At 45.2% G+C, this 57,671-nt stretch carries 51 protein-coding genes (1 of these 51 only partly in view); 27 read left to right on the top strand and 24 right to left on the bottom strand.

The features are described from left to right. A protein-coding gene (locus ACJJIJ_RS02175) for a hypothetical protein (protein WP_444938535.1) crosses the window boundary here: on the top strand, window positions 1–330 show its 3' end. Its footprint begins 558 nt before the window's first position; only the last 330 of its 888 coding nucleotides appear in the window; its start codon lies off the left edge, out of view; its stop codon occupies window positions 328–330. A gap of 78 nt (window positions 331–408) precedes the next feature. Here the strand turns inward: ACJJIJ_RS02175 and ACJJIJ_RS02170 are convergent, their stop codons facing one another. After that, complete coding sequence (locus ACJJIJ_RS02170) at window positions 409–633, bottom strand: hypothetical protein (protein WP_444938534.1); 225 nt, start codon at window positions 631–633, stop codon at window positions 409–411. A gap of 288 nt (window positions 634–921) precedes the next feature. After that, window positions 922–1,122, bottom strand: coding sequence for a hypothetical protein (locus tag ACJJIJ_RS02165; RefSeq protein ID WP_444938533.1), 201 nt, complete (start codon window positions 1,120–1,122; stop codon window positions 922–924). A 159-nt stretch (window positions 1,123–1,281) separates the two neighbouring features. On the opposite strand from ACJJIJ_RS02165, the gene ACJJIJ_RS02160 reads away from it, so the two are divergent. Then, window positions 1,282–1,797: a hypothetical protein gene (locus ACJJIJ_RS02160; RefSeq protein ID WP_444938532.1), complete on the top strand. Its 516-nt coding sequence runs from the start codon at window positions 1,282–1,284 to the stop codon at window positions 1,795–1,797. A gap of 185 nt (window positions 1,798–1,982) precedes the next feature. On the opposite strand, the gene ACJJIJ_RS02155 is transcribed toward ACJJIJ_RS02160, so the two are convergent. Beyond that, complete coding sequence (locus ACJJIJ_RS02155) at window positions 1,983–2,399, bottom strand: hypothetical protein (RefSeq protein ID WP_444938531.1); 417 nt, start codon at window positions 2,397–2,399, stop codon at window positions 1,983–1,985. Window positions 2,400–2,886: 487 nt separating this feature from the next. Here ACJJIJ_RS02155 and ACJJIJ_RS02150 point away from each other — a divergent pair, with 487 nt between their 5' ends. After that, window positions 2,887–3,318 carry a GFA family protein gene (locus ACJJIJ_RS02150; protein WP_444938530.1) on the top strand — a complete coding sequence of 144 codons (432 nt, stop codon included), beginning with the start codon at window positions 2,887–2,889 and terminating at the stop codon, window positions 3,316–3,318. A 341-nt stretch (window positions 3,319–3,659) separates the two neighbouring features. Here ACJJIJ_RS02150 and ACJJIJ_RS02145 read toward each other — a convergent pair whose 3' ends face one another. Together ACJJIJ_RS02145 and ACJJIJ_RS02140 are read right to left on the bottom strand one after the other, a co-directional pair. Continuing rightward, window positions 3,660–3,917 carry a hypothetical protein gene (locus ACJJIJ_RS02145; protein ID WP_444885786.1) on the bottom strand — a complete coding sequence of 86 codons (258 nt, stop codon included), beginning with the start codon at window positions 3,915–3,917 and terminating at the stop codon, window positions 3,660–3,662. 43 nt (window positions 3,918–3,960) lie between these two features. Beyond that, window positions 3,961–4,188, bottom strand: a complete 228-nt coding sequence (locus ACJJIJ_RS02140; protein WP_152452121.1) for a hypothetical protein — start codon at window positions 4,186–4,188, stop codon at window positions 3,961–3,963. Between the two features lie 668 nt (window positions 4,189–4,856). Here ACJJIJ_RS02140 and ACJJIJ_RS02135 point away from each other — a divergent pair. Both ACJJIJ_RS02135 and ACJJIJ_RS02130 read left to right on the top strand, forming a co-directional pair. Beyond that, window positions 4,857–5,330, top strand: coding sequence for a LabA-like NYN domain-containing protein (locus ACJJIJ_RS02135; RefSeq protein ID WP_444898857.1), 474 nt, complete (start codon window positions 4,857–4,859; stop codon window positions 5,328–5,330). 692 nt (window positions 5,331–6,022) lie between these two features. Further along, on the top strand, window positions 6,023–7,051 hold the full coding sequence (locus ACJJIJ_RS02130) for a patatin-like phospholipase family protein (protein WP_444938529.1): 1,029 nt from the start codon (window positions 6,023–6,025) through the stop codon (window positions 7,049–7,051). Window positions 7,052–7,502: 451 nt separating this feature from the next. Here ACJJIJ_RS02130 and ACJJIJ_RS02125 read toward each other — a convergent pair whose 3' ends face one another. Beyond that, entirely contained in the window at window positions 7,503–8,192 is a 690-nt protein-coding gene (locus ACJJIJ_RS02125) for a helix-turn-helix transcriptional regulator (protein ID WP_444938528.1), read from the bottom strand. A 9-nt stretch (window positions 8,193–8,201) separates the two neighbouring features. Here ACJJIJ_RS02125 and ACJJIJ_RS02120 point away from each other — a divergent pair, with 9 nt between their 5' ends. Continuing rightward, window positions 8,202–9,344: an alpha/beta fold hydrolase gene (locus ACJJIJ_RS02120; RefSeq protein WP_444938527.1), complete on the top strand. Its 1,143-nt coding sequence runs from the start codon at window positions 8,202–8,204 to the stop codon at window positions 9,342–9,344. Between the two features lie 72 nt (window positions 9,345–9,416). Here the strand turns inward: ACJJIJ_RS02120 and ACJJIJ_RS02115 are convergent, their stop codons facing one another. Next, window positions 9,417–11,363 carry an aconitate hydratase gene (locus ACJJIJ_RS02115; RefSeq protein ID WP_444938526.1) on the bottom strand — a complete coding sequence of 649 codons (1,947 nt, stop codon included), beginning with the start codon at window positions 11,361–11,363 and terminating at the stop codon, window positions 9,417–9,419. A gap of 461 nt (window positions 11,364–11,824) precedes the next feature. On the opposite strand from ACJJIJ_RS02115, the gene ACJJIJ_RS02110 reads away from it, so the two are divergent. After that, window positions 11,825–12,850, top strand: coding sequence for a patatin-like phospholipase family protein (locus ACJJIJ_RS02110; RefSeq protein WP_444938525.1), 1,026 nt, complete (start codon window positions 11,825–11,827; stop codon window positions 12,848–12,850). A gap of 207 nt (window positions 12,851–13,057) precedes the next feature. Here the strand turns inward: ACJJIJ_RS02110 and ACJJIJ_RS02105 are convergent, their stop codons facing one another. Further along, window positions 13,058–13,708 (bottom strand): class I SAM-dependent methyltransferase, encoded by a 651-nt coding sequence (locus ACJJIJ_RS02105; protein ID WP_444938524.1) that lies wholly within the window; start codon window positions 13,706–13,708, stop codon window positions 13,058–13,060. 489 nt (window positions 13,709–14,197) lie between these two features. Between ACJJIJ_RS02105 and ACJJIJ_RS02100 the strand changes: the two genes are divergently transcribed. Both ACJJIJ_RS02100 and ACJJIJ_RS02095 read left to right on the top strand, forming a co-directional pair. Then, on the top strand, window positions 14,198–15,082 hold the full coding sequence (locus ACJJIJ_RS02100; protein ID WP_444938523.1) for a DUF4396 domain-containing protein: 885 nt from the start codon (window positions 14,198–14,200) through the stop codon (window positions 15,080–15,082). A 312-nt stretch (window positions 15,083–15,394) separates the two neighbouring features. Next, a complete protein-coding gene (locus ACJJIJ_RS02095) occupies window positions 15,395–16,486 on the top strand; it encodes an acyltransferase family protein (RefSeq protein ID WP_444938522.1) in 1,092 nt (363 codons plus the stop codon). Window positions 16,487–16,626: 140 nt separating this feature from the next. Here ACJJIJ_RS02095 and ACJJIJ_RS02090 read toward each other — a convergent pair whose 3' ends face one another. After that, entirely contained in the window at window positions 16,627–17,265 is a 639-nt protein-coding gene (locus ACJJIJ_RS02090) for a LysE/ArgO family amino acid transporter (protein ID WP_252084900.1), read from the bottom strand. Between the two features lie 101 nt (window positions 17,266–17,366). Between ACJJIJ_RS02090 and ACJJIJ_RS02085 the strand changes: the two genes are divergently transcribed. Beyond that, complete coding sequence (locus ACJJIJ_RS02085) at window positions 17,367–18,269, top strand: LysR family transcriptional regulator ArgP (RefSeq protein ID WP_444885796.1); 903 nt, start codon at window positions 17,367–17,369, stop codon at window positions 18,267–18,269. A 40-nt stretch (window positions 18,270–18,309) separates the two neighbouring features. Here the strand turns inward: ACJJIJ_RS02085 and ACJJIJ_RS02080 are convergent, their stop codons facing one another. Beyond that, window positions 18,310–19,110 (bottom strand): fatty acid desaturase family protein, encoded by an 801-nt coding sequence (locus ACJJIJ_RS02080; RefSeq protein ID WP_444938521.1) that lies wholly within the window; start codon window positions 19,108–19,110, stop codon window positions 18,310–18,312. Window positions 19,111–19,226: 116 nt separating this feature from the next. Further along, window positions 19,227–20,033: a hypothetical protein gene (locus ACJJIJ_RS02075; protein ID WP_444938520.1), complete on the bottom strand. Its 807-nt coding sequence runs from the start codon at window positions 20,031–20,033 to the stop codon at window positions 19,227–19,229. Window positions 20,034–20,929: 896 nt separating this feature from the next. Between ACJJIJ_RS02075 and ACJJIJ_RS02070 the strand changes: the two genes are divergently transcribed. Then, a complete protein-coding gene (locus ACJJIJ_RS02070; protein ID WP_444938519.1) occupies window positions 20,930–22,225 on the top strand; it encodes a CAP domain-containing protein in 1,296 nt (431 codons plus the stop codon). Window positions 22,226–22,852: 627 nt separating this feature from the next. Here ACJJIJ_RS02070 and ACJJIJ_RS02065 read toward each other — a convergent pair. Together ACJJIJ_RS02065 and ACJJIJ_RS02060 are read right to left on the bottom strand one after the other, a co-directional pair. Continuing rightward, on the bottom strand, window positions 22,853–23,857 hold the full coding sequence (locus ACJJIJ_RS02065; protein ID WP_444938518.1) for an alpha/beta hydrolase family protein: 1,005 nt from the start codon (window positions 23,855–23,857) through the stop codon (window positions 22,853–22,855). 155 nt (window positions 23,858–24,012) lie between these two features. Next, the gene (locus ACJJIJ_RS02060; RefSeq protein WP_444938517.1) at window positions 24,013–27,318 is read right to left on the bottom strand and encodes a DUF5060 domain-containing protein; all 3,306 of its coding nucleotides are present in this window, start codon (window positions 27,316–27,318) and stop codon (window positions 24,013–24,015) included. Window positions 27,319–28,178: 860 nt separating this feature from the next. Here ACJJIJ_RS02060 and ACJJIJ_RS02055 point away from each other — a divergent pair. Next, window positions 28,179–29,180: an AraC family transcriptional regulator ligand-binding domain-containing protein gene (locus ACJJIJ_RS02055; protein ID WP_444938516.1), complete on the top strand. Its 1,002-nt coding sequence runs from the start codon at window positions 28,179–28,181 to the stop codon at window positions 29,178–29,180. A gap of 411 nt (window positions 29,181–29,591) precedes the next feature. On the opposite strand, the gene ACJJIJ_RS02050 is transcribed toward ACJJIJ_RS02055, so the two are convergent. Further along, the gene (locus ACJJIJ_RS02050; protein ID WP_444938515.1) at window positions 29,592–30,431 is read right to left on the bottom strand and encodes a nucleoside deaminase; all 840 of its coding nucleotides are present in this window, start codon (window positions 30,429–30,431) and stop codon (window positions 29,592–29,594) included. A 25-nt stretch (window positions 30,432–30,456) separates the two neighbouring features. Beyond that, window positions 30,457–31,326 carry a LysR family transcriptional regulator gene (locus ACJJIJ_RS02045; protein WP_444885804.1) on the bottom strand — a complete coding sequence of 290 codons (870 nt, stop codon included), beginning with the start codon at window positions 31,324–31,326 and terminating at the stop codon, window positions 30,457–30,459. A 93-nt stretch (window positions 31,327–31,419) separates the two neighbouring features. Between ACJJIJ_RS02045 and ACJJIJ_RS02040 the strand changes: the two genes are divergently transcribed. Next, window positions 31,420–31,923, top strand: a complete 504-nt coding sequence (locus ACJJIJ_RS02040; protein WP_252084890.1) for a lactoylglutathione lyase family protein — start codon at window positions 31,420–31,422, stop codon at window positions 31,921–31,923. 73 nt (window positions 31,924–31,996) lie between these two features. On the opposite strand, the gene ACJJIJ_RS02035 is transcribed toward ACJJIJ_RS02040, so the two are convergent. Both ACJJIJ_RS02035 and ACJJIJ_RS02030 read right to left on the bottom strand, forming a co-directional pair. Then, window positions 31,997–32,641, bottom strand: coding sequence for an SGNH/GDSL hydrolase family protein (locus tag ACJJIJ_RS02035; protein ID WP_252084889.1), 645 nt, complete (start codon window positions 32,639–32,641; stop codon window positions 31,997–31,999). 113 nt (window positions 32,642–32,754) lie between these two features. Further along, complete coding sequence (locus ACJJIJ_RS02030) at window positions 32,755–33,954, bottom strand: multidrug effflux MFS transporter (RefSeq protein ID WP_444938514.1); 1,200 nt, start codon at window positions 33,952–33,954, stop codon at window positions 32,755–32,757. Window positions 33,955–34,477: 523 nt separating this feature from the next. Between ACJJIJ_RS02030 and ACJJIJ_RS02025 the strand changes: the two genes are divergently transcribed. After that, window positions 34,478–35,449: a glycosyltransferase family 25 protein gene (locus ACJJIJ_RS02025; protein WP_444888256.1), complete on the top strand. Its 972-nt coding sequence runs from the start codon at window positions 34,478–34,480 to the stop codon at window positions 35,447–35,449. Between the two features lie 176 nt (window positions 35,450–35,625). Here the strand turns inward: ACJJIJ_RS02025 and ACJJIJ_RS02020 are convergent, their stop codons facing one another. The 4 genes from ACJJIJ_RS02020 to ACJJIJ_RS02005 form a co-directional block, all read right to left on the bottom strand. Continuing rightward, entirely contained in the window at window positions 35,626–36,063 is a 438-nt protein-coding gene (locus ACJJIJ_RS02020) for a potassium channel family protein (protein WP_252084886.1), read from the bottom strand. Continuing rightward, window positions 36,050–36,505: a tRNA adenosine(34) deaminase TadA gene (gene tadA / locus ACJJIJ_RS02015; RefSeq protein ID WP_252084885.1), complete on the bottom strand. Its 456-nt coding sequence runs from the start codon at window positions 36,503–36,505 to the stop codon at window positions 36,050–36,052. The genes ACJJIJ_RS02020 and tadA overlap by 14 nt, the downstream gene beginning before the upstream one ends. A 73-nt stretch (window positions 36,506–36,578) precedes the next feature. Continuing rightward, window positions 36,579–37,382 (bottom strand): putative RNA methyltransferase, encoded by an 804-nt coding sequence (locus tag ACJJIJ_RS02010; protein WP_444885808.1) that lies wholly within the window; start codon window positions 37,380–37,382, stop codon window positions 36,579–36,581. Continuing rightward, window positions 37,379–39,013 (bottom strand): GMC family oxidoreductase, encoded by a 1,635-nt coding sequence (locus ACJJIJ_RS02005; protein WP_444891055.1) that lies wholly within the window; start codon window positions 39,011–39,013, stop codon window positions 37,379–37,381. Before ACJJIJ_RS02005 ends, ACJJIJ_RS02010 begins: the two co-directional genes overlap by 4 nt. A gap of 83 nt (window positions 39,014–39,096) precedes the next feature. Between ACJJIJ_RS02005 and ACJJIJ_RS02000 the strand changes: the two genes are divergently transcribed. The 3 genes from ACJJIJ_RS02000 (at window position 39,097) to ACJJIJ_RS01990 (ending at window position 41,258) form a co-directional block, all read left to right on the top strand. Further along, entirely contained in the window at window positions 39,097–39,786 is a 690-nt protein-coding gene (locus ACJJIJ_RS02000) for a class I SAM-dependent methyltransferase (protein ID WP_444938513.1), read from the top strand. Window positions 39,787–40,195: 409 nt separating this feature from the next. After that, the gene (locus ACJJIJ_RS01995) at window positions 40,196–40,684 is read left to right on the top strand and encodes a hypothetical protein (protein WP_444885811.1); all 489 of its coding nucleotides are present in this window, start codon (window positions 40,196–40,198) and stop codon (window positions 40,682–40,684) included. Between the two features lie 76 nt (window positions 40,685–40,760). Beyond that, the gene (locus ACJJIJ_RS01990) at window positions 40,761–41,258 is read left to right on the top strand and encodes an RDD family protein (protein ID WP_444888252.1); all 498 of its coding nucleotides are present in this window, start codon (window positions 40,761–40,763) and stop codon (window positions 41,256–41,258) included. 27 nt (window positions 41,259–41,285) lie between these two features. Here the strand turns inward: ACJJIJ_RS01990 and lptG are convergent, their stop codons facing one another. Together lptG and lptF are read right to left on the bottom strand one after the other, a co-directional pair. Further along, complete coding sequence (gene lptG, locus ACJJIJ_RS01985; RefSeq protein ID WP_444938512.1) at window positions 41,286–42,347, bottom strand: LPS export ABC transporter permease LptG; 1,062 nt, start codon at window positions 42,345–42,347, stop codon at window positions 41,286–41,288. Further along, window positions 42,340–43,470: an LPS export ABC transporter permease LptF gene (gene lptF / locus ACJJIJ_RS01980; RefSeq protein WP_444938511.1), complete on the bottom strand. Its 1,131-nt coding sequence runs from the start codon at window positions 43,468–43,470 to the stop codon at window positions 42,340–42,342. Before lptF ends, lptG begins: the two co-directional genes overlap by 8 nt. A gap of 187 nt (window positions 43,471–43,657) precedes the next feature. Between lptF and ACJJIJ_RS01975 the strand changes: the two genes are divergently transcribed. The 5 genes from ACJJIJ_RS01975 (at window position 43,658) to ACJJIJ_RS01955 (ending at window position 50,257) form a co-directional block, all read left to right on the top strand. Beyond that, on the top strand, window positions 43,658–45,124 hold the full coding sequence (locus tag ACJJIJ_RS01975) for a leucyl aminopeptidase (protein ID WP_444938510.1): 1,467 nt from the start codon (window positions 43,658–43,660) through the stop codon (window positions 45,122–45,124). 89 nt (window positions 45,125–45,213) lie between these two features. Then, window positions 45,214–45,645 (top strand): DNA polymerase III subunit chi, encoded by a 432-nt coding sequence (locus ACJJIJ_RS01970; protein WP_252084876.1) that lies wholly within the window; start codon window positions 45,214–45,216, stop codon window positions 45,643–45,645. Between the two features lie 15 nt (window positions 45,646–45,660). Continuing rightward, window positions 45,661–46,524: a hypothetical protein gene (locus ACJJIJ_RS01965; protein ID WP_444938509.1), complete on the top strand. Its 864-nt coding sequence runs from the start codon at window positions 45,661–45,663 to the stop codon at window positions 46,522–46,524. Between the two features lie 148 nt (window positions 46,525–46,672). Then, a complete protein-coding gene (locus ACJJIJ_RS01960; RefSeq protein ID WP_444938508.1) occupies window positions 46,673–49,447 on the top strand; it encodes a valine--tRNA ligase in 2,775 nt (924 codons plus the stop codon). Window positions 49,448–49,612: 165 nt separating this feature from the next. After that, the gene (locus ACJJIJ_RS01955) at window positions 49,613–50,257 is read left to right on the top strand and encodes a DUF4304 domain-containing protein (RefSeq protein WP_444938507.1); all 645 of its coding nucleotides are present in this window, start codon (window positions 49,613–49,615) and stop codon (window positions 50,255–50,257) included. 429 nt (window positions 50,258–50,686) lie between these two features. Here ACJJIJ_RS01955 and csrA read toward each other — a convergent pair whose 3' ends face one another. Then, window positions 50,687–50,893, bottom strand: coding sequence for a carbon storage regulator CsrA (gene csrA, locus ACJJIJ_RS01950; protein ID WP_444938506.1), 207 nt, complete (start codon window positions 50,891–50,893; stop codon window positions 50,687–50,689). An 851-nt stretch (window positions 50,894–51,744) separates the two neighbouring features. Between csrA and ACJJIJ_RS01945 the strand changes: the two genes are divergently transcribed. From ACJJIJ_RS01945 to ACJJIJ_RS01925, 5 genes are all read left to right on the top strand, one after another. Beyond that, window positions 51,745–52,089: a hypothetical protein gene (locus ACJJIJ_RS01945; RefSeq protein WP_444938505.1), complete on the top strand. Its 345-nt coding sequence runs from the start codon at window positions 51,745–51,747 to the stop codon at window positions 52,087–52,089. A 112-nt stretch (window positions 52,090–52,201) separates the two neighbouring features. Beyond that, the gene (locus ACJJIJ_RS01940; protein WP_444938504.1) at window positions 52,202–53,638 is read left to right on the top strand and encodes an SEFIR domain-containing protein; all 1,437 of its coding nucleotides are present in this window, start codon (window positions 52,202–52,204) and stop codon (window positions 53,636–53,638) included. Window positions 53,639–54,291: 653 nt separating this feature from the next. Further along, a complete protein-coding gene (locus ACJJIJ_RS01935; RefSeq protein WP_444938503.1) occupies window positions 54,292–54,723 on the top strand; it encodes a hypothetical protein in 432 nt (143 codons plus the stop codon). Window positions 54,724–54,944: 221 nt separating this feature from the next. After that, window positions 54,945–55,889 (top strand): HNH endonuclease, encoded by a 945-nt coding sequence (locus tag ACJJIJ_RS01930; protein ID WP_444938502.1) that lies wholly within the window; start codon window positions 54,945–54,947, stop codon window positions 55,887–55,889. 643 nt (window positions 55,890–56,532) lie between these two features. After that, window positions 56,533–57,090: a hypothetical protein gene (locus ACJJIJ_RS01925; RefSeq protein ID WP_444938501.1), complete on the top strand. Its 558-nt coding sequence runs from the start codon at window positions 56,533–56,535 to the stop codon at window positions 57,088–57,090. The last annotated feature ends 581 nt before the right edge of the window (window positions 57,091–57,671 follow it).

Raw genomic sequence — 57,671 nt, 5'->3', positions numbered from 1 at the left:
GGCGACTCAAACCGATCTTATTCACATCAGAGTGGTAGCGGTAATACTTTTAATGTTTTTCAAACCACTGATCATAATGAAAGCAGCCTCTGGCAGGACGGAGATGGGAATATAGCAATTCACAATCAAACCGGCTCTAACCACAAAGCCTTCACTGTACAGCTGGGTACGTCTAACATTGCAAATATATCCGCAATGGGTATCGGCAGTTCATTTCAAGCTTTTCAAAGTGGCGATGCTAATGCACTACTAGCCACCCAAAATGGTAACGGTCAATCAGTACTTGTATCTCAAATTGGCAACAACAATATGGTCGATATAGCACAGTAACCAATGTACCCCTAACTAACAGTAGGGGGCACAAAAATAACTATAGCTTATGACTGACTATACCTATTCTCATTTCATCTAACTGCCGGCCCTTTTTACTGAAAATTCATTGTAAACCCCGACCACAAAATCAAGCATTTGCGGGCATAAATAAAACTCTGCTTTCTTAGACTTCACAACTTCTTCCGCCAGCTTCATTGCCGCCTCTTCAGTAGGCGCAGAGTCTCTAAAGCTCTTAGGTCCGCCATTCATAAGATGGACTCTCTCAGAAAAAATGGCGTACCTGTTTACTCTATTTTTCATAACTTCTCTCCTTTTAAGTGTATAACCAGCTTAAGCCCGCACCGCACTAAGCTGAGATTTCAAACTATCCGCACTGCTCTTGTGCCCATTAATTGCCGCATCCTGATCTGGTTTATGCCATTACTGAGGCGCGCGTGTGCGGCGAGTGTTCCGGCCAGGGCCGACACTACGCCGATTAAATCCTCTAGCACTTTCAGCACATTTAAAAATTTACTGCCTAACAAAAACTTGCCACCTTCTTTTACTTTGATAGTTTGGTGGGTCTTTGTGATGATTTGAGAATATTCCCTATTTCATCCTCCAGGTACGGCCTTCTGAACGGTTGAAATTACTTTCAATTGTTAGACCTAAAATATCCCACACCGAAAAATCAAAACCACTACCGGAAGAAAGGGGCAAAAAACCTGCAAGCTCAAAAGAATTACCAAAAAGTTTAAAAAAGAAATTTAACTGCCAAATCGCCAACCCAGAATAATAAACTTGTCTCAAAAAATAGTAATTTTATCTCTAAATAAACTTGATACCCGTCCGGTAAGTTTACAAGGTAAATTTATGACTAAAATGCCAAGACAAAACCCAACCACCCTCTTGTAGCTTTGACGCTATATTTCACAGGTATCGTGCAATCTAACCTAAAAGGACTTAATTATGAAAATTGTTACAAAAAATTTTCTAGCACCCTTACTTGCTGCAGGGCTAGTACTTGGCCACACTACACCTGCGCTATCCCAAGCTACAGATAGTGCAACCAGTTTGATAACCCTACAATTTGATACAATCATCTCAATAGATAATGTTGACCCTATTACTATTTCAAACCCAATGCCAGGAAATAGCGCAACAGGCGATGACAGATTTTGTGTTGCCGGAAATGGGTTTTCAACTTACGGCATAACCTTTCAGAATGATGGAACTGATCCTACATATAGCCTGATAGGATCTGACGGAACCTCAATTACTTATAGCGTGGTCTACCAGAACGATGGCGTAATTCCTCAACAAGCTAATGCCGGAGTACCTATTACCAACAACACTCTTCAAGCATCTAACTGCGCAAATGATAACGCTACTTTTTTTATTAGTATTCCTGTTACCGAGTGGGAGCCGAATCAATCATCTGCGCCTTTCTCTGGAACACTACGAATTACTGTTGAAGCCGAATAAACCAGCAAAAAAATCCAGAAAATCGATCTTAATGCACTAGATACTAACTCTTGTGCATCATATTAGTAAGATCCTCCACTCAAATAATACTTAAAAAGTCCTCACCTGCATATTCAATTGCCGACTTTTACCTGGGAGGGGGGCACCCCCTCCAAAATCACTGTTCTTTTTTTTGTAAAAACAATTTAGGCCCTTATTGGATTAAGTTGAGACTCCAAACTATCCGAACTCCCCTTGTGCCCATTAATTGCCGCCTCCTGGTCTGGTTTTTTGCCATTACTGGGGTGCGTATGTGTAGCGAGCGTGCCAGCCAGGGCCGACATTACGCCGATTAAATCTTCTAATACCTTCAGCATGTTTAAAGATTCACCACCTAACCAAACCTTTCCGCCGTCTTTTACTTTGATGGTTTGGCGGACCTTGGCCACTGATTCGCGAATATTTCCCATCTGTTCTTTTAAGTCGCGCCCCACTGAAATATTAATATCACTGCCGCTTGTAATATTTAGATTGTCTAGGGCTGACAAGTTCAGGCCACCAGCAGATAAGAAACGTAAAGCTCCAAGAAATTCAATTATTTTTACGCCGGCCACTTCCTCCACGGAATGCTCATGGACTTGGCGGTGTTCGCTGTCACAGCTTGTCTGTATTTCGGCAGCTTCTATAATACGGCGCAATGAATTCTCGAGAATATCCCCATGGATTCCCCGGCTCCAGTCTGCGTTAGCATTCACCTTTTACCGCACTGAGTCGCTTTGCTGCCGAATTTAATCTTTACGGTCGAGCACTGGGAGTCTTACTCCGTGCAATAACACCGTGAGAATAAATGGCTTATCCGCCATTGCCTGCTTAATGCAGCGGTAACGTCAATAAAAAAGGCAAACAATCAAATTAAAAAATCTCTACCACCTCGCAATTTATATCGACATAGGACGAATAAATAACTAGCCAAGCTACCAATATTTATGTTTACATCACGTTGTGTGATCAGCATTTACAATTCAAACAAATCATCTTATCGACAATAAAAAAGTATACTTAATTTAGATTCTTATTTTAAGTCAACTTTTACATCTACAGGCTCAATATATGAATAGTGAGAATTCAATTACTTCCGGAGGTTGCTTATGTGGAGCTGTGCGGTATAAGGTTAAAGGGCCACTACGCAACGTAGTTAACTGTCATTGTAGTATGTGTCAAAAACTACATGGAAGTTTCGGCCCTCATACCAAAGCTCGCAAAGTCAATATTAAGATAACAAAAGATAACGGGCTGGCGTGGTATAAAACATCAGAAGTGGCCCGCAGAGGCTTCTGCCAGCAATGTGGCTCAAGCCTATTCTGGGAACCATTTAATCTCGATGCCACTGGAATTATTGCGGGCTCACTAGATGGCCCAACCGGGTTGAAAACTATGGGGCATATTTTCACTGGCGAAAAATCTGATTTTTACGAAATTGATGACGATCACCCTCAATTCAAGGAGTCATCAAATGGACAGCTTGTCAACGACTACAAATAAATCATTATTTTTTTGACTGAGAGAAAACCACAGGTCTAAACGAAGAAAAGAAACATAAAATTAATATTTCGGTCATAGGCTCAACCCCTATCTGACCGAAAATAATCAATTTAAATAGCAAGTGAGCTGTCACCTAAGTGAAAATATCGACTTTAGTGACAGCTAAAATTAAAATTGGAACAGTGCAAAACAACATAGCTAATAGCCTTTTGACAGTAAAACAACCTCTCAGGAAAGGGGGTTTCCTGGCCACTCTCGCAACGGTCAAGGCCCCCTTCTATGATGTCTTCTTTACTTTTATCGAACCTGACTGAAACCAGAGGCTATCATTCATTAGCTGTTCAGTTTTTACTATCCGGACACTCTCTTTCCTCCAACACCCCACCGGTCTTGATTGAATACTCGGTATAGTTACCAGTCATAATATCGAGAATTTGCAGCCAAGAATAAAACACCGCTTTTTCAGACTTAGCAATTTCTTCTGCCAGATCCATGGCGGCTTCTTCTGTGGGTGCAGAATCCCTAAAACTTTTTGCACCGCCATTCATCAAATGAATTCGTTCGGCAAAAATTGCGAATCGATTGATCTTTCTTCCCATGATCTATCTCCTTTTCGATAAAACTGCTTAAGCCCTTACATCCTTATGCAGGGGCTGCCAGCCAATCCATACTGCGCTCGACTTCCCGCATCTGCGTCAATGTCAGATCCAACTCCTTGCGCAGATTTACACCAACAGACACTGAAAAGCTGCGCACATACTTCGTATAATTCAGCATACAGATAGCATACATTGCTCGGTTGTCATAATCCGAACGATACCGGCAAATCCGGACAGGCTCTCCGTCGAAAATGATGCTTCTAGTTCCCATGACCACCCTTACCAAATTACTGTACATACATACAGTATAAGATATGGTGCTCCTGCTTTGTCAACCCACAATGGACTCAACACCCTTAATGAGCCCTGAATAGGCTAAAAATCAATCTGTTATCACAAAGTGGGGGCTTGGAGATTTTTGAGGTCTAAATGAGTTACGGAATATACTGGGATCTGTCAAAACGACGAAAAACCGCTAAATAACATTACTAAAAATTGGTCGTTCAGAAAGGTAGCCCTGCACCAATTGCAAGTAGTCAAGGGAGACTGAACTCCATTCAACGCCACTCTACTTATTAAGAGAAACAGATTTTCTGAAATACGACCTGAATAAGCGATTTAAGCGCTCACTAGCTTATCTTGGTTTATATCGTTGAGTAGATAGCGCCAAATTGGTCAATCAGCAAAATTATTCACTAATGGTAGAAGGCATTCCAATCGTTCAGTTTGCACAGCATTGAATTTATATACCATCACTTTGCCAATACATGCTGTCATTTTTAATAGCCTGTTTTTATAATCCAGAACATTCAAAATTTAGCATTGGCTAACAATTGTCACTTGAAATTGAAAGGCGAGCAACATAAAGTACCCACTTAAGTAATAAAACTTAATATCGCTATTTTTAGTATCAGGCTTTTAACATCATTGGATTATAAAATGGAAAAGGTTGCCATTCTTGTTGACGTGCAGAATGTTTATTACACATGCAGGCAAATCCATAAACGAAACTTTGATTATAATAAGTTTTGGTCTGAAGCAACTAATGGAAGGAAAGTCGTAAAAGCCGTGGCCTACGCCATCGATCGCGGCGATAGAAAACAGTATCAATTTCAAAATATCTTAAGATCTATCGGTTTTGAGGTGAAACTAAAACCCTTCACACAACGGTCCGATGGTTCCGCCAAAGGTGATTGGGATGTGGGGATAACGATAGATGCGATGGAATATTCAAGCTTAGTAGACACTATAGTTTTAGTTTCAGGTGATGGTGACTTTGATATTCTTGTGCATAAGCTCAGATTAGATAGAGACAAAAAGGTTGAAGTATATGGCGTACCAGAGTTGACAGCTGCCACATTATTCAACGCGGCAAGTAAATTTATTCCAATTGATAACAAGCTTTTACTTTAACAACTATCTATCTAAGTATACGGCTCTTTTATAGGCTAATATGCATCTATAGGACGACAGCACAAGCTCCATAGCCAAACATCAGCAAGGAGCTTAGTACTAACTTGAAAATTTAATGCGAACGCTGATACTTCTCTATACACTTTTACCAGCAGTAGTGATTCAAATACCTATAAGACCCTACTTAATGACTTAGGGTGACAGCCTCTCTACAGTTTAACCTCAGGATATACCGCTGCACTTCTGGTTATTAAAGATTTCTCAAATGCACAAGTCAGTATAACTACTATTTACCAGCGTCATGACAACACCCTAGACATTGATAGAATAAAATCGATGGAATCGACCAGATATGTAGATGTTCTCCCCCAATTTAAAAAGCTCAGGCTTTTCGAGCTAGTAAGCCATAAAACCTAATTGACTTACAATGAGAGTTTTAAAAGAACCTATCAGTCAATTTTGTACTTACTTAAACCTTTCTATCTATCCAATAATCAACCCAAGGTCTGGGTGCTTGTATATTTTTCCATTTTGACAACTACTTATTTAACTCACAAATATTCATAACATATTGATATTTATACTAATTATAAGAACTCATAAAAAGCTTGACCCTTCAAAACAACAACCGATCAATCAAGTGCTATGTTTTTAAAGATAACCTCAAGTGTCAGGGTAGAGGAGAGTCGATAATGACTATGAGAATCCTATCTATCGATGGAGGGGGTATCAGGGGAATACTGCCTGGCGAGATACTGGTATCTCTTGAGGAAAAACTAAAAAAAGAATCAAAAAATCCAGATGCCAGGATCGGCGACTATTTTGATCTCATTGCCGGCACAAGTACAGGTGCCATACTCGGTGCTGCATATATCTGTCCTAACAAGAAAGGAAAACCTAAATTTTCAGCTCGAGAAGTAGCCAATATCTATTTTGAAGAGGGAGATGATATATTTGAAGTCAGACCCTTGCAAAAATTTAAACTATTGCGGGTATTTCAAGATGAAAAATACTCCGCACATGAACTAGAGAGAGTTCTGAAATATTACTTCAAAAAAATAAAACTGAGCGAGCTATTAAAGCCAACTTGTTTTGTTTCCTATGACATTAAAAGTCGCAAACAAATAATTTTCAGGCAACATTGCGCAAAAACGGGAAGTGAGGATTTCCTGGTAAGAGATCTACTGCGTGGAAGTTCCGCTGCACCAACATATTTTGAAGCAGCACGTATCCGCCCACAACTACCATTTAAGACAAAATATGTCCTAGTGGATGGCGGTATGGTCGCCAACGATCCAGCCTTATGTGCTTACTCCGAAGCAATAAAGTTTAGTGGGGTGGGAGGGATTGAAGATATGGTAATTGTTTCTCTCGGAACAGGTAAAAAACTTAGAGAATACTATTATCAAGAGGTAAAAGATTACGGGATTTTGGGATGGTCAAGACCTGTAGTTGACATTGCACTTAATGGTAACTCACAAATGACTGACTATCATCTGGAAAAAATCGCCTCTACCGTAAAAGGTAGACAATATTATAGAATTGAACCTCTGCTGTTCGACGCAGAAAAAGAAATGGACAGTGCCACCCCAGAAAACTTAAACAACCTAAAAGAAGCTGGAAAAAAGAATGCTGATGAATTTGACTCTGTATTAGAAGAGATAGCTGAGATACTAGTTACACCTAATAAGCCTCACGAATATATACCATATCACAAGTGATGGTCTAAACAAGCTACTTTAAATGTTATATTTATACTAAATATTTATCTTTTGATTTTTGCTAGATAATCGTAGATTAATAAGGCATCCTATTTAATATAAAACTTACAAAATCATCTAACAAAGATAACCAATAATCCTTGATCGTTAAATATTAGCCTTACCTTTCGTGAGCTTGAAAACAATCACTGTCAAAGTTATCGCTGAAGTTGTAATCATAATTAAAAGGTATGAACAAGATTCATCAGCAAAATTTCAAACTAGAGCGTTTAAAACTGCTGGAAAAATATACAATTAAGAGTAAAATATAACCTTAATATGAATAGCCAATATACTTTATATTGAAACCCCTTTCAGATCTATTGAGAATGTTCTGGCGAAAGATACCTTTTTTCCTCTTATAATGAAGATATACGAAAACCTAAAGATCAGCTTTATAAACTAGTGAAGATTAACGAGGTAAATCCTGAATTGGAGAGACACTATCTTCGAATAAAACATGTCGGCGTCGAAATGTTTTGCCCTTAAGGTATTCCGGATTACTGATTCTGTCCATTCGAAAATGACGGAAGTCTTTGCGTGCGGGATCCCAAGCTACCAAATACCATAGAGGTGGCAAAATCAGCATCGCCTGTGGCTCAACAACCCTACTGGTTACAGATCCCTTTGCATCACGGTATTGGAAGCTTAGTTGTAACCGCTGGAGAAAAGCTGTCTCGAAAGTGGGGAGCAACGCGGGCTCCATTTCCTGAATATTTGATACGTCTACGTGTGGTGAAAGCTTACCGATATATAAGCAGTCTAAAAACCGGCGTAAATCACGTACTTTGTCCGGTGGCAAAGCCTTCTCTATTTTGGCAAGCCCAGTATCTGCAAGCCCCGAAAAAGGTAAATTCCCGGCCGCACGCATTGATGCAACGCTGATAAGGAGCGCAAAGACCTCGGCAACCGAGAGGCGCGCTGTGGTTTGGACCGATTGCGGGTCTAATTGCAGACCGCCCCCAGGACCAGGGTCAGAATGGATAACAAAGCCCTCATCGCGCAGTGCGCTAATATCACGCAACACTGTACGCCTGGATACACCGACCTCTTCTGCTAAGTCAGCAATCGTAGAAGTACCATTTCGGCGAAGGCTGCGCACGATGGCGTCTTGTCGAAGTCGAACACTCATTTTGTAAGGATATTATTAAATGGTGACATTATTTGGCACCATTTGATTTTAGCCTATGTCTGTTCTTTTCAGCAAAGGAGTTCTGAAATTGCAACGCACATCCGTAGCCCCAAGTCGAAGAAAAGGGGCTATCCGGCACATAAGGCATTGTTGAGCCTCAAAAAAAGGAGAAATGCATTGTTTAATCTAACCGAATTCCCCAAGCCCACTCTTATTCCAGTCAACGGCGTTGAGTTAGAAGTCTTTGAAGCAGGTCAACAGAATACGGGAAAACCAATTGTGCTTTGTCACGGCTGGCCAGAGCATGCCTATTCTTGGCGCCACCAGCTGCCTGTACTTGCCGCAGCCGGCTACCATGTTATCGTTCCAAACCAGCGTGGTTATGGCAATTCATCCCGTCCTGCCGATATAACTGACTATGGCATTGAAAACTTGTCGGGTGACCTCGTCGCGCTTCTTGATCACTACGGATACAAAGATGCCACCTTTGTCGGCCATGATTGGGGCGCAATGGTAGTTTGGGGGCTTGCGCTATTACATCCAAACCGGGTCAACAAAGTTATAAATATGGCCCTACCCTACCAGGCTCGCACAGAAAAGCCTTGGGTCGAGTTTATGGAAGAATTTATAGGAAGCGACTATTACATTGTTCACTTTAACCGACAGCCAGGCATCGCGGACACTGTGTTAGATGCAAATACTTCACAATTCCTTCGCAATATATTCCGCAAGAACGTACCTCCAGCACCACCAGAGCCTGGAATGATGATGATCGATCTCGCCAAAGCAGAAGCGCCACTTGGCGAGCCCTTAATGAGTGATAGCGAACTGGCTGTTTTTGTTTCCGCATTTGAGAAAACAGGGTTCATGAGCAGTATTAATTGGTATAGAAACCTTGACCGAAATTGGCAGATCTTGGCAGATGTAGAGCCAACCATCCAAAAGCCAGCACTTATGATTTACGGCGATCGAGACTTGATCCCTAAGGCTCCAAACTTAAAAGAGTTCGTTCCCAATGTTGATATAGTCAGTCTCAACTGCGGCCACTGGATTCAACAGGAAAAACCGGAAGAAACAAATCAGATCATTCTAAAGTGGTTAGAAAAACAGGATGCCACTTAGCGTAAAAGGCTATTCTATATAAAAAGTATTTAATTAAAGCATTTGAGTAATTTACGGGTGCACTAAAACCCACTATTTCTCGTTACTCAGATACTTTTCTCGTACTTGATTAATCATGCCACCAGCCTCTAGCACTTCGATTTCATCTACTGACAAGTCACTGCGTAGACTAATACTCTCACCGGATGGCTTAATCAAAAGCTTTACAGAATTGTTTGATTTCAGTTGTGCTATTGGCTTGTCAATCTCAAGGATTGAATCCTGCTCCAGTCGATCGTAATCATCAAAGCTCTCAAAAAGTAGTGGCAGAACACCAAAATTAATGAGATTACGGCGGTGGATACGAGCCATGCTTTTTGCAATTATGCACCTTACCCCAAGAAATCGTGATGATACCGCTGCATGCTCACGGCTGGAGCCTTGCCCATAATTTTCACCACCAACAACAAAACAGTCACCATTCAATTTTATCGCCCGCTGGTAAAAGTCTTCATCAATACGGGAAAATGTATAGCGACTAATGGCGGGGATATTTGAGCGTAAAGGTAAAATCTCCGCTCCGGCAGGCAGTATTTCATCTGTCGAAACGTTGTCACCCGCTTTCAGTAATAGCGGACCAGTTAAGGTGTTTGGAAGCTTTTCAAAGTTTGGCAACGGTTTGATATTCGGACCTTTAATCAGCTCAACGGCTACGGGGATTTCTTGTGGTGGCTGAAGTAAAGGTCTTATATCTGGCAGATATTCCGGCTCACTAAAGCTGGGATAGTCCATGTCCAGATCACGTGGATCGGTGATCACACCCTTCAGTGCACTGGCAGTGGCGGTTTCTGGGCTGCATAAATAGACTTGGTCATCTGCTGTGCCGGATCGACCGGGGAAATTACGTGGCACAGTACGTAGGCTGATACGGCCAGTGGCCGGAGCCTGCCCCATACCAATACAACCGCCACAACCTGTTTGGTGCAAGCGCGCGCCCACTTCAAGTAGTTTTGTGAGATCGCCACTCCGGCTAAGCTCCTCTAGCAATTGGCGCGAGGTTGGGTTGATATCAAAAGAGACATCGTCAGCTAATCGACGACCTGCGACGATACGCGCTGGTATGGCGAAATCCCTCAGCCCAGGGTTAGCAGAAGAGCCAATATAGCTCTGGTAAATAGGGCGACCAGCCACTTCACGTACGGTTACCACTTTGTCTGGACTGGATGGGCAGGCGATCAGCGGCTCAAGATCAGATAAATTAATGGTGTCCTCTTCGTCATAGCTCGCACCCTCATCGGCTTTCATTTCTACATAATCGCTTTCCCGATGCTGTTGTTTGAGGAAGGCCTTCACAGCGTGATCGGCAGGAAAGACACTGGCCGTGGTACCCATCTCCTGCCCCATATTGGCGATTACATGGCGGTCCATAGCGGTAAGATTGGCAAGGCCTGGACCGTGGTACTCGACAATCTTATTCACACACCCCTTGACCGTTTGCCGACGCAACATTTCCAGGATGATGTCCTTGGCACTGACCCAGGGAGGCAGTTCACCCTCAAGCTTTACGCCGAGCACTTTCGGCATTTTCAGCGCGAAGGGAACGCCAGCTATAGCCATGGCCACCTGTAGACCACCAGCACCAATGGCCAGCATACCCATAGAGCCGGCTGCACAGGTATGGCTATCGGCGCCAAGTAGCGTCTTTCTGGGAACATCAAAGCAAGCCATATGTACCGGGTGACTTACACCATTACCGGGACGTGAAAACCAAAGTCCAAACTTGCGACAGGCGCTTTGCAGGAACAGGTGATCATCCGCATTTTTGAAGTCCGTCTGTAGAAGGTTGTGGTCTACATACTGTGCGGAAAGCTCAGTTTTGATTTGTGATAAACCAAGCGCCTCTAGCTCTAACATCACCAGAGTGCCAGTACCATCCTGAGCCAGCGTCTGGTCAATCTTTATCTCTATTGGGCTGCCGGGTTCCAATGAACCGCTCACGAGATGACTCTTGATCAGTTTCTGTGCGAGGTTCATAGCCATAGTGGGTACCCTTGAGCAAATTTCCTTAATCTGAGAAGCTCCACTTTCGGCGCCTCTTAAACCTGATTCATTGTAGTCCGGGTCAAGATAGTTACTATGTGTGTCTAAATGCCCTTCTGTATTGGCATGATTAATTAAGCGCCGGGCCGACAACCTAAGGTCTTGGACAATTCGAAAACACGCTAGCCTCAATATGCCATTAAAAATGGCCTTCTCTTTTGCCTTTTAACAAACCAGTGATCAAACCCAACAAAACTCACGCCCAGTGCTTATGTGAATTTTCTTTAAAATTAACTTATTCATTTTATGAATACGGCCGTACTGCTCAACATGTATTTTTTAATACCAGAAACTTATTTTTACATCCATTAATCACCGCTCACATTGAAGGCATTAACCATTGAGCCTAGTGCTATCTTTCTACAATTGCACTCAATGAATGAATCCAGGGAGAGTTAACAGTGGCGATCCGAATCCTATCTATTGATGGAGGGGGAATAAGAGGCATACTGCCCGGTGAAATATTGGTCTCTCTTGAACATAAGCTAAAAGTGCAATCAGGCAACCCCTACGCCAGAATAGGAGATTTTTTTGACCTCATTGCAGGAACAAGCACTGGCGCCGTATTAGGCGCGGCCTATATTTTCCCTAATGAAGAGGGAAGGCCAAAATTTTCAGCCCAGGAAGCCGTTAATATTTATTTTAAAGAAGGAGACAAGGTATTTAATGGTGGAATCTGGCCTTACCTGGACAAGCTGAGACTACTCAAGGAAGAAAAATACTCTACACATGAACTAGAAAAGATATTGAAGAAATATTTTGGAAAAACAAAGCTTAGTGAACTATTAAAACCCACCTGTTTTATTTCCTATGACATTAAAAATCGCGAGCAAGTTATCTTTAGGCAACACTGCGCATTAGTGAGAAATGAAGACTTTCTAGTTAGAGATTTACTACGAGGCAGCACCGCCGCACCAACCTACTTTGAACCCGCACGTATTTATTCACTATCGCCAATTAACAAAAAATATATCCTGGTAGACGGTGGTATGGTTGCCAGTGACCCCGCTTTATGTGCTTACTCAGAAGCCATTAAGTTTAGCGGTGTGAGTGGGATCAAGGATATGATTATTGTGTCTCTTGGTACTGGTAAGCAGCTAACAAGTTACAAATACAAAGAAACGAAAAATTGGGGCATTTTCAACTGGGCAAGGCCAGCTATAGATATTGCATTAAGTGGCGGAGCTCAAATGACCCATTATTACCTGAAACAAATTTCATCAACCGTAGAAAACACAAAGTACTTCCGAATTCAGCCAGATCTCTATGATGCGAATTCTGCATTAGATGATGCATCTCCCAAAAATTTGAAAAAACTGAAGAAGTCTGGTGAAAGAAATGCAAAGTACTTTGATAAGTTATTAGATGACATTGCTCGGACACTGACAAATACACAAGATAACCATCAATATGTGCAAAGATACTGATACCTATCAACACCAAATTAGCTATATTAATAATTAATCATTCAAGCATCTCGTCAAACAGATACCACACATTAAAAACTTTCTATAGAGTTTACCAATACTCAAGCCATATCTATTCTTGAGTTTTCATACGGTATTTTTAATTGAAATAATACCAGAAACAATCGGTAGCAACACTAAGCTTGTTAAGCTCATATGATCCTTTGTTCAGGCCTCACATAAAACAATGTTTATTAACTTTTCTACTCGATCTCCGGCATTACTCTCTCCATATTCAATATGCCTTTCACAGCACAGAACCCTAAAGCCAGCTTCAATTAATTGAGTCCGAATATCGCTTTCATCAAAAAGCTGAAACCCAAACGATGTAAATGATAAATTCTGCATAAAGGACTTATCACCAAAAGCTAAGCAAAACTTTCCTTCAGGCACCAATACTCTGCGTATTTCAGACAAATGCGTTTTGATAGATTCCCAAAAGTAGATAGTGTGGACAGTAATCGCCTTCTCGAATTGACTGTCAGCAAACGGTAATCTCTCCGATGTTCCAACTTTAAAGTCCATCTGTCCCGATTCAATGTGTTTAGAGTTGAGAGTTTTCGCGCTCGAAACCATTTCACTAGACCAATCAATTCCGGTATAGCGAATGCTGGAACCCTTTCGAAGTACATCGACTGCAAATTTACCATTGCCAGGCCCAATCTCAAGAATATGGTCATGATCCACCACACGAAGTAATTCTAGTGCGGCCAGGTTCGTTGCTTTATTAGCCTTATTCATCTGCAGTGCAGTATCTGAAGCTAAGGCGCCAGATGGCTTCCTTAGTTGTTCGGCAACTAGTTGAGGATCTTTAGACATTGTATCTCCATTTAGTATTCATCATAAAATGTATATTAATATCCAAAATATATTATTTATGATACTTACAAATTGACATTCATTCAGAGATTAAAAATAGTCCTCTCGAGGTGGTTTTGCCTTAGTGTTTAGCCGCCACAAAGAATTTACCATCTTTTATTGCTTAGCTTATAAAGCTAATCATTGAATTTAGAAAAATACACCAAAAACAACCAAATACTTTTATAGAAAGCCCTAGAGTGCAAAATAGATTATCCTAAGCAATTTAAATATATAACGTTAAGCGGGATCATCAGGAAATTTTAAATGTCGATTAAAATAAAGACTAAAGGTATTACTCCTGCATACGCTATAGCTCAGCAAAAGTACTTACATATACAACTATGTAGCTGTGGGTAGATAGTAGCTAATGCTCATCCGGATTCTCAAAAACCAGCCCCTATCAATTAAACTACTAGATACCGGCATAATCCTTAAAGAGAATCTAGCATGCTAAATGGCGCTATGCTTGTCTGGTTTATTTTCGCGGCTATAAGTGTGGTCTTTGTCGTTTGGGATTCTATCACCAACGCGCCGACCAGCTGGGTACAGCGCATGGCGTGGATACTGGTTATTGTATATACAGGTGTTGTTGGGTTGATTCTGTATTTACTGACTTGCCGGCGCCCCTTTCCCGGTGGCCACGATGCATTTACGCGCGCCACTTGGAAACAGAGTGTCAATAGTGAGATGCACTGCCTGGCCGGTGATGCCACCGGTATTGTTATTGCCGCATCCATTGTACCCTTCTTTGGACTTACCAATGGCTGGGATGCCACCATTGAGTATATTGCTGGCTTCATTTGCGGGCTGTTCATTTTTCAAGCATTGATGATGCTGGGTATGTACCAGGGCAACTATTTGAAAGCGGTGCGCAAGACATTTTTTGCTGAAACGGTTTCTATGAATATGGTGATGGGGGGAATGATTCCTACCATGGTGATACTGGCTTCACTGTGGCCAGAATCAGAAGATCCCACCAATGCCACATTTTGGTTTCGAATGAGCCTTGCAAGCATTGTCGGTGGCTTTATCGCTTATCCCATCAACTACTGGCTGGTAAAAAACCACCTAAAACACGGATGCATGACCCTACCAGGACTGGATGGTCCTGCGCCCTGTCTAGGGTTCTGTTCACCGGAAACTGATCCTGATATCAAGAATAGCCAGCCAATCCCCTCATCCACCCATGATTCACAATCCGAACATGAGGGGCATACCATGACAATGCAAACATTGCCTTTTATTGCATCCAGTTTTTGGGTAGTGGGAACTTTTCTGTTTCTCTTATTTGCGATACTAGTGACTAATCAGTTTGTGCCGTTGAAGTTTTGACTGTTTATTTAATAATCAGTCTCGAAAAGATCAGCAAGTAAGATTGAATTATCCTCTGATTCGAGGATTTATGGTAGGATTCGGTTCATTCATCAGTGTCCTCTGGAAGCTAAGAACCGTTCGCTTTAAGCAATAAGGCTCATTTCCCTGACCTGATTTTAAGTATAAATTGCCTTGTAAAGGCTTATCATTGTACTTAATTACGGCTCGCCTTAAATGCTATTTATAGCATTTCAAGCTTGCCCGTAGCAGCGAAATAAATTCTAAAACCTATGGGTTTTCCTCTGCTGATTAAAGGAATACAGCAAATCTATGAATAGCCGTTTACTTAACCTTGATGCACTGCGGGGGCTTGCAGCAATTCTTGTTGTTTGGCAACACAGTAGTGAAGTTTTTATTCGTAATTCCAATATCGCCCAACATGGCACCGAGCTGGCTGAATTTGTGAACCAACTAGATTTTGGCCGAATAGGAGTAATCTGTTTCTTTTTAATTTCGGGCTTTGTTATTCCTTTTAGCCTCTCTAGTGCTCAAAGCTCTTTAAAGAACTTTGCCATTCGCCGTTTCTTCCGTCTGTATCCAGCCTACTGGACATCGCTATTTATGGCACTTGGGCTAACTTGGCTTATCAGCGACTGGATGTATCCTGCAGCCACTATTGTCGCAAACACAACCATGCTACAGGGGTTAATGGGGTTTGATAATGTGCAAGGGCTTTACTGGACCTTGACAGTTGAATTAATTTTTTACTGCTTATGTGCATTGATTTTTGCCAAACGGCAACTTGCTAACCCCCTGGTCCTACTACTCTTCTGTTGGGGGGGATTATCCCTATTTATAGGTTGGCAATTATTAGAACAATTACCCATTAAGCTGCCAGAGATGGCTCCCACCATTACTTATATTCCTTTCTGTATCGCCGTTATGTTCTGCGGAACCTTGATCCGACATAGTTATGTGCGTAAGAAAAACTACTGGTATGCTATTCTCGCAGTAGCAGGCACCTTCTCTATTCCGCTGATGGTTTTGTTTCTTTATTTCCTCGGTAAACCGGTCACTGAAGACCCTCTGCGCTTTGCCCTACCGCATCTCATTGCTTTGGCTATTTTCTTTGTAGTTCTGCTAGTCCCCTTTAGGCCATGGCGCAGTCTGGTAGCATTGGGAACCATCAGTTATTCCGTTTATCTATTCCACCCCATTGTGATGCGTGGGCTGAATTGGACCATACAGCAGTCATGGGCACAGTCATTTTCTGCTTATTCTGTAGAGGTCTATATGTTGGCCACGACTCTTGTGAGTATTGCCCTGGGAACTTTGGTGTACAAGCTGATTGAGAAGCCGGCTATCAATATGGGTCGCCACTTAAGCAGAAACACAGAAAATAAAGAGATGGCCATTGCCTAAGAGGAAGCTGCCACCAGTTAGTGTTTTTAACTTGAGGGTATTGAGAAATGCCTGGATAAAGGTTTTTATCCAGGCATGTATGCATCAGAGCAGTGAGCCAATAAAATTTACCTGCCACCACTCCCCATTAAGTGAACTTACTACTGTGCCCAGAGAAGGCTGGCAGCAATCGACCACATCATAATACCCACCAGTACATCCAGCACGCGCCAGGTTTTTGGGTTCTTAAACAGCGGCTGCATCATACTGCCACCAACCGATAGCAGCGCGAACCAAAGTACCGAAGCACTGCAGGCACCAATCACAAAGAATAAAGTACCTTCCCCTGCGTACTGGGCACCGACCGAGCCAATCAGGACAACCGTATCCACATAAGCATGGGGGTTTAACAGGGTAAGCGCCACAGCGGTAATCAGGGCAGAGCGCCTGGATTTAACCCACTCTTTCTTATCCTCTAGCCCCTTATTGGTAAAAGCTGAACGAAACGCCATAGCACCATAGCCAATCAGGAAGGCCACGCCCAACCAGGTCAACCAGACCATCCAGTTTCCTTCTGCTTGGGCCAAGTGTGATACCAGGTAGACACCACTGGTGATCAGGACAATATCCATCAGAACACACAGCGCAGCGATACTGTAGTGATACTGACGGCGAATACTCTGCGTCAATAGATAAGCATTCTGTGCGCCAATTGCCATGATCAAGCTGATAGTAGTGATAAAGCCCTTGGTCAGAGGGGCTAGCAACAAACCCGAAATCACGTTGCCTCCTGTGGTCATTGGGGTCTGCCCGCGGTGTGCGGGTCGGAAAGTGGCGGGAGATTAAGAGGCGAGCTAGAATAAGTAAATTTAATTATATTGATACCTCATAAGAATATCTTATGTTAGATCTCAAACAGCTTCAGGCCTTTGCTTTCGTGGTAGAGGAGCAGAGTTTTGATAAGGCCGCCGCTTTGCTTCACGTCAGTCAATCTGCAGTATCCCAGCGAATCAAAGCGCTTGAGGGACAAGTCGGGCAGGCCCTGCTCATCCGATCAACACCACTACGCCCTACTGAAGCCGGTCTTAAGGTGCTGGGTTATTTCCAACAGATGCACCTTTTGCAACACGAGCTGCTAGCAGACATAGACCCGGAGGGCAGCAAAACCCGTTATAGCAACCAAAATAAGGTGCGTATCGCTCTTAACTCGGACAGCCTGGATACTTGGTTCCTTAAAGCCGTTACCCCCATCATTCGTTCCCATCACCTACTTGTTGACTTGAAGGTCGATGACCAGGAAGCCACCTTAGAGTTGCTCAAGAACGGAGAAGTCATTGGCTGTATTAGTTCGGTAACCAGTAACCTGCAGGGCTGCCAGTCCATTCTATTGGGACACATGGCTTACTACCCGGTATGCACTCCGGCTTTTAAGGCACACTACTTCTCGGACCCAGTCGATGTGGATGAATTTCGCTATGCCCCTGCAGTTGAATTCAACTATAAGGACCAGCTGCAAAGCCGATACTTAAAGCAGTTTTGGGGAATAGAGGCCGGCCAATACCCGTCTCACGAAATCCCCTCCTCTAAGGGATTCCTCAATTTTCTGACATTGGGCTTGGGCTGGGGAATGGCACCAGATATACAAGTGGAGGATTTGTTAAGACAAGAGAAACTGATCAAGCTGACTCCAGATCAGCATCTGAAAATCCCCTTGTACTGGCATGTTTGGAATTTGAAATCCAAGTTAATTAAAGAAATCACGCATACTTTGGCTGAGTATGCCCATAAAGCATTGCACCAGTAAGCAGCACTGGTGCAAATAAATACTTGACCTCAGCTACGCCTCATCTCACTACCTGTTTCAAAACACCGAAGTAGTTACTGGCCAGCTCAACATCATCGTAATAACCACGATCCTTTAGCAACTTATGCAACGCCCTGAGGTTATATGTGGGCACCGCCATGAAGGCATGATGTTCACAGTGGTAACTCAAACCTTCTGTGGGACTGACGAACAGAAGCCCTAAAATACCCCTAGGCACCGAACGCGTATTGTATTTTGGTTCCAACTGGTAAAGATCTTTGACCCCAGCGTGTTCGGCGATCTGACGCATCCGAATAATAGCCATATACACGGTTAGATAAGCCACAATCCACAATAGATATAACTGCGGGACACCAAAAGCCCACAGTATGGCAAACATAACACTATTAACGAATAAACCTCGGGTTAACTGAAAATTCACTCGCTTTTTACGACTTAGTAAGTCTCGCCCACTCAAAAATAAATATAAATTCGCTTTTAAACCAGTTAACCCCAAAAAATCTCTGGAAAACTTCCTAACCAAACTCTTTTTACTGACAGGATAATCCTTATAGTTTTGCAGGTCTGGATCTTGATCTGTACCGGCTTTGCGGTGATGCATCATATGACTTTTTATATAGGTTTCTCCATCCATTAACAAAAACGGTGAAGACAACCACTTACAAACAAACTTGTTATAGGCTCGAGTTGCGAAAAGTGTTTTATGACCAGTTTCGTGCATAATGGCTGCCAGGGCCTGCTGCCGTCCAGCAAGTAAAAATACTGCAACAATATAAATTGCCCAGTGTGGCAATAACGCTGCTATGGTAAAAATTCCCATTATACCGAGCCAAGTACTGACCACTATCCACCAGGCCTTGGCATCACTGCGCTGTAGGAACGGCTTAACCTCTTCTTTACTAAGGGGGATATTCATTGCAAGTCACCATTTTGTAATTATGTGTCAACGCCTAACTTCTGCAATTGTTCCAACCAAATATTGCGACCTGTACGGTCATACTTACGTACAATACTTTTAAGTTCCTGGTATTTATTTTGTGGCCTGATTACTTTTGGTAGTAAAGGGTCAGTCGCTAAACGATGGATAGCCTCGCCACCCAAGCGGCATGTTTCAGATAACGAAGCTTTGACAGGCTTTGATGCCAGGTTTGTAAGACTGCTCTCAAGAGCATCTATCAAGGCATCATACTCTCGATCTAAACGTTCAATATCCCACAAATCGTCTTCCCATTGATTAACCAGTGTGTCCGATACATTCTGCAAGACAAAGCAGTGCGCATTGGTTTCGAGACCTAGTGTAATCAGCATGTCGGTTAATTTTGCATGACTCAGTGTGAGATTATTGGGTCGCACCAGCAGGTGATCCAGACCTTCGGCAAATCCATACCACTCAAGTACCATTAATGATTTCTTACGAACTGCACGTGCTGCTCTTTTAGGTAGGTGGCAGGCTATCCACCTGAAATCCCAGTTATCGTATAGAAAGGTATTGTTTTTCCAACGGTTTATGAAAGCGCGTTTGGACAGTGCTTTTTCTGTCAAACTGTAGATACCACGCCGATTTTGAGTGATCAGGCCGGTGCCCACCAATCTATTTAGTGTCACCCGTAAATTATTTGTGGAAATATCAAATGCATCAGATATGAAACCCAGCTGACTGGTTGCCAGTTCATGTCGCTTATTAACACCCATCAAATCCAATAGAATATTTTTGGGAGTAGGCTCATAGGTAAACTGATACATAGTGAATATTACGTCATTAATCCTGAGATACCTTTTGTGTAATATTACAGAACCGGACATAACACACAATACTTTGCAATTTTGATTTTAGAAAAAGTCATTTAAATCAACATAAACATTATCTGGAGATCACTACAGGCATTCAGGTCGCACTCTCACTTATTGCCACCTAATAGCATTGCGATTAATAAAACACCCTAAACATTCCCATAGGATGACACATTCCCCCACACCCTACTTAGACAAGCACTATACAAATCGCTTACCACTACTGAACTCCTTTAATTGTTGATCCAATTTACACAAAAAGGGGCCACCCATATAAACCACCAACCATATAAAATATATTAATCAAGAAATTAGCACCTCCTAAAATGACAAGCTTAAAATTAATTAAGCTCAATTGACTTTACGAAAACCTTTTAACAACAAGAGGATATCAATCAGGCCTCTAATGACAAACAGGCATTTGACATATGACCATTGATTAAAATTAACCTACCGAAGATCTGGAGCAACTTTCATTGAAAACCGACTGAAACTTTTATTGAGTGATCGCTACTAGTCCATATTTGTTTTAATCGCAGCTACAACTCACCTTGAGATTCTGGACCAATAGCTTCAAGAGAAACCCGGGCTACTTAAAGTAAATTTACTCTAGGGCACCATTCAATAAATATCATGCCGTTTCACTTTCCACTATTACAAAAATCAAGTATCAAGATTAAAAAACGAAAAATAAATAAATTTTTCACTAATTAATTTACCTTCTCAACAGTCCATAAACCATCAATCATATTGCAATAAAATACATGTCACGCTTCACAGAATAACGGAAATGCCTCTCTATAATTCGCTCGATTTTATAAAAGTACAACGTGTAAAGTGGGTCTGATATGAATGATTCCTTCAAACTAATAACAGCTATCTGTTTATCCGCCCTCCTGGCTGCCTGTTCAGGTGGCGGGGGTGGTTCCGACAATGACAATAAAGGCATTCCTGAGGTTAGTGATGATGGGGGGATAAACCAAAATCCCAATCCTGATCCCGACCCTGATCCCGATCCCGATCCCGATCCCGATCCCGATCCCGATCCCGATCCCGATCCCGATCCCGATCCCGATCCCGATCCCGATCCCGATCCTGGTGAAGATGGTTCCTTTGAACTCTCTTTGGAACAAAAACGTATCATGTTAGACACTCATAATGAGTACCGGGAGAGATGCGCGAAGGGTGAATCTGGAGAAGGTAACGGCCCAGAATCTGCCGGTAATATGCAGACCCTTTTTTGGGATGATGCTTTGGCAAAAATGGCCAAAGAAAGAGCATCAGCCTGCTATTTTGGTCACTTAAATGAGGCAACCGGTATTAGAGAGGCATTTGAAAAAGTTAAAGGTGAAGTATCTTTTGTATTGCCCGCTGGTAGTATTGAAATCGGAGAAAATGTTTCAATTAATATTTTTAATCCACCGGCATCGCAGTATGCTGCCGAGACCTGGGCCGGCTCAGTTAAATCTTGGTATGATGAAAGCTATGGGTATGACTGGGATAATGAATTCTGTCATGCGGAAACATGTGGCCATTGGGCCCAGGTATGCCATGGAGAAACCCGTTATGTTGGCTGTGCTGTAGCGGAATGCGATAGCATTATTGGTTCTAGTAACCCTGCCTATAACGATGGCGCACATGTGGTGGTATGTAATTACTTCCCCTCATTAGATAAGAGCCGACGTATTCCTTTCACCAACGGCTGGGGATATGAAACCTGTAGAACGTGCCAAAACTACGACCTTCCCTACTGTGTTGATAACATGTGTACTGGAGGGATAGCCAAAGATTGGAATGCCTCAGAAAAAAGAAACAAGAATGTAGATCAGTGTACCGATGGCTTGGGCAGAGATATAGTACCTTGTAGCTTTTACGATAATGAGGGTGTTCCCCCCCTGGTAACTGGGTTCAAATATAAATACTCTGAAGGAAAAGTAATATTATCATGGAATGAAGCCATTAAAAATGGTGGCACACATCACTATAAGATTTTCCGCGATGAGGAGTTTGTAGGTAAAACTCGCCACTTGACCTACAGTGACTCTGATTTAGGTCAGGAAAAAAATTATAGATATAAAATAATTGCTGTGGATCATGCTGATCAAAGAAGTCAGCCAGCATTTCTGGATATAATTATTGATTAAGGTTACAAGGTCCTAATATAGCATTTGATGACTCAAGGGACTAAGAAGGTTATTAGGGTCTACCTACTTCAATTATCGTAGATAGAATAATGAGTGTAGGCAGGCCCTAGTAAGAGTCTCAAGAGTTGTTTTTCGTAATAAAAATTGCAGCTAATATAAATTGGCTCAATGCGTACCTTGATGATCCGATTTATTAACTCACCGATCTCTAACCGCTAATAACTATTTTATCTATCATAGAGGACCATAATTTTAGCTTTTCCATAGTCAGAACTCCTTATAGCGGCTCTAAAGGATCTCTGAAGAATACGGTAGATTTTCCTTACCCGATGGGTAAAAGGGAGCTATATGGGCTTCCAGCCTATGCCATGGGAGGAGGCCATCCATTTGAGAAAGGAATTTTCCCAGCGGGTTTTAGGACGCTTCAAACGGTATCCTGCTTCGGCAAAGGTGACTTGATGCATGATCTATCATAGCCTTGACTGATAACCGAATACTATTAGATTTGATCCGAATTATTGAGGCCCCTTAGATAAGAAGGTAGCCTCCATGATAACTACCTCAATGTAGTTATCATGGCAGGGGTTTAGTGCCTACTAACACTTTAAGATAAGAGGATAAAATAAACTAAAGCACGTCATCTAAGTGCTGTAAGAAGGGTACTATTGTTTGATTCCTCACATCCTGACTCATATCTCGACCGATACTCGTATGATCCAAATTTACCCATCTCTGTGAATACCACCCTAGGTCAGTATCTTGAGCGGTATAAGCAAAAGAGTGAACCCCAGATAATTCAATGACCTCAGCCCCACCAGTCAACTGCCTAAGATATAAATTATCTTTATAAGGAAATTGTGTATTGAGATCAGTGTAATAGCTTAAGTAACTAGAATTCATGGGGTTACGATGGAATGAAGAAGTTACTCCCAACTCATTTTGGGTCCATTTACAAACACCATCAAAACTGTGTACAACAGTTCGTATATTACGAAAATCGGGATCAGCTCGCATAGCTTTCGCCAATCTCATAACGAGACAACCACCACGAGAAGAACCCGCCAAGTAAATAGTCTCTAGATTGGAGGCATAAGCCTTTGACTTTAGCCAACTGAGGTATGCCTTTTCTATACGAGACTTCTCATTACCACTAATCATCTGGTTAAATTGTGTATCAAAAGCAATCGCCAAGAAGGTCTCATCTGTTGGAAAATGCTCTGAATCTAGCAACTGTCGAGCAAGTGAACGTCCATCTATACTGCGAGAGCAAGATCTCTTTAGTACACCACAGTCTTTTTTATAGCCAGCCTTCTGGCCTGTCACAGAACTTTCTGCACCATTTCCTGGTGGCTGTTGTCCTGCAGCAATAAATACTAAGTTTTTTACTTTATCGCGTGCTGGGTTTTGCACTCTAGCAATCTGAGTATGAAGCTGACGGCTATTACTAACGCCCTCTATCTCCCAGGCTCGATACTCAGATAGGGTGTCTTGTTTGAGGCACCAAAATTCCTGGCAATACCGAACCCGCTCCAAATTCACCGAAAAATCCGACTTTGGCTCGAAAGCTTGAGCCTGGGCAGAATTAAAAGCAATCGACAGCCAAAATAATTTTTTTATTATTTGAAATTTCATTATTCACCAATAGTGTACTTTAACAATCTAATGATCCATGGGGACCCAAACCTTATATAGCCCTAATTACTGCCTTTAGCAATGAAGTAGACCGCAATTGAAAACTATTCTACTCCAAGCGAAAGAGCCATCCATGGCTCTCACTGAGGCAGTTACTACTCAACGGTTTCTGGATTATTTATATTCTCGGCATCAGATTTAGAAACATCAATATGCCGGAAAACTATTCTATCTACCTTAAATTTCTGTGAACGGCCTGACATCACCAGTTTATACGATTCGCCTGCTTTTAGCTTATAAACGGCGACACGTTTATTATCATGACCACCAGGATCAAATTTATTGCCAGATTCCCAGATGAATTTATTATGTTCTCCACCAAAGAACTTTGTATCTTTTTTTAATAGTTCCAGAGGAGCATCTTTACCGTGACTATTCCCAGCATTAGGTCCCGCCTCATAATTTCCTTCAAGTCGAAAGTAAGCGTCATTTGCTAGGTCTGTACGAAACTCACCCTCATACACTAAGTTTTCTTTCGCAGCGTGTAGATGCAAATAGTACAAACCACTTCTTGTTATATTGAAAGTGTACTCCAAGGGAGATTTAGGTGGGCCGTTTAGTGGCGTATTACCATTAAACTCAAGATAACTGCTCCCTGTATGGCCGCCAATATCATTTTTCTTGATCCACTCACCTAGATTTGAGTTGGTATTTTCAGCCTCCATAATTACCAGGCCGTTTTGTTCCGTGTAGTCACCTTCAGGTTGATCTGGGTTTAACTTATTAAAATTCCACCTCGGGCCAATATGGCCACACCCTTCTTTACCTATATCCACACGACCTGGACAGTAATCCTCATCACCGGCATCATTTGCCGGGCCGTTGCCGCACTGAATATCATTGTATTTGGGACGGCCAGCCGATCCTGGGCCCGGGCCAATTAGGTCACAAGCTTCTTTAACCGTTATTGTTCCATGGTCGGTCGAAACCATAATATCGGCAATATTGTGATCAAAAGTTGACTCACAAAAACATTGATCTCCAATAGAATAACTATCCATCCAATTAGTTTGAGGTTCGAGTAAAACATCATTAGGGTTAATTGGTAGAACTTTTACAATATCTGGGTGAACATTGCTATTTATACCTTCCGCTTTGATGACTACTGCCCAGTCCTGATTAGCTTCTGTTGGGGCAGCGCCAATACTATGAGTACCTATTCCGTCAAGTTGATTACCCGTTGTCAACTGGCCGCTTCTTGGATTGAACCAGTAAACCTTATAGGTATCCTCATTTGGAATCTCTATATTCGTTGTGCCACCTTCACGCAAGTAAACTAGATAAACATTGCCGCTATCTGAAAGCACCCAATCGTTATTGGTTGAAGTTACTTCATTATCCACATTCAAACTGTGTAGATTAACTTCAAGTTGATTTTGCAAAATATCGTTAAAGAATTTAACAAAGTGGCCAGTTTGCTCCCAATGGTTGTCAAACTCCCTTAAGTTTTCTACCGCTAAGTCATACGCGTGGCCGGAATTAGGATTTTTTAAATACCACTCAAATCCTGCACCACCTCCCATAACACTGCCCCACATCCAGTTGACCCTCTGAACTTGGGTAACCTCAGAATGGGGCACAGGCGCTTGCCCGCCGGAAGCTTCAGTGAAAGTAACATACCAAAGATGGTTATTATTCTGGGATTCAGTCAGCCACTTTCTACTCATCTGATAAGGGGCATTGCGATGGTTCGCATCGCTAGGAATATTATCAATTTGAATACTCGGTCCATCAAAATTACTATTTCCCAACAATGGCCGATAGTGCTGATCCCATTGGCCACCATACGTATGAAGCAGGGTGGGATGATCGTAGGGGTCTACATCCTTTAAATATTTAGCGATTGCCTTGTGTTGCTCTTGGCTAAGAGTGCTCTCCTCACCCATATTCCATTGTAGCGCCGGGTGATGTCCAAAGCGGGAAATCATCTCCCGGTAATATAGTTTACGTTCGAGCCCTAAATTACCGTTATTCAGAACTTTATTATTCTCTGTTTCCTGTGTCATAAAGTGAATCAGCATGCCTTTACTGGTCATGTGATCCATTGCGACTTCCCACTGGTCTAATTTGCTGACATCAAAAGCCCGATGGTTACCATCATATACCGTCCAAGGATGGGCATCGCAACCATCACCACTCTCGGTGTTTGCCATGATATAAATTGCGTTGACATTTTTTTCAGCTATATAATTCACTAAACCAATAAGGCTTTTTCCTTTACCATCTTTCCAGGTAGGGTCTCCATTATTCCAATCACCAAGGTGGGGCTCAAAACTATGTAATATGCCTTTGCAGGAATTTACGTTATAGTGTTTTTCTGTATTATCAAAGCCTGAATAACCAAAAATATTTTCAGGGCTATCCATTCCACCTTCTATATATACCGACTTATCCCCCAGATGCTGCAAGTAGCGGGTTCCTTTTTTATGTACCAGTAATCCCTTACTCCTCATATCAAGCTCAGGTGCTGTGGATTGTAATACTGGGAAATAACCACTTTCACCATCAAATGAAATAGCATTACCTGCATTTGTATCTAGATCAACCGCAACCTGGCTCCCTTGTCTCATAGATATATCGAAGAACCATTTACCTGAAGTTGGCGGTGAAAAGTAGGCACGCCACTTAGTTCCTTCAGTTGCACCTGTATTTGCTGAATTGCCATCAGCGGCGAAATGTCCAGGCACAGTGTAAGACAAGTCACCTTGTGTAAATATCACGTTATATCGATAATCGGTAAACGTAGCATCATCATTTTCTGATGCATACAAATCATCACAAGTGATCGTTATACGGTGCCACTTTTCCAGCGTACCGGAAACAGTACAATGTTCACTATGGCCGATATCATCCGGGTCAACTGGACCCGGAGGATCTGTTGGATCTGGGTCTGGATCTGTAGGATCGGTTCCATCATTCTGCTTTACAGTAAATGTAATTGAGGCACTGGTTCCGGCAGTGCCTGCCCCATCATCCAGAGAATAAGGTGTTGCGGTAAGGGTGTAAGTTCCAACTACGGGGGTCCAATGATTAAAATCACCCTGATCATCACCAAATAGAGCATAGGGCGAGACATTTTCAGTCATATTGTGCGTCTGAGCCCCTGCCAACTCAAATATTACACTCTCTGCCTGATCACTATTTGCCCTAATATTTAACTGGCTTCCAACCTGGCTTAGATATATCTCTGCACCATCGGTAAGTGAAAAAATATCCGAGTTGCCCTGTGAATTGACCAGAGTGAAAGACGATATTGCTAATCCATTCCCAGGGTCCGTTATATCAGAACCTGTCGAAGGAGGCGGGCTCTCATTATCAGATCCCTCAGATGACGAGTCGCCACCACAACCAGCCAATGTGGCGGTAATCAGAAGTGCCAAAGGCAAGCTACTGTTATTCATTTCCAGTTTTCTCTACTTTAGAAGTAAACAATTATTTACTAATTACAGGATTTAATGGGCATATAGAAATTGGCTACAGCATGCAGCACTGGCCAGATACTAAATCGCTCAGATACATACCTACCGTGAATTCAGTCACATGCAATCAGGACTAGTTCCACAGCTTATAGATTGGCGAAAAAAACTATTTTTTTTCATTTTTCTCAAACAAGAAGATTTTGATCCACCTTCACTTTAATAGCATTAGAATTACCCTTATCAAATCCTTAAGCCAACCAACAAACCGACAAAAAGATTCCGAATAGAACCAAAAGAACCGTTGGTTCCAACAAAATAAAATAGTGAGAAAAAGATAAACAGCGCTAAGAAATTATTCGACGGAGCGGGAAACCTGGACGATGCTATACTTCACTCAAAATATACACCTGCGAGAAAGCTATCTTTTACGATAGAAGAGATTACTTAACCCGATATTTTATAGCTTCAGATCATATTAAAAGCTTTCGTGCGATATTACGATAGCGCTTTTATTTTCAATCCTGATATATATTAAACCATTTTTAATTTATATCTCCGCGGACTAGACAAATTGGAACACCAACTGCTCCGCAAGGATTAGCTAAAACTGGAAGCGTTACCGCCAGCGTAGTAAAAATTATACCTTGTAAGTACTGGAGGAATTTAATCTCACCAAATCCAAATCGCCAGTCAAAAAAACTGGTTCAAAATCACACTTTAAGTGTTAAACTCATACTATAATGGCGTCGCTTTATACATTAACTTAAGAAATTCACCAAAATAATTTACTTGTCATTTGGCGACCAATTTCATAGATTATTAGCAGTACAAAAAAAATCAGTATGACTACCAATAACCAGGAACTTTATGCTTCTGAGCCAACAGGCTTGGCAACTTCCACTTATCGTCACGTACTATACTGGCAACACCTGGGGTTTCCAAAAGATAAGTTAAAGAATATATATGGTGATCATTACTCTGAGTTTCAAAACCTACAACATCGTGTACCAGTAAGGCTGACTGGACAAGCACTTCAAGAGGTATCCGACTACTTCAGTGATAACACCATAGCGTTTCGTACTGGTCTAGATGTGTCAATTTCCAGCATCCAAGCATTTGCTCATGTCTTAATGGCTTGCCCTACTGTCAGACATCTTGTTAGCCTCGGTACGCAATTCCAACAACTGGGCACACAAGGCTATCAAGGGTTATTCAGTGAGGGGTATGAACGCTCCAGCTTTGATATTTTAATTCCTAGCTTTTCGCCTCTCACCACACAACAAGTTGAATTGAATATTGGAGTCATTTTTAAGCTGATTTCAGATATTGTTGTCGATTATGAAAGCTGCCATCCGGTTATTCACTTTGCTCACCATAATTCCGAATTAATGAATAATGCCTCCTCCTTAATTAATATTCCCATTGAATTTGGGCATAAAAAAAATTGCATTAGCTTTGATAACTCCATTCTTGATAAACAACTATGTAGCCCAGGAAAAACCTCCCTTGACTTTAATAAGCTAACTGCAAAGAAGCAGCTCCAGAAGATGAAGTCAGATGAATCATTACCCAATCGATGTAAAGATATTATCAAAGATTATTTATCAGAGGGTGCAGCCAACCTGGATTTCTTGGCAGACATACTGCAAATTAATAAGCGCTCCTTACAGATTCGCCTAAATGCACAAAATACATCTTTTAGACGTTTATTGGATTTAGCCCGGAGAGAAAAACTGAATTCACTGGATATCCAGTCCATGGACAAGTTACAAGTCGCAAAAGAATTAGGGTTCTCAACAATTATAGCGTACGAAGAATCCTACAAACGCTGGAAAAACATTTGATCATTCCTATCAAATAAAAAACAAATAAAAGAAAAAATCAACACACCACCAACCAAGACAATCTTATTTAAACTCTAACTGTTAATTCTACAGCCCACGAAAATACTGCTAGCGAGCTTATAGATGTCATTCGATCTATATTGCTCGCCCCCAGAAATTCAACCATCTATTCTCCGACAACTCCTATGGAACTTTTCAGATCATGCTTTCACAGCTGAAATTTTAAGAGTGGGCCTGGGGCTAATCTTCTATTTTTGAAACTCTGGAGAACGTCAGCATCTTCATAAATCGAATCAAACAAAAATAAGCCATCTAGAAGCAATAAAAATCAGGGATTTTTAAACCACTAATGATTGTCATCAATAAAGCAAATCAATTGCCCCATAATCTAAAGGCTCTCATTTAACATAATTAGTGCCGATGTATCTCCCCCACTAAACACCGATCTATATCTCCTGGAGCACTTTCTAATTGCTTCAATTGCTTTTGGCTCTCCAGCAGAAGATTATAGTTAGCCTGATATTTAGACTTAAAACCCATAAGCCGCTGGTGAGCAGCACGATAAATATTCTTCGCTTCAGCACTCATCAGAAAATCTGTAATCGTGCTACTAAACAACAAGCGATGACTGTAAAACGCCCCTTCAAGCTGGGCCCTCTGAAGTAAACTAGATGGCGCTGAAGAAATATTTCTAGCTCGATAATTTGCAGGAATATCTATTTTACAAATATTTTCCACATGCGGTTTCGACTCAAATTTATATCTACAATCAGACTTAAAACTCTGCTTCAGCCTTTCTATATTCTTCCCAAAATCCGGATCTGATTGGCCATATATAACTCTAGAGACCTCAAGAAAAATCATCATACCTCCACACATCATACAGGGCTCCAGAGTGCTGTAGATCGTAGTATCATTAAGGTAATTAGTCTCTTTCCCTCTACATTTACTGCCGATACATTGCTGCATTAATCGCACTTCAGCATGTTGGGTTTTATCTCGACACAAACCAACTGCATTGCGCTGTACTCCTATAATTTTTTCCTGCACATTGTCATACAGGACTGCCGCAATATTGTAGCCGCGCTTCTGTTTTTCTTTTGGCTCCACCCAATCAAGGTAAGCTACCGAGTAAGCAAGCAGCATGAGTATCTCGTCTTTCTCCTGCTGAACAACTGAGCTGGGCGGCAACTCAGCCTGAGCACCCATGGCAATAATCCCAAAATATAACCAGCAAATAAAACGCAACATAAAATGTCCGAAGTATTCTAACGGTTTAAAGCCACTCCCTAGCTAAAGCAACCACAGTTTTTACCCGCGCCGGTAACGCCTTGTGGCGACGTGTAATTAGAAATAAAGTCTCAGTGATAGAGTTCGCCAAGCGATGAGGCTTAATTTGCGTAAAATTATGAAAGGCATTGACTGCATGAGCGGGTAATACCGTAAAACCCAAGCCCATACTGACCGGTTCCAAGATCAGGCCAATTTGGTTACAAAATCCCTTGAGTTTAAACATATCTACATGCTGGAATTCTGAGAAATTTGCCCCCAGTAACAAGCCCGCTTGATGAGCACCATCTGGGTGACCGATATAACCCAACTCTAGCAACACCCTCCAACTCAACTTCTTGACTGACGCAGGGGTCACAAGCAGTAATTCTTCACTGCCTACAGGCTGACTCGCTATCTCCGCCATTGTTGACGGATTAGTTACAAACCCAATGTCTGCCTTATAACCAAGTATGGATTCTTCCACAGCCTGATTTGGAGCAAAACGATAGTCTATGGTCAGTTTCGGGTATTCTCTTTGCAGGTCCAGTAATTTTGGATAGAGCTTTAGACCCACACTACCTGGGGATTGAATACTCACTTGTCCCTCATAAGCTGGATCTTCGCCAAGTCGTTGACCCAGTGTAGAGAGGGATTCGACGATATCTTGAGCCTCTAGGTATAGCTTTTCGCCTGCCTCGGTCAGGGTGAATTGTTTCCCCTGCCGATGGATCAGCGCCAACCCAAGGAAGTCTTCCAGGCGGCGTAAGTGTTGACTAACGCCAGATTGGGTCATATGCAGGTGCTGCGCCGTTTTGGTAAAGCCACCCTGCTCCACCAAAGTACAGAAACTACGCAGCCACACAGGATTAATCATTACAAAAGTTACTCAAAAAAATCACAAATCATAATTATACGTAATGATCTGGGCACAGTAACTTATGCGAAAGTAATTGTTGGAGAGTGACTAATGAAGAGTGTTTATCCGAGAAACTTTTCTCATATCGGTATTTCAGTGCCAGATTTGGAAGCTGCCGTTAAGTTCTACACAGAGGTCATGGGCTGGTACCTGATTATGCCACCAACGGAAATCAGTGAAGATCACAGCGCCATTGGTGAGATGTGTACCGATGTCTTTGGAGCCAAGTGGGGTAGTTTCCGCATCGCTCACCTTTCCACCGGCGATCGTATCGGTGTGGAGCTATTCCAGTTTCCCAACCAGGAAAACCCCAAGGATAATTTCGAATACTGGAAAACCGGCGTATTCCACTTCTGTGTTCAGGACCCGAACCTGGAAGAACTGGCAGAGAAAATTGTCGCAGCTGGTGGTAAAAAGCGTATGCCAAAACCCAGATATTACTATCCAGGAGAAAAGCCATATCGCATGATTTATATGGAAGATCCGTTTGGCAATATTCTGGAAATATACAGCCACAGTTACGAACTGATTTATAGTAGCGGTGCCTACAACTGATTCTACAGTGAACCGGCACCGGTACTTCCGGTGCCATAGTCAACAATTGGTTGATCGCTAGCAGTTTGTATTGCTAGTGCAAGACTTTATTGTCTGAGAGGAAATCGGCAATCACCTTGCCTAGAACCGAGTGTTGATCCTCGTCTAAATGAATACCATCCCGTTCACTGACTTTGACCCACCTATTTGCATCCAGAAATAAGGTACCCAGATCGTTAGAGACTTTTTCCAGCTCCTGCGGGAAACCTTCGCAGCGTTTTTTCGCACCAGCAAATTTATAGCCAATAATACCGCAAGGATTGTTGATCGTTAAGGGAGCAACAATTAGAACCTTAGGTACTGGCATACCCGGCTCGATAGGTGCACTGCGAATTACGGAGACTAGCTTAGCCACCCCCTGGGCAGACATACTGGCTTTATTATCGTGAGTATCCTGGAAATCATTGGTGCCCAACATTAGGATTACACAATGCAATGGGGAGTGCATTTCAATCACCTGTGCCAATCCCTCAACACCCCGCCGGCCCTCACGAAATGGATCGTCCCAAACGGTCTTGCGACCATTCAGACAATTTTCAATCACTCGTACATTATGCTTATTTTCGTTTAAGTGGAACTCCATAACTCCAGGCCAACGCTGGGCAAATGTCATGCGCTGTCGCGTATCCGGAATGATGCCCCAGGAAACACTATCGGAATAAACCAGAATATTATCCATCTTGCCGACCTCCTTCCTTATATTTGGGGAACTCACTTACAAAGAGATTCCCGAACTTTATGGACAAAGGGGCCAACTCCTAAGGAAATGTAAGCCCAAGCTAAATTTAAACTCTAGTATGGCACCACCAAATGCGCTATTCCCCGCAAAGTTAGACGTGAAATAATCAACGAACTGACACCACAAACAGCAATAGCTGCCGTTAACGGCAAAGGCGTGCCATCAAAAACCAGACTGGTTAAAACAATAGCCAATGCTCCGAGCAACATTTGTAAAGCGCCACCCAGGGCTGCGGCAGTACCAGCAATGGGGCCATGTTCTTCAAGAGATAACACCATGGAAGTGGGAATAACCAGCCCAAGGAATATATTACAGGTCAACAACATTGCCACCAGTAATAAAAATTGATCATTACCCCAAAACACAACCATACACATCACCAGAGAGCTGATGGCAAAACCAGCAGTAGCCCACTTCACCACCACCACTGAACCAAAACGGGCCCCCAGGTTTGCAGCAAACTGACTAGAGATAAAGAAGCCCAGCGCATTTAAGGCAAAAGCAAGGCTGAACTCCGTTGGTGTCAGCCCATAAAAATCGGTGTACAGGAAAGAGGCCGTGGCAAGGAAAGAAAAAAAGCTGGCGATACCCAAACCACCGATGCTAGTCAGACCCACATATACAGGGTCGCGCAGCAATGTCGAGAAAGCGCCAAGCATGGCATTTAAACGAAATGGTACACGGTGATGATGATGTAAGGTCTCCGGCAAGCTGGTTACTGCCAGCAATAAGCTGGCCAGGGTCAGCAAAGCAATCAGTAAAAATACACTGCGCCACCCAAAAGGGACTATCAAGGTACTGCCTATCAGCGGGGCGAGCATCGGCGATATAGAAATCACCAACATCACCGTAGTCATTAAGCGAGTGGCCTGGGTACCAGTGTAATAATCTCGAATCACAGCCCTGGGGATCGACATCACCGAAGCGGCACCAACGCCCTGTAAAAACCTTAGAGCGATCAGCGCCTCTATTGAGGGCGCCAGAGCACAACCGATAGAAGCCAAGGTAAAAAGAGCCAATCCAAAATACAGCGGTGGCTTTCTACCAAACATGTCCGAAGCGGGGCCATAAAATAGTTGGCATACCCCAAAAGCAATAAAGTAAGATATCAGGGTGTATTGAGCAGCCTCTATAGGGGCTCCCAAATCCTGGGCGATATCCGGTAGGGCCGGCAGATACATATCAATAGCAACAGGCCCAACACAGCTCAATAAGCCCAGAATGAGTGCCATCTTAATAAAATTCAACTTCATAGAATGTCCAATAAATCAGGCTCGGAAATACAAAAAAATCGAAATGTCGCTATCAGGAAATAACCTGATGCTTCCAGAGTAAATTCTCTTATTTCATTCAAACTAGCGCTCTTGCAGTACAGAATACCTGCCTAGGTATAAGAAATGCGAACACAAACGTTTACAGCCCAAAAGTCGGCTCAACCTCGCAATCTTTTTACTCCCCAATTCCCACAGTTATTCAGTGGCAACTAAAAGCTCTATCGCCCAGAAGTACTGACCATTTCCTAAAAGCCTATACCGACTGGATAGTCGGACATTAAGATTAGCCAAGGCAAAATTTTGGATGGCGATGATCTAGGAGGATAGCGTTCAAGACGCTGGGGGTTAGGTAAAAATAGATGAAATTATGCGTCCGCTCCCCTATTGACCCAGTTTAGCCCTCCTGATGATGGGGTAGAAATATGTTCGAATCCTATATCTCACTAGCCAGACTGCAGTTTCCTATCGGTGGTTTTATCCGTTCACAGAGAAATCAGAAATTGTGGCACTAGAAAAACGCCGCAGGAATCACTCTGTACCCAGTTGGTCATTAGCGGCTGCAAAAGCCGAACGTTTGCCCCTGCGCTCTCGCCACCGCTTTGCCCCACAAATTCCTTTGCGCACTCGGCCGGCACTCAACCGGCGGCAGCAAAAAACCCCTTTGTTTATTGCCCACACGCCCTGCTGGGTAATCACAATGTATCCAGAGGGCGAAACTGTAAATCGGTTACTGGGAACCCTGAAATCTCAGCGCCTTCGTGCCAGCCAAGTCGCTGGCGTTGAAGGGCGCAATGGTATACCCAAGCTTGAGGACGATGAGGTTCTCTGTAACGCCATCACGCGTTGGCGTCACTTGTGTGAGCTGAAAAGTTCTGAGATTGGTTGTTATCTGGCTCACCTTCGCGCTATTCGTCAGGCTTATCAGGCTGGTCTACAAAGGGTATGTATCCTCGAGGATGACGTTCAGGTGGAAGGTGACTTTGCCAGAGTATTGGCGGAGCTGGAGCGATTGCCCCCAGAAGTGGAAATGATCCGTTTGATGGGGCTGAAAGTACGCAAACGCAAGATCATCAGATCCCTCAATGATGGCGTGCATAAGCTAGTTCGCCCAGAGCGGGGTTGGTGCGGGGCCCAGGGTTATTTGATCAATCGCTGTGGAATGGAAAAGGTTCTGAGGTATGCCAGGCGGATTTTCGAGCCTATCGATAAGGTCTTTGATCACTTTTGGCAGTTTGATCTGAAGCTTTATGGTATCGAGCCCCATCTACTATGGGAAACCGAACACATTTCCAGTATCGAAAAATCTAACGTCCACAAGGCCAAGGTGGCCCGTTGGCTTTATTGGCTACACCCTTTTGGCAAGTTGTGGCGCAGTATTGAAAGACATAGCTACCTATATCGTTTTAAAGGCGATTTTTACCCAGCAGAGAAACCAAAGAAACGCCCAGGGCGCACTGCCCGAATGAAACTCTAATTCAAGAGATAACCAGGGCGCCTCTGAATAATTCCGTGATGCCTCTGGGTTTCAGAGCCGTTCTCTATCAAAAAGTGGCTTTGCACAAATATCTAAGACCTTTCAAGAGAGCACAACGCATAGTGTGAACACTCCACAAGGCCCGCATAGATCTTATGGAATTATTCAGTGGCTCCCTAGATATCCCAATAGCGCTGCATTTTTAAAAACATGAAAGAGGCCGTCCAGGTAATCATGACCAACCCCGTTAAAGCCTCTAAGCCAGCAGTGAAGCGTAGATGCCCCAAAGGCTCAATATCGCCAAAGCCAAGGGAGGTATAAGTGGTAAATGAGAAATACGCACAATCAAGCAGGCTACCGTTGAAATTACCTTCTAGTGTGCCGAAGTAAGGCGAATTCACCATAAAGTAATAGCCATAGGCGAAGAGCCAGATTTCCGCTACATGAGCCAAAAGGGCACCAAACACCCCCAGCACTATGGCAAAGTTGTGCCGCACCGGTAGCCAGCGCCCCAGGTGTACCAAAGCATTGAGGACTTCATGATGAATCAGCACCACAATAGCAACAATGATGCTGTTCACCGCAAAGGCAAAAGCCAATTCAGCGTCGATCATGGAAAAACTCGCGCACCAGCCTCCCGGCCTCTTCAGCCATCACACCAGACTCCACAGAAATTTTGTGATTGAAGAAACCAGCTTCACCAAGCTTCAGCTGGCTTTCCACCACGCCGGCACGTGGCTCTTTGGCACCAAAAACCAAACGACCAACACGCGCATGCATCAAGGTTCCAAAACACATAGTGCAGGGCTCGATAGTGACGTAAAGCGTGGTATTTGGCAGGCGGTAGTTTTGCTCTGCCTCTGCCGCGTGACGCAATGCGACAATTTCCGCATGAGCGCTGGGGTCACAGTTGCCAATAGGGCGATTACTGCCCTCGCCAATGATTTTACCTTCCCGCACCAATACGGCCCCAACCGGTACTTCTCCCCGCTCTGCGGCAAGCTCGGCTAATTCCAGGGCTCTGCGCATAAACGCATAGTCTTTAGGTGTCGCCATAACTCTTTCTTAGACCTCTACTACAGGGAGTACCAACGCATACACAAAGTATTTCGCTGTCATTTCTACTAGATTATTTTCTCTTGATGAAACGACGAACAATAAAATCCGCCTCGAGAACCAGGCTTTCCTGCCCCTCCAGCTCCGCGCGAGCCTCTCGATTGCCCTTCCAGGCAAAAGGCGTCATCGCGAGAAAATCCGCAATCGCCTCGTGCCCGCGCAATTCAAAAGGAAAACAGCAGCGTAAATCGACCTCGGGATACAGCCCCTCAATCAACTTTGGGGCTGGGTGTTTACGAGGTTCCCGGTAGAGGTGTCCCTTCAAACTCCACAAGTGATCCGGACCGGGAGAAACATCCAGCAAATGCCCCCCCTCCTTTATTACCCTAAGCATCTCAGTATCCGGTGCAGGCGCAAAAATACGTAAGAGGTGATCCACGCTATTTGAAGCCACTGGCAGGTTGGTATTGCTGGATACAACAAACTGAGCACCACTGTCGGCTTTAGCCGCCATACGGACGCCTGACTTGGAAATATCTACCCCGGCCAACGCATGGCCGTGCCATCCGGCAGACTCCAACTGGCGTAAATAGTAACCTTCGCCACAACCGATATCCAAAAGCCGGCGCCCAGACTGGTAGGGCAGCAGCGCGGTAATCGTGTCCACTAGTGGGCGATAATAGCCCGCCTTGAGAAAGCGGCGACGGGCATGCAGCATTTCTGTGGAATCTCCCGGGTCCTTGCGCCGCTTGCGATAGACGGGTAACAAATTAACGTAACCCTCCCGCGCGCGATCAAAACTGTGCCGGTTACTGCAGTGCCAAGTATCTTTACCCAGCGTCAATGGCGTTGCGCAGAGGGGACATTGCCAAATCATTCAACTTCCTGAACTTGTGTATTCTTCATCATTGAGGGAGGGGTGCGCTGTAAAATAAGATCCGCTGCCTTCTCCGCAATTGCGATCACCGGTGCATTGGTATTACCGCTGACCAGGGCCGGCATTATGGAGGCGTCCACAACCCTCAGTCCATCTACTCCATGTACTTTTAACTCCGCATCGACTACTGCGAGATCATCATTGCCCATCTTACAAGTGCCCACCGGGTGATAAATTGTCTCGGCATGCTGACGAATATAGTGTTTGATGGAAGCCTTGCTGCTGAGCTTATGCTCCGGCAGCCAGAGGCGCTTCTGGTAGCGTTGTAAATCTTCCTGGTGAATGATGTCCCGAGCCATTTCGAATGACTCCAGCATCACCTGCATATCTTCGGGCTCGCTAAGATAATTGGGTTGGATACTCGGCAGGGCCTTGGGATCCTCTGTATTGAGAGTTATTTCACCACGGCTTTTGGGGCGCAATGCACATGCATGTAAGGTGTAGCCATACCCCGACTGTTTATTGAAACCGTGTTCAAAGGATGGCACTGCCGTGAAGTGGAATTGTATGTCCGGGCGGCCGTTGGCCAAGGTTGAACTCGCGAATCCCCCCGCTTCGGCAACATTACTGGTCAATGGGCCCCGATTCAGGAAGAACCATTCAGGCGCACGCATGGCGTGCTTCACTCTCGCCCACAAGTCATTCGAAAAAGTGATTGGGTCTGAGGTCTCCACCACCTGAGAGATATCGAGGTGGTCCTGAAGGTTTTTACCCACCCCTGGCAGGTGGTTCTGCGGCAGAATATCAAACTTACGCAGCTCCTCTTGTGGGCCAATGCCTGAGAGCAATAGCAAGTGCGGGGTCTGTATTGCGCCTGCGCAGAGCAATACCTCCTTATTGGCCAATATTTTTTTACCATTGAGCAATTCCACCCCCACAGCCCTGTCACCTCTCAATATCAGCCGAGCGACTGGACTACGCGTGAGTACTCGTAAATTGGGACGCTTTTTTATCGGATGTAAATAGGCTGCAGCAGCAGAGCACCGCCGACCTCTGCGCTGTGTTACCTGGTAAAAGCCCACTCCATTCTGCTGGCTGCCATTAAAATCACTGTTTGCCCGGTGTCCAGCAGACTGAGCTGCGCGCAGGAAAGCCTGCCCAGACTCAGTTTTCCACTTCAGATCACTTACCGTGAGCGGTCCATAGCCACTATGGTGCGCATCACTGCCACGCTCATTGCCCTCCGACAGAAGAAAGTAAGGCAATAGACTACGCCATCCCCAGCCTGCATTACCTGCGGCTTCCCAGGCATCATAGTCTTCACTTTGACCACGGATATAAACCATCGCATTAATCGCGCTACTGCCACCGAGGGTACGGCCTCTCGGCCAGAACAATCGACGCTTGTTCAGGCTTTGCTGTGGTTCCGTGTAATGGTGGAGGTTATAGTCTGTGCCTGACATCAACATCCCGATACCCAGGGGCATGGATATCAACGGACTGCGATCCGGAGGCCCTGCCTCGAGCAGGCAAACACGATGCTGCTCATCAGCACTCAGCCGATTGGCCAATACACAGCCGGCAGAGCCGGCACCTACGATCACATAATCAAACACCATTTGAGTGGACATGGGACCTCAGCACCTTTGCAGCTGGATTTTCCTCGACGGTACACTCAACCTCGTCAAAATTACAGAGATGAAGGAACGCAAAGATGAGGGATTGCGAATTTAGTGACAATAAAGTCCTACGCAGCTGGCACAAAAATGCCGGCGAGTGGGTGAAGGTGGTAGACCGGGGGGCAATACCCAGCCGCAGGCAGATCACCGACCAGGCAATTTTTGAGGCTGTCCTTGCGCATAATCCCTCCAATGTGCTGGATATTGGCTGTGGTGAAGGATGGCTCTCCCGCCGCCTGGCAGCAGAGGGCATGGATGTCTGGGGGATTGATGGCGTGGACGAGTTAATTAATGAAGCCAAGCGCCGAGGGCAAGAACGGCAACAATTCCGTACCGTTTGTTATGAAGAGCTAGATCCGCAGGCATTTGAGCGTAAATTTGATTTGATTGTATGCAACTTCTCTCTGATTGGGGAGGAGGCCACCAATGCCATTTTTCACAGGGCTTGCTCCCTGCTCAACCCACAAGGGTATCTACTCCTCCAAACTTTACATCCCCTACTCTCCTGTGGCGATGAAAAGTACCTGGATGGATGGCGACCGGGTTCCTGGCAAGGTGTAGAGGGTGATTTTCAGGAGGCAGCGCCCTGGTATTTCCGCACACTATCAAGCTGGACCCAATTATTCATCGAACATGGATTGATGCTCACCACCCTGCAAGAACCCCTCAACCCAACCACCGGAAAACCTGCCTCATTAATCCTGGCAGGACAAGTTTGCCCTTAACCCCTAAAGCAGTTACTGGCGCCAGTTTTTGAATGCCCGGTTATCAGCGTAGTCGCTTTTAGCGACATTTTCGCGCTCAAGTCTACTGAAAACCCACAAGCTCCCCTCAAATACGGCGCTCAAAGCAAGACCGTTTTTTCATCAATCATGGCGCACCAATATCAAAAAAATAATAAAAAAACATTGGCGCTCTCCTGATCACAGCTACGACTGCTTGGACAAAAATGGAAAAGGGTCCAATCCATGCGGCTTTCAGGGATGTTTCCGACAATTTGCGACTGTCCAGTAAGTGAAGTAGCAGAAGCCGCCTATTTTCTATGGGAAAACGCTTCGAGGTGGGTATCCCATAATAAATTCAACGACCGCTTGCGGCCTTCCGAAATGAGATGCAACACCTGGGGTAGATAGAATGGCACTCTGCAGTTTCAGAATCAGACCGGGCAAATCCTTACCCAAAACAGTTGGATTACTGCTATTTCCCACCTGTTGTATCTGCTCAGCGGACGAACTTTTTATCCCCGATTCTCAACAAGCCCTAAATATACAATCCGTGAACCTGTTTTTCTCCGACAGTGCCTTCGCCATGGACAATGCTGCACTATTCCAAGCCGCAGATTATCTTCGCAGTAATTCCATGAATAGTACGCAACGACGCCTCAACTACCAGTGGCTACAAATGCATACCTACCCCAGTGAGTTTCGACCAACCACTGGCGGTAAGGCACTATTCAAAATTGTTAAGATTGGTTTAGATACCTACAAGCAGCGCAACAAGAGCACGGTGCAGAAAAGTCTTCTGCGTTACACCACCAACCGGGGCAAGATAGGTAACTCGGTAGATTATGGCATCAACCTTTCTGACGACAAATTCAAGATTTCTTTCGAGTACGAATTTTAGACCTGGCAGACGACTTGCCCTTGCCCTCCCCTAGTTTTGTTAGAATCTCCGCCAATCGATTTTGGCGGAGATAGCCGTGAGCAGCTCAAGTACCCCTTCTTCATTTCCCGAACTTCCAATCGCCAGCGTCGGCCGGCGCTTGGCGGCCCTGATGTACGACCTGCTAATCCTGATGGGACTGATGATGGTATACGGCTTTATAGCCCTGCCAGTGGCCTCGGTATTTGGTGGGTTAAGCTGCCAGCCAGAAGCTATGGATTACAGCCCATGTGTCGGCGGACCAATTTATCAACTGGGCGCTCTAGCGGTGATCGCCGGCTACTTCTTCTGGTCCTGGCGGGTAGCCGGACAAACTGTGGGAATGCGCGCGTGGCGCTTGATCGTGGCGAATCCAGATGGCGTACAGCTTACTTGGCGCCAATGTATCCTGCGAGCCATTGTCGCCCCTCTCTCTATCGCCTGCCTGGGCCTCGGCTACTTTTCCGCCTGGGCCCGCTCCGACAAGGCTACTTGGCACGACTTGATATCAGAGTCTCAAGTGCGCCTTTTGCCCAAAAAGAAGAAAAAAGGGTAACTGCCAACAAATTAAGCTCAAGGGGCCCTATCGGGCCCGCTTGAGTAATAGCCAGCCCGCGCCAAAACAAAGAAGAACCGGCAGCAGTACAGCCAGCAGTGGTGGAAAACCAAAAACCAGTGAAGAGGGGCCGAGTATCCCCTGTACAGTTTGGAAGATGATCCCCACCATAATCCCGGTAAACACTCTCAACCCGGTGGTTACTTCACGCAGTGGGCCAAAGATGAAAGAAATTGCCACCATAACCAAACTGGCAATGGTCAGTGGTTGCAAAATTTTCTTCCAAAACTCCAGCCAGTAGCGCCCGGAATCTTCCCCCTTACGATCCAGGTAAGTACCGTAATCCCAAAGGTTGCGCGGGGAAAGATCCGAGGGCAGCGGCACGATCAGGGCAAACAACTCCGGCGAGACCTCCGCTTTCCATACATTGGTTGGCAGGTCTTTACTCTGCGTATCTTCCCCCAGGAACTGGGTGCTGCGACTATTCTTAAGCAGCCACTGCTCATTCTGAAACTGCCCCCGTTCAGAGAACTCCACCCATTGCAGCTCCCGGTTATCCGCAAAGTGGTAACGGGTTACGCCATAGAGTTCACCATCTGGCAAGGCAGCATTAAAGTGCACAAATTCGCCACTGTCTTTTAACCACATACCACTTTCGAGGCCACTCGCTTCGAGCTCACCCAGGGCGCGTGCTTTGTTGTTCTCGGCGATTACATTGGTCTTGGGAATCACAAACTCCGCCAGGGCCAAACCGATAAAAATCAACAGAATGATTGGTTTCATTACCGCCCAGGCAATACGGCCGATAGAGACACCAGCCGCACGCATAACGGTCAGTTCACTGGTGCCTGCCAGTGTTCCCAGCCCCACCATACATCCCACGAGGGCGGAAAAGCCCAACTGCTCGTAGATACGCCCAGGCAATCTCCACAGGACATATTGTAATGCCTGGCTAAAGCCGTAATCGCGCTTGAAGTCCCCTAGCTGGTCGACAATCGCAGAGATAATATCCAGGCCCAGAATAATCAGCAGCACCACGAAAACCGCTAGGGCAATGGTACGACCAATATACATATCCAGCTTATACATCGGCCGACTCCTTAACACCTTCCGGCAATAGTCTGGGTTTAGGACGCCAATTCCTCGCCGCCAGAAGCAATAACCCAATTAGTAGGAAAGGAGGGTGGACCAACCAGATCACCGCAGGGTTGGCAAACTTACCATCCTCAACAGCCCCGCGAACCCCCTGGAGGATTAGCAGATAAATAAGATACAAAAGTATCGCGGGGAACATCTTGATAAAGCGTCCCTGGCGGGGATTGGTGCGCGATAGTGGTACTGCCAGCACAGCAACCACCAGCACCAATACCGGCAAACTCAGCCGCCAGTAGAGGTAGGCTGTCTCCCTGGGATTATCACTGCCAATCAGCTGCATAGTGGGAGCGGACTCAATCTGGTCGCGCCAACGGCTGCGCAATCGTGGCGCCTCCATCAGCACTTCATAGCTGGAGAACTCCATCTGCCGGTATTCCCGCTGTCCTGGTACTCCCTCATAACGGTAGCCATCGCGCAGTACCAGGTAGCGCAGCCCTGTCTCGGGGTCGATTTGCTGGACCCCTTCTTTGGCACGAATAACCACCTGATGGTTCGCTTCTGTTTCTGCTTCTGTGGCCCTCAACTCGGCGAGGAACACTCCCAGCATGGTGGACTTATCCTCACTCAGGGCCTCTGCGTAATACACTGCCTGGCCACCACTGGTGGAAATAAATTTCTTCGGTATCAGGTGATCAAACTCATTGCGGGATTTTTCCGCGTTGAGCATCAGGTTGGAACGCTCGGCACCAGCGGGGGTGAGGTACAAACTCATTGAAGCCACAAACAAAGCCACTGCCAGAGCCGGTGCCAGGGTGTAAAACAGCAAACGCCATTCGCTGAAACCACAGGCGTGCAGCACTGTCATTTCGCTCTCTATATAGAGGCGCCCATAGGCCAAAAGAATCCCGACGAATAACCCTAATGGCAATATCAATTCCAGGAATCCCGGTAAGCGGTAGGCCATTAAGGAGAAAAGGATATTAGCCGAAAGGTCCCCTGCGGCGGCTTCCGCAAGGTATTTCACAAATCGGCCACTCATCACCATTAATAGCAAAACTGCGCTGACCGCCAGCGTGGCAAACAGCAGCTCGCGGCAGAGATAGCGGAAAATAATCACAGGGCGAACGAATTCCTTGGTGACAGCGGTGTGATGAATTGGACTTCAGTCGAACAAGTTGCCCACTAGGTACAGCAATCCATAGACGAGCAGGTTAAACTTGTGCGACGCATTATCACTAAAAATTCTTGCTATGTCTCGGTTCAGAGCTATGCAATCTATTGTCAGATTTTAAGGAAAGCGAAAAATGCAGTTCTCCGCAAAGGTCTCGGATATCTCCAAACAGCGCGCAGCCTGTTCCGTTATTTCAGCTGATGCTAAAAATGGCTTAAGCCCCAGCGGTAAAAACCTCGATCAACTCGCAAAAGGAACCATTGGCAAAATTCTCAAGCGTGGTGATCTGGGCGTAAAACCCGGCAGCACCCAGTTAATCGACCTGCTGGACGGACCCAGTGAGCGAGTGCTGGTCGTTCGCACCGGCAAGGGAGACATCAGCCAGGCAGAGTTCCGCAAACTGGCCAGCGCCAGTGCCGCAGTGGTGAAAAAGTTCAAAGACGCTACCAGCTACCTGTGCGAGCTCGAAGTAAAAGGGGCTGATAAATCCTGGCAAGCCCAGCAGATTGCGCTGGCCACAGGTCTGGCCACCTACCGCTTCACCCAGTGCCTCACTGATGCCAAACCCTACCCTCTCACCAAGTTCACCCTGCATGCTATTGATCGCAAGCAGCTAAAAACCATCCAAAAAGGGATGGAGATTGGTGCCGGCCAAGCACTGGGAAGCAATGTAGCACGGGAACTGGGTGATCTGCCTGGCAATATCTGTACACCCAACTATCTGGCAGCTCAAGCCCGCACACTGGCCAAAAAACACACAAAGCTCTCCACAACTGTGCTCGACGAGAAAAAAATGAAGGCTCTTGGTATGGGCGCACTTCTCAGCGTAGCAAAAGGCAGTGACCAGCCCCCCGCCCTGATCGCCATGAACTACAAGGGTGGTAAAACCAGCGAAAAACCCATTGTGCTGGTGGGCAAAGGTATTACCTTCGATAGCGGTGGTATCAGCATCAAGCCCGGCCAGGCTATGGATGAAATGAAATACGATATGGGCGGTGCGGCCAGTGTTTTCGGTGTGATGAACGCCCTGGTGGAGCTGCAACCATCTATCAATGTGGTGGGCCTGGTCGCCGCCGCAGAAAATATGCCCAGCGGCCGCGCCAGCAAGCCCGGTGATATCGTCACCTCCATGTCCGGAAAGACTATCGAGATTCTGAACACCGACGCCGAAGGCCGCCTGGTACTTTGCGACGCACTCACCTATGCCAGCAAGTACAAGCCGCGCGCGGTCATCGATATCGCCACTCTCACCGGTGCCTGTGTAATCGCTCTCGGCCACCACGCCACTGGCCTCTATGCCAATAACGAAGAACTCGCCCAAGACCTGCTCAAGGCCGGCGAAACCAGTGGCGACCGCGCCTGGCAAATGCCTCTTTGGGATGAGTACCAGCCCGCCCTGGACTCCAACTTTGCCGATATGCAAAACATCGGCGGCCGCGATGCCGGCTCTGTAACCGCCGCCTGTTTCTTGTCCCGCTTTGCCGAAGAGTACACTTGGGCACACATGGATATCGCCGGTAGCGCGTGGAAATCCGGTGCCGCCAAAGGGGCCACCGGACGTCCGGTACCGCTTCTGGTGGAATACCTGCTGGGAAAATAACTGGCAAAAGCGCACAATAGCCGCCCCCGAGCGGCTGTCGTAACGGCCCCTCGCGGGCCGTTGTCGTCTCTGTACAAATATAAGCCAGCATGACCCGTATCGACTTTTACATCCTCTCCTCCGATCAGCCCCAGCAAGCGGATATCTTCGCCTGTCGCCTGGCGGAAAAGGCCTATCGCAACGGTCTTCGGGTTCTGCTTGCCGTGGATAATCAGGAACGTGCCGAGCAACTCAACCAGCTGTTGTGGACCTTCCGTGAAGACAGTTTCCTGCCCCATGCCAACCAGGCGAATGGCGAGCAGGCAGCCATCGAAATCAACTGCGGTGAAGATCCGCAGGCACACCACGGCCTACTGATCAACCTGTGCAGCAAAGTCCCCAACTGGTTCAGCCGCTTCGAACGTCTCGCCGAGATCGTCGTTCAAGAGGCCAATGCCCTGCAACGCTCACGATCGCGATTTGGTCACTTCCGCGATCGCGGATATCCGTTACAATCCCATAAGATCAACCAGAGCATGTAATCACTAACTACCGCCATGTCCGGTCGAAAGAACAAGCACAAGCAGCGCGGACAACCACGCAAACCTTCCAGCGAGCTGCTCGATGAGCTGAACTCACTGCACGACCTACTCAACAGTGACGATCTCGATGAAATCCCACTGCTCAACCAAGTAGCGGGCCAAGCAACGGGGAAGGATGAGCCAAAAACCCTAACCGCTGCGCCTCCTACAGAGCCTCCATTGTTATCCACCGAGCCAGAAGCTCCGCCCCACTCTCCAATGGATGACTCCTTAGAAGAGGAACTACTTCAGCAGGAGGACCTGCCCATATTGTTTTCCCCAATCGAGGAGACACTGGGCGAAGAACATAAAGTGCAGTTGGCCGAATCAGATCTAGCCCTACTGCGCCCCTTACAAAACCTGCCCGACAAAACAACGGCAGAACCCCAAGTACAGACTTCTCAGGAAGCGTCAGTCCATGACGATGATGAGCAGTCTGGCAATAACGCTCAATCGAATAGTGAGGGGACTGACACGGATCGCACAACCGCAACAGAAACAGCAACTGAGGCTCCCGTACCGGCACCCGACAACCCCTTCTTGCCAGCCCATATTCGCTCGCGGCTTACCGGGGGGCGTATTCCATCCCATGAAAGGCAGCCCCAAACCAAACCCGAGACCATAGAAACCGCCAGCGCGGGTACCCGTACCCAGGCATTGGTAATGGCCCAGGCGATTGCAGAAAAGGAGGGGCCAGTAGAAAAATTGGAGCCCTCAGAGAAAGAGCGCCAGCGCAACGACCTGATTGAAGAATTGGTAGCCCAACAGCTTCCTCAACTGGAAAAACAGCTGCGTGCCCAGATAGAAAAAGTGGTCGACGAGCTAGAGATCTGGGACTGAGTGCGATTTAGCCCCAAAGCTGCCTTTTGCCCACCCTACCCCCGGCGGTATAATTGCCGCCTTTTCCGCGCAGCCCGAGCAAGCACCAGACTATCCTGAGCCAAAACGCTGTGCACGCAGTCAGTTAAACACAAGGTTTCCCGCCCGCATGGACAAAACATACCAGCCCAACGCCATCGAACAGCAGTGGTACAAAACCTGGGAGGAGAACGGCTACTTCAAGCCTTCCGGGGATACTGAGGCCAAGCCCTACAGCATTATGATCCCGCCGCCGAACGTCACCGGCAGCCTGCATATGGGCCACGGTTTCCAGGAGTCCATCATGGACGCCCTGATTCGCTACCACCGCATGCAGGGAGACAACACCCTGTGGCAAGTGGGCACCGACCATGCCGGTATCGCCACCCAGATGGTGGTAGAGCGCCTGCTGGGCGCCGAAGGCGTATCCCGCCACGACCTGGGCCGCGACAAGTTTATTGAGAAGGTCTGGGAGTGGAAGGAAGAGTCCGGCGGCACCATTACCCGCCAGCTGCGCCGCCTGGGCGCCAGCCCCGACTGGTCCCGCGAACGCTTCACCATGGACGACGGCTTCTACAAAGCGGTGCAGGAAGTCTTTATCAAACTCTATGAAGACGGCCTGATTTATCGCGGCAAGCGCCTGGTGAACTGGGACCCGAAATTCCACACGGCAATCTCAGACCTCGAAGTATTAAACGAAGAGAAGCAGGGCCACCTGTGGCACTTCCGCTACCCGCTCTCCGACGGCTCCGGCCACTTGGTGGTTGCCACTACCCGCCCGGAAACCATGCTCGGCGATACCGCCGTAGCCGTACACCCGGAAGACGAGCGCTACCAGCACCTGATTGGCAAGACCATCAAGTTGCCCCTGGCGGATCGCGAAATTCCGATTATTGCCGACGAATACGTCGATCGTGAATTCGGCACCGGCTGTGTGAAAATCACCCCGGCCCACGACTTCAACGACTATGAAATGGGCCAGCGCCACAACCTCGAGATGATCAACATCCTCGATGCCGACGCCCACCTGAACGACGCCGTGCCGGAAAAATACCGGGGCATGGAGCGCTTTGCCGCGCGCACCCAGATTGTCGATGACCTGGACGCCCTCGGCCTGCTGGAAAAAGTAGAGCCTCACACCCTCAAGGTACCTCACGGAGACCGCTCCGGCGCCGTCATCGAGCCCTGGCTCACGGATCAATGGTATGTAAAAACCCAACCCCTGGCCGATGAAGCCATCGCCGCCGTTGAAGATGGCCGCGTTGAGTTCGTGCCGAAAAACTACGAAAACATGTACTTCTCCTGGATGCGCGATATCCAGGACTGGTGTATTTCCCGCCAGCTGTGGTGGGGCCACCGCATCCCCGCCTGGTACGACAACGAAGGCAATGTCTATGTTGGCCGCAGCGAAGAGGAAGTGCGCGAGAAGCACAACCTGGGTGCCGACATCAGCCTGCGCCAGGACGACGACGTACTCGACACTTGGTTCTCCTCCGGCCTGTGGACCTTCGGCACCCTGGGCTGGCCAGAAGATACCGAAGAACTGAAAGCCTTCCACCCCAGCTCCGTACTGGTCACTGGCTTCGATATTATTTTCTTCTGGGTTGCACGCATGATGATGCTGACCCTCTACTTCAAGAAGGAAGTACCGTTTAACACCGTGTACGTACACGGCCTGGTGCGCGACAACCACGGCCAGAAGATGTCCAAATCCAAGGGCAACGTGATCGATCCTATCGATTTGATCGACGGTATCGACCTGGAGAGCCTGGTAGCCAAGCGCACCTCCGGCATGATGGTGCCGCACCTGCGCGAAAAGATTGAAAAGCAAACTCGTAAGGACTTCCCCGAAGGCTTCTCTGCTTTTGGTACCGATGCCCTGCGCTACACCTACTACTCACTGGCATCCACCGGCCGCGACATCAAGTTTGATGTGGGCCGTATCGAAGGCTTCCGTAATTTCTGTAACAAGATCTGGAATGCCTCCCGCTACGTACTGCAAAACTGCGAAGGGCAGGACTGTGGCCAGGACAACAGCAGCGACTATGAATTGACCATCGCCGACCGCTGGATTATTTCCCAACTGCAGCGCACCGAGATTACCGTACGCGAAGCGATGGATACCTACCGCTTCGACCTCGCCTCCCAGGCCCTGTACGACTTTATCTGGAGTGAGTACTGCAGCTGGTACCTGGAACTGTCCAAACCGGTACTGTGGGATGACAACGCCTCCGACGCAGTGAAGAAAGGCACCCGCCGTACCCTGATCCGCGTACTCGAAACCATTTTGCGTCTGGCCCACCCGCTGATGCCGTTTATCACCGAAGAAATCTGGCAGCGTGTAAAAACCCTCGCCGGCTCCAACGGTGACACCATTATGCTGCAGCAGTATCCAGAGGCCGATAACAGCAAGATCGACGAAGAAGCGGAAGCGGCTGTTGCCTGGTTGAAGCAGGTTATTGAAGGCGTGCGCAATATTCGCGGTGAAATGAATATTTCCCCAGCGAAGAAAATCCCACTGATCCTGCGCGGCGGTTCCAGCCGAGACAAAGAACTGCTGGAGCAAGCCCGCAGCCTGCTGATCAAACTGGCCAGCCTCGAAGAAATCACCTGGCTGGAAAGTGGAGAAGCTGCACCAGCCTCCGCCACTGCCCTGGTAGGCGATATGGAATTGCTGGTACCCATGGCCGGCCTGATCGACGTTAAAGCCGAGAGCGCCCGTCTACAAAAAGAGATTGATAAACTTTCCAAAGAACTCGCACGAGTTGAGGGCAAACTCAACAATCCCAAGTTTGTAGACAAAGCCCCCGAAGCCGTTGTTGCCAAGGAGAAGGATAAGCTCGCAGAAATGAAAGGTGCTCACGAGCGTCTGCAACAGCAGCTTGAGGAAATCAGTAGCCTTTAAGGCTTCTGGTAATCCGCTCGATTAAAGAGTGGTTTTGATTAAAAAAAGGGGGCTCTGCCCCCTTTTTTTGATATAAATCAAGCAACCCCTTCTTACCCTAGCGCCTTTCGATTTTCCAACAACTCCAGAACCTGAGTATGTGCTCAATGTTATATGTAAAAGAATATGAATCACAATAAACTAATTACGCAAAAAGCTAGAGAAAACCTTAAGCCGTTAGGATTTGTACAATCCGGTAAATCTCGAATCTGGTATAAAGACAACGGCTGGTGGTCTGTAGTAGTTGAATTTCAACCCAGCTCTCACACAAGAGGCACTTATGTAAATGTGTCTGTTAGTCATTTTTTCTATGAGTCGGCCGGCTGGGCTTTTCATATACCTAATAGACTTCCCGGTTTTGCTAACGCAGAAGATGATTCTGATTTTGAACATAAAGTCGATAAGATAACTATAGAGGCAGCAACCTTAGCCTCACACCTTTTAGAGAAATATAAATCTGTAGAAGAGTTTATTTCATGGTATTCCAGAGATGAACGTCGCTCTATATGGGATGATTATTATTGCGGTTTATTTAAAGCCCTTTCAGGTAATCTAGATGAGGCTAAGTGTTACTTTCAAAACATATGCGACTCCAAGTATGATCGCACTTGGGAAGATGCTGTTCAGCGCAGGGCTGGTGAGTTTGTATTCCTCCTAAGTAATCCAGATGCGTTCAAAAGCTCATTACAAGGCATTGTATTAAGGACTAGGAACCTAATGTGCCTTGATGACTACAAAGAAGGTGAAATAGTTCTACCATGGGCATCGTAACGTATAATCAGTTTAGGTTTGGGATGTGCTAGACGTGCACCCAAACTAAAGGTGTAATAAGTATTAATTTATGAACTCGATTCAGCTGGAAGGCCCACGATTTTATAGCCAGGAGGATGAAGACCTCTTTTTTCGATGCATCTATAACATGCCAGGTTACGAGGATGTAAAAGGTAGGGGTACAGTGCTCACAATCATTTTCTCTGATCAAATTTCCGCTGAAACACATGGCCTAATTAAGGCGCTTTGCGCGAGATGGGAAACAACTATATACAGGTAGGGAAACTCATCTCAGACCGTACTTATAACAAGTCGCTCAAGTACGCTCCGGCCAAAAAAAGCGTAGCCTCCTCAGAACGCGCTAGCGCGCCTCCAGCAAGACTTTAACCCTATCGCCCGGCAGACTGAACACGCAACGCACGCCCTTGCTTAGGGCACTCCGTAATCTCCACCACCTCCATCCCCCAGCACCCTCTCCTTTTGGACACGTCTATAGATTTCCTCACGGTGAACGGGTAGAGATTTGGGAGCACGTATGCCTATCTTTACCTGATTACCCTTAACTTCCAATACCATAATTGAGACGTTCGCTCCAATCCGTAAGTTTTCACCCGTCCGGCGCTTTAAGATCAACATAATTGCTTCCTATGAATACTCAAACCATGCGTAGACCTCCCTTAATGGAAGGATTTGAAAGTAACCTTTTAAAGAAGTATCAGGTGGGGCGCGGGAACGGTAGGCATAGAAGTAGAAAAGGCAGACGCAACGCTTCCAGAGCCAAGGGACACGCCCCAAACTACTGAATGGACTCCACTTTATTGAAGACGAACGGGTTTCTAGCGTATGATCCATATAGCCATTTTGATAGTGATGATATCAATTTGGTTAGCTGGCCCCAGGTGTTAGCGCACCTTGGGTCAGCGCCTTTTACTTACTCTTACGTCACGCTACCGTTCTCCTTTGAGGGAATGGTTTTAGAAATTTCTTGATTCTCTCGAATCTCTTTGGTCATCGGCCTTCAAAAGGCTACTCAATGACGACCCAAATTCCGATAAATATCCACCGATTTTACGCAGCTTTGACACTAAAACAAACTGAATAAAATCCAATAAGATTATTTTTGTGCCTATATTTTTGGTTGCTCACGCCTTGATAATTTTGTTGTACCTAAAAATAGTTGTTAAGGTTGGTACTCTTCACTACTTTTCAGTTTGGAACCCAGAAGCTATAGTCATCCCTAGCGGTTTCTACTTGCTGATTTTATATACACTTTGTTGTTTTCTTCCGCAACCAATATCGAAGATCAAGAGCTGCAGCAGATATCTACATTAAAAGGATCATTAACTTGTTGATTTTGAATAGTTTACGTCTGTGATCAAAAGCAGCAATATACAGACTAGAGGATTTTTCTAATCTTTGAATATATTGACTGGTGATATAATACGGCTTCTTTTGGATACACCTTTATGAATACTAAGATTTAGAGCATGGAAACAGTCACTTGCTATAGGCCAACCGGAGAAAAAGAGTTAGAAATAGTTAAGGACTCAGGCTATAAGAAATGGCCACCTCGTTTGCCAGAACAACCTATTTTTTATCCGGTTACAAACGAAGAGTATGCAATTGCCTTAACACAGTGGAATATCACCGATTTCGATGCGGGCTACGTAACAAAATTTGAGGTGGTTAAGTCCTTCATGGACAAATACCCCATAAAATGCGTCGGTGCTAAATCACATACTGAATGGTGGGTACCCGCTGAAGATCTGGAAGATCTTAATAAAAACATTGTTGGGAAAATCGAGGTAATAGGTGAGTACCGAAACTCATAACAAAACCAAGCACTATGCCTCTGTAAAGCTGGGGCCGGGCCTCCAAAAGCCTGCGGCTTTTGGAGGTCCGTGTTGGCAATGTTATGTCCTAAGTACTAGATGGAAAATTTAAATGGAATCACCAAAAGTATTTGTTTCTTATAGCTGGTCCACTCCCGAGCACGAGGAATGGGTTTTAAATCTATCAACTGAGCTTAGGGAATCTGGAGTAGATATAATTTTAGATAAATGGGACTTAAAGGAAGGGCATGACTCTAATGCATTCATGGAGAGAATGGTTACAGATTCTTCAGTAAAGAAGGTGATAATTGTTTGTGACGAGTCCTATGCGAATAAGGCCGATAAGCGAAGCGGTGGTGTTGGGACTGAAACCCAAATAATTTCATCTGAAATATATTCAAGTGTCGATCAGGATAAGTTTGTAGCAGTAATTGCTGAAAAAGATGCCGATGGTAGCGCACACCTCCCCACTTACTACAAGTCTCGAATATATATAGATTTGTCATATGATGAACTATATGCTAAAAATTTCGAACAACTATTACGCTGGATTTTTAATAAGCCAGTTAATATAAAACCGGGCCTTGGAAAAATTCCTTCATTTCTTTCTGAAGAACCAGCAAAAAGTCTGGGAACATCTGCAATCAGCCGAAGATGTATCGAGGCATACCGAAACTCCAAGCCGCATGCGCACGGAGCATTAAAAGAGTACTTTCAGACATTTCAAGATAATTTTGAAAGATTTCGATTAGAGCCGAGTGGTGGTCATCGAGAATTTGATGACGCTGTGATTGAATCGATCCAGTCATTTATTCCTTATAGAAACGAAGCCATCGAAGTCTTCCTAACGGTAGCAAACTATGGTGATACAGAAAATATAGGAGAGGATATTCACCATTTTTTTGAGCAACTAATACCAAAGATGGGCAGGCCAGAAAATGTAAATCAGTGTCACCTATGGGATTGGGATAATCTTAAATATATTGTACATGAGCTATTTTTGTATTGCGTGGCGGCTTTAGTAAAAGAACAAAAGTTTGACGTGTTGGCCATCTTGCTTCAGCAGAGATATTTCATATCCAAAGATGAAGACTATGGCCGAAATACAATGCGAGGATTTGGTGTATTCCGTAATCATCTAGAAGCTTTTGAGCATAGAAAAAATCGTCTAAAACTTAACAGGAAGTCTGTTCATGCAGACCTGATAAAAGAGTTTTCGACAGGAACTGGCATTACTTTTGATTACATAATGCAAGCAGATTTTTTGTTATTTATTGCGGATAGTATAAGAGCACTTTCTGATCAGGAATGGGGGCAAGAATGGTGGCCAGAAACTCTTATTTATCGAAGTTATGGTTCAAATACATATGAACTATTTGCAAGAGCGGAATCTAAAGCCTTCTTTGATAGATTTAAATATTGTCTTGGGATTGAATCGAAGGATGATTTAACACCACTAATTGAGTCATTTAAAAGTCGACAATTACATTCATCAAATGCCAATCCTGTAGTAGGTCTAAATTTTGACAAGCTTTGTAGCAGACCATAATGGCATAAATCGGGTAGCTGGTAATTTCTAGCTACCGGCCCCCACACCACCTATAATGCGGGTCAGCAATGGGCGACTCCCTATCCGTATCTACCCAACGATACTGTCGAGCAGGTCTTCACTTTAGCTGAATGTCATGGCAATGCGCCACCTCAACTTTATCCAACTAGAAACAGATCGGTGCTCTAGTCTTTCCTTTTAACTCGTGGATTTAGGTTCAGGCCTTCACCCTGTCCAAGGTATTACTCTTGGCGTTTGGCTACTATGCCGTCTGCTCACTTCTGTTTAATCACCTTGACCATTACTGATTAAGGCGCTGCTGTGTTCCACCACTTGATTTCTACCCCCGCGATGGTCGCTAGCGGATTTAGCCTATTTGTGAGTCAGAAGCCACGCTGACAACTTCACAGCAGAAGGCTAAGCCTTATAGGATTTTCTTGCTCGTCGGCTTGTAGTTTTTCTCCCCAAAAGACCTCACGGTGTTGCAGTTGCCATTCGCTAGTAGTTAGCATTTAATAAAACCAATAAATGTTGATCCTCCTCACCTCATTAGTTCACGCCCATGCTGGGCGTACCAAGACGCTGCACCCGGCTCCGGCACTATCGCGCCTCTACGGGTGCACTTAGCGTTATACGATTAAAGGGAGAAAATAATGACGGATGTGTTGTCGGCATCAAAAGGTATTAAGGCAATTCATGAGGCCAGTGGCGTACTTTGGATACCTACTACTATTTTGGCCATTTGGTCCCAATTATCGCCGATGCTAATACCAATGGTCGGAGAATTCTGGTCGCTAATGATTGTATGTGGCTTAGGGCTTCTTGGTTCAATTGCGTTGTACCAATTTATCTGCTTTGTTTCTCCTTATTTCAAAGTCCCTCCATTGTTTCCTGTGTTGTCAGTTTTCATGATTGGTTGCGGCCTAATCTTTGTATTTCAAAGCTATATGACAATTCAAATCAAAGAGGTTTCGGTATTTACAGGTCTGGCATTAATTACTTGGGGATTCATGCTAGATACTGTTATCGAAAAAGTGGCTAAGGCCAATGATGCGCATAAGCAACTAATCAAAGAGGCGCAGTAAACTACGCCTCTTATTGCGACGTTCAGGCTGTAGAAAAACTAATGTATATCTTTGCTTTCTCAGATATGATCAAACATTAACCATAAGTGGTGACTCTACGTGAGTTCTGATTTAGTTTTCAGTGATGAGTAGGTTATTCTTCACGTAGGAGAACAATACGAAAGAGGGCTGATTTTTTCTACACCCTCGTTAGGTTCAAGACTTAACCAAGAGCGATTAAAATGGAAACATGCATAATTTGCCTCAATGAGAACCCTATTACAGAAGAGAATCCATTAACCGACGAGCATATTATCCCAGAGTTTATGGGTGGATCTTTGGTCAAAAAAAATGTATGCAAGAAGTGTAATAGTAAAATGGGCACAGGCTTTGAAGGTGCTTTGGCCAACAGTTTATTTTATAAGTTGCCTAGGTTTTTACATGGTATAAAAGGAAAAAAGCGCGCCTTAGAGAGCCCTTTTACCGGGGTTTATGATCACGAAGAGATCGGTCGGTTTCGTGTAAATGAAAATGGCGATCTCACAGTTATCCCTGATATAAAAATTGAACCACTTGACGATGGATTCACTGTAAATATATCTATTGATAAGTCGGAATTCGGAGAAGCAAAGCCTCACTTAGAGAAAAAAATTTCTAGATACCTAAAGTCACAAGGAAGAGAAGTTGACAAAAGAAAAATTTCAGAAAGTATTGATAAGCTTTTAGAAGAGGTGAAACCAAAGCACAATGAAGTGGACGGACCAGAAATTAAGGGACAAATAGAGATAGATATACATGCACAAATAATGCTCTACACAAAGATTGCTTTTGAGCTTGCCGTTTACCACTTCGGCTCTGAATACCTCGATGATCCCGTGGCTGATAAGTTAAGAAACATGCTGAAAACTCAAATTCCTGACAAAACGCTTAGGGGACAATTTCCGGCAAATAAAGCGGATTACAAGCAAGTTTTTGATGACGAAAGCCACTGGGTAGTTTTCTTAAACTCTGCGTGCTATATACAGTTATTTGGTCTTCCAGCTATAATAATGTATACGCAGGAAAACTCTCAATATCAGCAGGAAGAAGGTATTGTTTACAAGTTTTGCTATAAATCGCAAAGCTGTCAGGTTTCAACTTTTACAAAACACCTATCGAGTCAAAATCAAGTATCCGGTAGTATCTAGCTACCGCCCCCCACACCACCCATCGTGCGGGTCCACAATGGGCGGTTCCTTATCCGTAATAAATTTCTACCCGACGATAGTGTCGAGCAGATCTTCATTTGGCTACTATGCCGTCGGCTGACTTCTGTTTAATCACCTAAGCCATTACTGACCGAAGCGCTGATATGTCCCACCACTTTTGTCTATCCCCACGATGCTGGCTAGCGGGCTGAGCCTACTTATGAGTCAGCGGCCACGCTGACAGCTTCACAGGAGCAAGCTAAACAGATCTCCCCAGATAAAAACGTGAACTTTCACTACACAACTGCATCATTTACTCTACCCGTTAGATCACATGGCTTTGGTATCCTTGGCCACTTCGCCTCCAGGCTAAGCCTTATAAGATGTTTCTGTTCTTCAGCTCGTAGTTTTGCCAGCGGCTTCCTCCCCACAAGACATCCCTGTGTTGCAGTTGTCATTCGCTAGCAGTTAGCATTTAATAGAACCCATTAAATGGTGATCTTCCTACAGGGGCTTTCACCCCATTAGACCACGCCAATGCTGGGCGTACAACGTAGCAGCAATACGTAGCCTTTGGCTGCTGGGCTCAGCACTATGAGTTTCACCGTTGACCCAGACACAATAACTCAGTAAGGAGGACTAAATGAAAAAAGTGATTGGACTCGCCTTTGCTTTAATGTCTGTAAATACTTATTCTTCATGTGCAGGCGATGAGTATTCTAAATACCTAAAAGCTCAAAATAAGGCTTTCATGTACGCAGCATCAGAGATGTCCAAGGCAGATTCAGAAAACTACAATAAAGTAAAAGAATTCGTGTCACTGCACATTAAAAGTAATAACTTACAAGCTTACATAGCAAAGAAATTTGAACAAATAGCGCCTGAACAGTTGAATACAGACAGTATTATCGGGAAGTACGTAATAAACAACAGTATAGTTCTTGCCGATGGCACCACAGCACCAGCTTGGGATGAAATTCTTAAGGACGACTATCACTACACCAGTGAGAGAAAAGCGCTTGAACATTTTAATGATTTTTATATGATGGGCGGCTTTTCTTCGGACGTTGAGGAAAAGGCAAAGTTTGAAACCTTTTATAAGGCTAGAAATATATTTAACAATTACTTAATGCAGGCGCCAACAATGAAGATTGTTACTGCTGCTTTTAGCACAAAAATAAAAGATGTCTGCTCATTATAAGTCGGGTAGCCGGTAGCTTCTAGCTACCGGCCCCACACCACCCATCGTACAGGTCCGCAATGGGCGGTTACCTATCGGTAATAAACCTCTACCCACCGATAGTGTCGAGCAGCTCTTCATTTGAGCTGAGTGTCATGGTAGTGCGCTACCTCAACTTTATCTAACTGGAAACATATCGGTAGGCTGGCCCTGTCTTTGAACTCATGGATTTAGGTTCACGCCTTCACCCTATCCAAGGTATTAATCTTGGTATTAGGCTACTATGCCGTCGGCTGATTTCTGTTTAAAAACCTCGGCCATTACTGACCGAGGCGCAGCTGTGTTCCACCATTTTTGTCTATCCCCGCGATGATGGCTAGCAGGTTGGGCCTACTTATGAGTCAGCGGCCACGCTGACAGCTTCACAGCAGCAAGTTAACCAGGTTGCCCCAGATAAGAACGTGAACTTTCACTCCACAACTGCATCATTGACTCTAGCCGCTAGACCACCCGACTTCGGTGTCCTTGGTCACCTCGCCTCCAGGCTAAGCCTTATAAGATGTTTCTGTTCGTCAGCTCGTAGTGTTGCTAACGGCTTCCTC

This window comes from Microbulbifer mixtoriginis (SeqCode) (assembly GCF_052467945.1).
This window is presented reverse-complemented; position numbering and strand designations above follow the sequence as displayed.

Excerpts from the sequence above, each read along its gene's own strand:
- ACJJIJ_RS02080 (WP_444938521.1), bottom strand. The coding sequence starts at position 19,110 with ATGGGAATTTTTACCATAGCAGCGTTATTGCCACACTGGGCAATTTAT.
- ACJJIJ_RS01940 (WP_444938504.1), top strand. The coding sequence starts at position 52,202 with ATGGAATCACCAAAAGTATTTGTTTCTTATAGCTGGTCCACTCCCGAG.
- ACJJIJ_RS01965 (WP_444938509.1), top strand. The coding sequence starts at position 45,661 with ATGTCCGGTCGAAAGAACAAGCACAAGCAGCGCGGACAACCACGCAAA.
- ACJJIJ_RS02160 (WP_444938532.1), top strand. The coding sequence starts at position 1,282 with ATGAAAATTGTTACAAAAAATTTTCTAGCACCCTTACTTGCTGCAGGG.
- ACJJIJ_RS02085 (WP_444885796.1), top strand. The coding sequence starts at position 17,367 with ATGTTAGATCTCAAACAGCTTCAGGCCTTTGCTTTCGTGGTAGAGGAG.
- ACJJIJ_RS02055 (WP_444938516.1), top strand. The coding sequence starts at position 28,179 with ATGACTACCAATAACCAGGAACTTTATGCTTCTGAGCCAACAGGCTTG.
- ACJJIJ_RS02115 (WP_444938526.1), bottom strand. The coding sequence starts at position 11,363 with ATGGCTATGAACCTCGCACAGAAACTGATCAAGAGTCATCTCGTGAGC.
- ACJJIJ_RS01995 (WP_444885811.1), top strand. The coding sequence starts at position 40,196 with ATGGCACTCTGCAGTTTCAGAATCAGACCGGGCAAATCCTTACCCAAA.
- ACJJIJ_RS02105 (WP_444938524.1), bottom strand. The coding sequence starts at position 13,708 with ATGTCTAAAGATCCTCAACTAGTTGCCGAACAACTAAGGAAGCCATCT.
- ACJJIJ_RS02130 (WP_444938529.1), top strand. The coding sequence starts at position 6,023 with ATGACTATGAGAATCCTATCTATCGATGGAGGGGGTATCAGGGGAATA.
- ACJJIJ_RS02170 (WP_444938534.1), bottom strand. The coding sequence starts at position 633 with ATGAAAAATAGAGTAAACAGGTACGCCATTTTTTCTGAGAGAGTCCAT.
- ACJJIJ_RS02150 (WP_444938530.1), top strand. The coding sequence starts at position 2,887 with ATGAATAGTGAGAATTCAATTACTTCCGGAGGTTGCTTATGTGGAGCT.
- ACJJIJ_RS02005 (WP_444891055.1), bottom strand. The coding sequence starts at position 39,013 with ATGTCCACTCAAATGGTGTTTGATTATGTGATCGTAGGTGCCGGCTCT.
- ACJJIJ_RS02135 (WP_444898857.1), top strand. The coding sequence starts at position 4,857 with ATGGAAAAGGTTGCCATTCTTGTTGACGTGCAGAATGTTTATTACACA.
- ACJJIJ_RS02045 (WP_444885804.1), bottom strand. The coding sequence starts at position 31,326 with ATGATTAATCCTGTGTGGCTGCGTAGTTTCTGTACTTTGGTGGAGCAG.
- ACJJIJ_RS02050 (WP_444938515.1), bottom strand. The coding sequence starts at position 30,431 with ATGTTGCGTTTTATTTGCTGGTTATATTTTGGGATTATTGCCATGGGT.
- ACJJIJ_RS02030 (WP_444938514.1), bottom strand. The coding sequence starts at position 33,954 with ATGAAGTTGAATTTTATTAAGATGGCACTCATTCTGGGCTTATTGAGC.
- ACJJIJ_RS01960 (WP_444938508.1), top strand. The coding sequence starts at position 46,673 with ATGGACAAAACATACCAGCCCAACGCCATCGAACAGCAGTGGTACAAA.
- csrA (WP_444938506.1), bottom strand. The coding sequence starts at position 50,893 with ATGTTGATCTTAAAGCGCCGGACGGGTGAAAACTTACGGATTGGAGCG.
- lptG (WP_444938512.1), bottom strand. The coding sequence starts at position 42,347 with ATGTATAAGCTGGATATGTATATTGGTCGTACCATTGCCCTAGCGGTT.
- ACJJIJ_RS02095 (WP_444938522.1), top strand. The coding sequence starts at position 15,395 with ATGAATAGCCGTTTACTTAACCTTGATGCACTGCGGGGGCTTGCAGCA.
- ACJJIJ_RS01945 (WP_444938505.1), top strand. The coding sequence starts at position 51,745 with ATGGAAACAGTCACTTGCTATAGGCCAACCGGAGAAAAAGAGTTAGAA.
- ACJJIJ_RS01925 (WP_444938501.1), top strand. The coding sequence starts at position 56,533 with ATGAAAAAAGTGATTGGACTCGCCTTTGCTTTAATGTCTGTAAATACT.
- ACJJIJ_RS02035 (WP_252084889.1), bottom strand. The coding sequence starts at position 32,641 with ATGGATAATATTCTGGTTTATTCCGATAGTGTTTCCTGGGGCATCATT.
- ACJJIJ_RS02075 (WP_444938520.1), bottom strand. The coding sequence starts at position 20,033 with ATGTATCAGTTTACCTATGAGCCTACTCCCAAAAATATTCTATTGGAT.
- ACJJIJ_RS02065 (WP_444938518.1), bottom strand. The coding sequence starts at position 23,857 with ATGAAATTTCAAATAATAAAAAAATTATTTTGGCTGTCGATTGCTTTT.
- ACJJIJ_RS02140 (WP_152452121.1), bottom strand. The coding sequence starts at position 4,188 with ATGGGAACTAGAAGCATCATTTTCGACGGAGAGCCTGTCCGGATTTGC.
- ACJJIJ_RS02010 (WP_444885808.1), bottom strand. The coding sequence starts at position 37,382 with ATGATTTGGCAATGTCCCCTCTGCGCAACGCCATTGACGCTGGGTAAA.
- ACJJIJ_RS02000 (WP_444938513.1), top strand. The coding sequence starts at position 39,097 with ATGAGGGATTGCGAATTTAGTGACAATAAAGTCCTACGCAGCTGGCAC.
- ACJJIJ_RS02040 (WP_252084890.1), top strand. The coding sequence starts at position 31,420 with ATGAAGAGTGTTTATCCGAGAAACTTTTCTCATATCGGTATTTCAGTG.
- ACJJIJ_RS01930 (WP_444938502.1), top strand. The coding sequence starts at position 54,945 with ATGGAAACATGCATAATTTGCCTCAATGAGAACCCTATTACAGAAGAG.
- ACJJIJ_RS02070 (WP_444938519.1), top strand. The coding sequence starts at position 20,930 with ATGAATGATTCCTTCAAACTAATAACAGCTATCTGTTTATCCGCCCTC.
- ACJJIJ_RS02060 (WP_444938517.1), bottom strand. The coding sequence starts at position 27,318 with ATGAATAACAGTAGCTTGCCTTTGGCACTTCTGATTACCGCCACATTG.
- ACJJIJ_RS02100 (WP_444938523.1), top strand. The coding sequence starts at position 14,198 with ATGCTAAATGGCGCTATGCTTGTCTGGTTTATTTTCGCGGCTATAAGT.
- ACJJIJ_RS02020 (WP_252084886.1), bottom strand. The coding sequence starts at position 36,063 with ATGATCGACGCTGAATTGGCTTTTGCCTTTGCGGTGAACAGCATCATT.
- tadA (WP_252084885.1), bottom strand. The coding sequence starts at position 36,505 with ATGGCGACACCTAAAGACTATGCGTTTATGCGCAGAGCCCTGGAATTA.
- ACJJIJ_RS01935 (WP_444938503.1), top strand. The coding sequence starts at position 54,292 with ATGACGGATGTGTTGTCGGCATCAAAAGGTATTAAGGCAATTCATGAG.
- ACJJIJ_RS02145 (WP_444885786.1), bottom strand. The coding sequence starts at position 3,917 with ATGGGAAGAAAGATCAATCGATTCGCAATTTTTGCCGAACGAATTCAT.
- ACJJIJ_RS01955 (WP_444938507.1), top strand. The coding sequence starts at position 49,613 with ATGAATCACAATAAACTAATTACGCAAAAAGCTAGAGAAAACCTTAAG.
- ACJJIJ_RS02090 (WP_252084900.1), bottom strand. The coding sequence starts at position 17,265 with ATGACCACAGGAGGCAACGTGATTTCGGGTTTGTTGCTAGCCCCTCTG.
- ACJJIJ_RS01970 (WP_252084876.1), top strand. The coding sequence starts at position 45,214 with ATGACCCGTATCGACTTTTACATCCTCTCCTCCGATCAGCCCCAGCAA.
- ACJJIJ_RS01975 (WP_444938510.1), top strand. The coding sequence starts at position 43,658 with ATGCAGTTCTCCGCAAAGGTCTCGGATATCTCCAAACAGCGCGCAGCC.